The sequence below is a fragment of the Streptomyces sp. NPDC017448 genome (genome assembly GCF_044330565.1).
Lineage (GTDB): Bacteria > Actinomycetota > Actinomycetes > Streptomycetales > Streptomycetaceae > Streptomyces.
Genome location: NZ_JBIRLM010000001.1, coordinates 777,545 through 835,215 on the forward strand (window position 1 = coordinate 777,545; position 57,671 = coordinate 835,215).

Genomic DNA, 57,671 nt, shown 5'->3' on the forward strand with positions numbered 1-57,671 from the left:
ATGGCTCTCGATCCAACTGCTGTCCTTGTGCCGACGGCAGCGCAAGGGGTCTTGCCCGGGGGCGGGGTCCTGAAGGTTCAGTGCCTTGGCCAAGCGGCGCAGATTGTGCGATCGCAGGTCAGTGGGCAGGGCGGAGGTGTCCTCGCGCTGCAGAATCCAGCGCAGCACCTCGGCCTTCAACCCGCACTCGGCAGCATAGAAGAGCAGCAACCTGCTGCTCGCCCCATCCCCCGCTTGCTCGGCGGCCTCTCCTTGTTTCGTGAGCCGTTCGCGGCTTCGCCGCAGCTCGCTTACCCCCACGCCGACCATCGCATCAGACTAGTGGCTGAGGGGCTCGGAGCTCTCCTCCCACAGACTCTCGGATGCGGCCATCGGGACTGGCGTCGTCAACCGCATGAAGCGAGCCCCCCAAGCGGTGACCGCTGGCGCTGGCTCAGGGCTGGGAACCGGCCAAGTTCGCCTCTCCATTCTTGCTCGACCAGACTGCAAACCTCATACCGATGCCCTGAGCTGGACACATGCTGGTCAATCGACGAACGAATCACATGGGGCCGTCCAGCCGCTGAAGAACTTGCTGAAGGTCACCGCTGTCGAGCAGGCCAACAATGACTTCGGCCATCGACATGACCCCGGGCTCTTTGACGATCAAGCCATCCGAGCACCAGAAGTACCGGCCATTCAACGCCTCGCCGGTGCTGGACCACAGGGCCATCAGCCGCTTGACCTCAGCGATGGTAAGGATTGTCGCACTCCAGCGGGAGCCATCCGGCAGCCGCACCTCTACATCGACGTTGCACACCTCGTGGAGCGCCTCCTCTCGGGTGAGGAGGAAGAGCATCTCCAGAGTTCCTGCACGGACGCGGTAGTAGGCCCCGTCCCACCCGGCGTTGGGTGCAGCACCGGCGCCCTGATCTGTCACTTCATCGGGTTCGTCCGGGTCGGCTGACATCGCTTGCCGGTGCGAGAGGGTGATTCGGCGGTGGACCGGGTCGATATCAAGGATCTTGACCAGCAAAGCGTCACCGACGTGGACGGCGGGCTGCGGGGTGTCCGGGTGCCAACCGGGGAGTTCGGAGTTGGGCACCAGCCCCTCGAAACCGTTCTCCATCTCTTCAATGCGCACGAATACGCCGAACGGTACGAGCTTGGTGACGCGGCCGACGATGGTCTGGCCGATCTGCCCGGTCAGCAGCGGCATCGGATCTTCGTGCAGGGCCTTGAGCGAGAGTGACACGCGTTCGCGGATCGGGTCGACGTCGAGGATTTCGGCGCTGATCTCCTGACCGACGGCAACGACGTCGGAGGGGTGGTTGATGGGACGCCAAGACAGCTCAGGGATATTGATCATCGCCTCGAAGCCGCCGATGTCCACGAAGGTGACGCCGAAGCTGGCGATCTGGGTCACGGAGCCGGTGATGATCTCGCCTCGGTGAAGGGTCTTGAGGAGGGCCCAGTTCCGGTCGCTCGGCGTCGGCTCGGTCCGCCAGCGGGCCCGTACCACTCCGTCGCTGTCAGGCATGACGGCGGTGAACAGAGGCAGACGTTCATCGGCATACATGGACAGGAGCGCCGCAGCGCTGGCACCGGAGATCCCCTTGGCCAGTTCCGGGAATTCGTCTTCGTCAGCGATGGCACTACGGAGCTGGCCGTCCTTGTCCTGCCAGACACATTCGACGAGCCCTTCGGTGGGGAGAGCGCCGAGGACCGCGTCTATGTCGGAGGACAGGTCCGGCCAGACGGCCAGACGTGCGCGGGGAGCGATACCGGCGCGAACCGTATCGATGGAGTCGCGCGTGAGGCGGTGCCACCGTGGGGCGCCTTCGATATATGTCTCTTCCAGGAGCCCGGCGCGGCATGCGGCGACTGCCCAGCGCAGACCGGCCCAGAATTCGTCGTCACCGGGTCGCTGGACATCGGCGTCATCGGTCTCCATCTCGTACGGAGAGGAGGCCTGACGCTCCGGGAACAGCCCTAGCGCGCGAGTTCGGGCGAGTGCCTCCTTGCAGGGCCGGGCACTGCTGATGTAGAGATACTGGTCCCATCCCACATGGACCGCGAACGTCCCTGCTGCCTCCAGCCGGCACCAGACGCCGTTGTCGCGCAACATGGCACGCACCAGTTCCAGCCCGGTTTCGAGCGATACCTCAGCTCCGTCGTGAAATCCGGTCAGGTCGGCAGGGAAGAGCCCGTCCAGCCCAAACCCGTCCACCGGAGGCTCGGCGCCGAAGTGCGCGAGGGACGGGACGTGGGGTTCACGTACGGCCAGGTTATCGACGCCGGTGTCCCCGGCGAAGGCCGCGACCGCCTGAAGATAAGACGCCTCGACCTTGCCGTGATCGCTGACATTGTCCTCACTGCCGGCGTAATGCCCGTGTTCGTCACGGTCAGCGGGGTCGTACTTGGTGACGCGGTAGACGTAGGGGAGCTGCACCGCCTCATCATCCAGCACGCCCGTGCCGCCCTGCGAGCAAATGTCATGGGAGGTGAGGCAGAGGCGTAGAGCACCCGGATCACCCGACTTGAGCGAGATCTCGGACAACCCCTGGTCGAACGTGCTCAACGCGGCCACCCCATGAAGCTGACCCCCTTCGGGAAGCGCGTTGTCGCTGCAGCCAAGAAGCTCCGCACGGAGGAACGGGACACGGCACTGAAGCTCTTCAGCGAGGAGGTCGCAGCAGCCGCCCGGAAGTCTGATGACCGGCACCGGAAGGGCCCGTTAGAGTCCGGCACGGAGAGGGGGCGTGATGGCGCTGAACAAGAGGGGGTCCCGGCGGATCACCGTTGACGGGACCGCGTACCGCTGGCGGATCCGCAGGAAGCCCTCCTACTCGCAAGATCTCTGCTGGACGCCGCTGACTTACGCGGTCGAGGTCGCCGCCGACCGACCGGGCAAGGTACTGGTCGTCACCACCGACCAGCCACACCCCGGCAATTGGCTGGGCGTCGAATTGGAGCCCGTTCGCCCGGCTGATGTCGTCGCGAGCATCCGGGAAGCCCGTCTGCAGGGGTGGGAGCCGACTCACGCAGGCCCTCCATACCTACTTGAGCGCGACCAGGACGGCGCCTTCCTCAGGGATCATTGGCCATGAAATGGTTTCGTTCCTACTGGGAAGAAGAGGATATCTGGTTCTACTTCGAAGTCGACTCGGAGGGATGGGTGACTCGACAGATCGATCTTCAAGGCCCTGAGATGACCCCGATCGCTGCTGCCTCCCTCGCCGAGTGGCAGCGGGCCTACGACGCAGGCCGCCTCGATCAGTACGACAGCAGGTTCGGGATCACAGCCGAGTTGCCCGTCTCGGAATGGGAAGGCCACGACCCCGAGCAGCTTACCTCCGAGGAGTTCGAGGAAGTCTGGGGTCCTGCACGTCAGCAGATCGCATCCCGGCCCAGCTGACCTCTCGGCCCCGCGGAGACTTCTTGGCATCATCGCGACATGACCCCGGCCCTTCCCCGCACTGTCCGAGTCGTCGACACAGCTCATCTCCTGGACCTGGCCCAGGAGGCCGCCATGCACAGCTTCAGCCAGCGGCTCCCGGTCGACTGGCTCCGAGAGCACCTCACCCCAGAGGCGACGCACTACCTGTTCCCGACGCTCGTGCAGCGGCTCACGCACCGTCCCGAGATGCCGCTGCAGTGGAGGTGCCAGCAACTGCTGACCGTCAACACCGGCGAACAGATCCGGGGTCTGCTCGACGTTCTTCCCGACACCTTCGACAAGATCCCGGAGACCCTGGACACGGCCTCCAAGAAGGACATCGTCAGCCGCATCGAGCGAGCAGTGACCGTGCGCGAGTGAATGGAACGGAAAGGTGTAGAAGCCGGTCCGTGACGCCCCTGGGCAGCGGTGAATCCTGTTGGACAATCTGAGGAAATGACACCGATCTGAGACAGCCGCCGGCCGACACGTCGTGAGACGCAAGGAGAAAGTCCAGGTCACAGCGTCGGCGTATGACACCGAAAGTGAGAACCTACAACCGGCCCGCTCCAGCGCGGGCCGACCCGGCAGGGCGCGCAGCGTAACGGTGGTGGGGGGGGGCCCGGCCCCCGGCCCGGCCCCCCCCCCCCCCCCCCCCCCGGCCCCCCCCCCCCCCCCCCCGCGGGGGGGGGGGGCCGCGGGGGGGGGCGCGCGGGGGGGGGGGGGGGGGCCCGCCCCGCCCCCCCCCCCCCCCCCACCACTCGTTCCCCGTGCGGGCCCTCGCCTTGCGCAGCTCCCCCCCCCCGCTTCAGACGGCGGCCCAGGAACCGGCACCCCTCCTTCAGTCGGCATCCCGGCCGCCCCCCCGCGACCCTGTACCCCCTGTAACTCCCCGCCCCCGAGATGGGGGGCTTCCCCGAGCTCGTGGCCTCCGCGGCCCCCTGTGGCGTACAGGTTCCATCGAATCCCCGGCCCCCTGTCGCCGCCCCCCGCGACGGAAATCGGCCAGATACTCCGCGCCCCCGTCACTCGAACAGCGGACCGTCGTTGGCGTTGTGGATCAGCGGATCTCATGCAGCACGTCTGATGCACATCTCATACGGATCATTCAGTACACCTCACAGGGATGGAGACACGGTGGGCCCGTCGTGCGTGACCGAGCGTTTCGAGCGCAGCGGAAGGGGGACCGGCACCGGCGGGCGCGCGGCTCCCGGGGCGCCCGCGGCCCCGGCCACCGGCCCGGCCGGTCGTGCGGGGCGCCCAGTGGCGGGCGGGGCGCCGGGGCACGCGGGCGCGTCGTCGAGGAAGGTGTGATGGGTATGGAGGCCCAGGCGACGAACGAGCGGGTGACCGGGCGCACCTGGACGGTGCGGCTGGACCCTGCCGGCCGCGGGCGGGCGGACGTCCGCGTCTCGTGCAGCCGGCCGGGCTGCGCCGCGCAGACGCTGCCCTCCGCGGCCGCCGGCCGTACGGCCGCGGTCGCGCACCTCAAGGCCCACCTACGGGCGGGACCGGCCCCCCGCGCCGAGGCGTACTGCGCCTGCCGGGCGGCGGAGTGCCACACCCACATCCGCCCCGCCGGACCCCGGGAGCGCCCCGCCCCCTGGCGGTGCGGCGGCGCGGTGGTCCTGGCCGTCGTGGCGGACCGGGAAGGGCGCTGGTGGCAGGTCATGGAGTGCTGCTCCCGCTGCGCCGCGGCCCACCCCACCGCGAAGGTCGTCGCCACCGCGCCGCCCCCCGCCCGGTCCGCCCCCGACAGCCAGGCTCCCGAAGGGCCGGGGCGAGCCGGCGGGGGCCCCGGCCGGCCCACCCCGGCGGCCGATCCCTTCCAGGTCGCCACCGGCCCCGCCCCGAACGGCCCGGCCGTCGTCCCGCACTTCTCGCACCGGGCCCCCGGGCCCGCGGCGGCCTCGCCCGAGGTGCCCGCCCCCCGGCCGGAAAGGGCCGCGAGATCGTCGAGGCCGGTACGCAGGCGGCCCTCGTGCGGGAGGATCGCGCAGCGCTTCGTCCCGCACGATCTCCGGCCCGTCTCCCTACGGGACGAACTCACCGAACTCGGCGAACTCTTCCGTGCCTACCAACAGCGTGAAGAGCCCGACCTCGCGCTCCTCGCCGAACTCCACGACCGCAAGGCGGAGGCCTTCCACGCCTGGGCCGAGATCACCTTCGACCCGGGGCTGCGCCTCGACGCGGAGCGTGCCGAGCAGGCCGCCGACGCCGCCCGGCTCCAGCACCTGCACCGCAGCGGACAGGCGCCGGACGGCGAAGGGCCCGCCGTGGCCAGGCTGTTGACCGCCCAGGCGCAGTGGGACCACGCACGGGCCGTCCTCGCGCACGTGGCCGACCACGGACCGCTGCCGGGGCCGGAGGCGCGCCTGCTGGTGGTGATGCTGACGCTGCGGACCGCGCAGTCCGGCGTCGGCAACCTCGTCGGGCAGGACGTCAAGGGGCTGCCCCTGCCGGATCCCGAGCAGGTGGTGGGACAGCTGGTGGAGTGCGGCTGGCTGGAACTCTCCGGGACCGTCGACGAGCTGATGGCCTCCCGGCCGGAGAACCCCACCCGGATCAGCGTGCCGTCGCTGACGCCCACCGAGGACGACCCCGGCCCGTTCACGTTCGGCCGGAAGATGCGCCCCCGGCTCAGCGGATGGGCCCAGCGCGTCGTGGGGGAGAAGAAGCTGCGCAAGGCCAGGACCGGAGCCGACGCACGGCTGCTCGCCCTCGCCCTGGCCACCCGGGTCTCCGTCGACGCACGGCTGGGGCCCGAGGGGGAGGGCATCGACCTGGATTCCCTCGTCTCCTGGTGCGTAGTCGGCCTCGACGCCCTGCCCGACCTCGTGGACCAGCTGACGGCGGCGGGCTGGCTGGAGGAGGTGGAGATCGCCGACGGCTTCCTCACCGGCCGTCTGTCCGAGCGCGTCCTCCCCTTCAGCTGCCCGCTGCTCTGAGGAACGGAAGGCGCGACCGTAAACCCGCACCACCGACCTTCTCGACAGTCCGGCTCATCGGCCTCGGAGCTTCGGCTTCGGTTACTGCGGTGGCCTCGGGGTTCGGGTTTGCGGATGTCTCCGGTACCTGTGGTCGAGAGTCCTCTGCAACCGGTCGTACGCCGACTCGCCTCCGCGGAAGCGGAGAGCACACGATGTGCGTGATCAGCGCACCCCATTCCTTCGGGTCACCTCCGCTCGCGCGGAGAACACGTGGAGCACGGCCTCGCACACGCCGCCCCCGCCGGCTCGCGCTCGCTCGTGCGGGGCTGACTCCACTGCGGAGAGGAGTGTGGATCCGTTACTCACGGGTCGGACCGTCTCGCACGGAGAAGGTTGCTGGGCGCGAGGGAAGACGTAGCTGTAGTGGGGGCGCGCCGACCGCCAGAGGGACATCTCCGTTACGCAAGAGGTGACGGACCTCTGGGATCCGTCACCGTTGGCTCAGAAGAGCCGGCTGACGAGTTCGTTGATCAGGACACGGAGTACCGTGCTGGCCGCCACGCGTGATACCTCAAGAAGGAACTCGCGTCGCAGAACGAACTTCCGCAGGAATCGAGACATTGTTTCTCCAGGGCGAGACACAGCCGAGGGTTTACGCCCATCCCTCGAGAGGGTCGTGCGTTCATCTCGATCTGCCGTCGACTGGAGAGCCAATGGGATTCCGCGCACCTCCCAGAGAGGCGTGCAGCAGTAAGTACTCTACGGGACCACGAACTTGTTGTAGCTGGGATTGACCAAATTCTCCTGCGTCGGTCTTCATCGGGAGGCAGCATGGTGGCGGAGTGTTGTGAGCCGGCGCCTTCTGCTGCGTCCTTCGGGAGCGCACCTCCACCGAACCCGCGAAAAAGGAGAACCATGCCTCTGGACTGTCGCCTCTGGGGCAAGGCCGCGGGGCTGGGTAAGGACGTCCGCGGTGTCTCCCACACGCATCCTTTGATCTGCCACCTGCTGGACACAGCGGCCGTCGCTGAGGTCGTCTGGGACGAACTGCTGACCGTGCACCAACGGAGCATGGTGGCGGAGGCGCTGCAGGTTCCGGAGGAGCAGGCGCGGACGCTCGCGGCGTTCTGGGCGGGGCTGCATGACATCGGGAAGATCCGTGTTCCGTTCCAGCTGCACCGGGGCGGGCCGAAGTCGGCGGACGGGAAGCTGCTGACCCGGAAGCTGACAAGTGAACCGGGGTACGCCTTCGGTCCCGGTGCCGAGCAGGACCGGCAGTCGCACGAAGCGGCGGCGCACTGGTGGCTGGTGGGGATCTTCAAGGAGATCGGCTATCCGTCGTCGAAGCGGCGTCCGCAGTCCCAGCTCAGTCACGCGGTGGCCCAGATGCTCGGTGGCCACGGCGGCCGCTTCCACCCGGTGGTCTACGACAAGGACACGCGGTGCCTCGCGGCGCGTCACCCCGGCATGGGTGTAGGGAGTTGGGAGGAGCAGCGGCGGATCCACTTCGACGAGGTGCGCCGAGTGGTCGGGGCGACGTCGGTCCCGCAAGGCCGGATGACGTCAGGAGCGGCCGTCGTCCTGACGGGGCTGGTGGTCCTGTCGGACTGGCTGGCCAGTATCGAAGGAGAGATCCAGGCCCGGCTCACGAAAGAGGGATGGACTGGAACCCCCGACGACCTGGACTCCTACTGGCAGATCGCCCGGTCGGCCGCTCCCCGCCTGCTGCAGCAGGCGGACCTGCTCGGGACGGGGTTCGTCCGGCCTCCGGTGCCTGGTCCGCGCGCGGGGAAGGACGGCTTGGGGGCGAGCATGGCTCGCCAGGTGCCCGAGCTAGTGGCCGCGCACGGGCCGGGCCTGGTGGTCGTAACGGCTCCGCCATCGGAGGAGCGTACGGAAGCGGCCCTTCGTGCAGCGGCCGTCCTCGGGCATGCGGCGAACGCGCGGGGCCTCTTCTACGCACTGCCGACCGGCTCAGCGGCTGACAGCCATATGGCGCAGGTGCACGCGTTCGCCGAGCAGGCGCTGACCGGCCCCTGGCAGTCGCTGCTGCTCCACAGCTCGTCCCGGCTGAAGCCGGCGGAATCCGCGGAGCAGTGGGCGCGCGCTCATGCGACCGACGGCGTCAGCGCGGAACCCGGTGAGGAGTGGGTTCCGACAGCGAACAGTTGGCTCAACTCCCATCACCGCGCGCTACTGGCTGCGCTCGGCACGGGGACGGTGGACGAGCTTCTGCAGGCCGTCATGCCGGTGAAGTTCAACGTCATGAGGCTCTTTGCCTTCTCCGGCAAGGTCGTCGTGGTCGATGAAGCTCATGCCCGCGGCGCCTGGGGGCAGAAGTTGATGCTCCGTTTCCTGGAGTGGGCCGCAGCATTGCGCATCCCGGTCGTCCTGGCCGCGACGGCAGCGGACACATCGGTGGACGCGATGCTTGCGGCCTACCGCCGCGGTGCGGGAGGAGGCCGAGAACCGGTGACGCAGCCTCGTCGGTCGCCAGGGTGGTCGTTCGTGGATGCTCGATCCGGAGGCGGGCACCTCCCTCAGCAGCCTGCTGATGCCACCCGTGCCGGCACGCTCGACATCACCGTCGTCGACGGCACGCCGTATGGCGAGATCCGGGCGGCTCTCGCACCGATCGTCGCAGCCGGCAACGGAAGAGTCGCTGTCTACCGTTCGACGCCCGCGGAAGCCATCCGTACGTTCCATCAGCTCACAGAGGACTTCCCCGGTCTGGAGGTGACCCTGATCCATGAACAGATGCGCAACAAGGACAGATGGCAGCGCCTTGCCGCCTGCCGGAGCGCCTTCGCCCCAGCAGGTGAAGACCCCAGCCCCTCCGTGCTGGTGACGACACCGATGCTGGAGCATGTCCGGGGCCTGCATTTCGACCTCGTCCTATCTGGACCGGCACCGCTCGCGGCCCTGTTGGCCCGTGCGTTGCAGGGGGCGGGTGACCGGTCGAGGCTGGTGGTGATCCGGGCGGACGACGTGTCGGAACTGGACGACGCCGCGCTGGTGCGGCGTACTGACCTGCTCCTGGGAACCGGCAGGACGGTTGCTCTGCCCGAAGAGCTGCCTCTCCTGCTGGATGAGGTGTATGCCGAAGACTTCGCCGACAGGCTGGAGCGGCCGGCGGCGCGCGGGCTTCAGCAGCTCGACAACCAGCGCGTGGTCCGTGAACGGCGGGCCGACGGTACTGCGCGGTGGCTGGCGGCGCCCGGACCGTGGGAGCTCGATGGCGACCTCAGCCTGCTGAGCCGCGACCACACCGGCGTGGAGCCCGAGCTGCTCACCTCCGTGCTCGGGGAGGACATGGTGCATGTGGTCTGTCTGTACGAGCACGACCGGCCGGGGAACAGGGTGTATCTCCTGGAGGACGGCCTCCCGGAGCGGAAGCTTGAGCGCGGTGACAAGCGGAAACCGAATCCGGGCCAGCTCGTCCCGTATCTGGTACCGGTACCGAAGCGATTCGTCGAGGCCGTGGATGGTGATGCCGACGGCGCTTGGCGCGCCATGCCCGCCCTCAAGAATGTCCTCCGACTGAACCTGAGACCGGAAGGCGACACGTGGGTGTACACCAGTTTGAAGCACCGTTTCTGCATAAGCGAACACGGTCTTATGATTGAGGAGTTGCCATAAACGACTGCCCCCCTCCGCGCGTCCGTCTACCATTCAGTGGACGTCCGACCATGGGGGGAGGGACGTGGCCGCGCCTGCGTCCGATGTGATCGATCAGCCATGGATTCCTGTCGCATGGTTGGAGGGGAAGCCAGGCCCATCGCATGTGGGCCTCAGGGATCTGTTCCTGCATGCCCGGGAGATCCGCACGCTGCTGATTCCGGAAGCCCCGGCTCACTCGGCGCTGCTGCGCTTGCTGTACGCGCTCACTGCCCGGATCACCGCTCTGGACGAGGCGGGTCCCGGCAGCTGGGGCGATCGACGGGAGGAAATCCTCGAACAGGGATTTCCTGAAGAGGGCGTCGAGCTCCCCGGTGGCCGCAAGGCCGGCATCGCGGGCTACTTCGACCAGTGGGCCCATCGTTTCGACCTGTTCGACCGCGACCGACCCTGGCTCCAGGATCCTCGCCTTCCCGAGCAGTGCGACAGGAACCAGACCGCCGGCGTCCACAAGCTGGTCATGAGCCGGGCGGCGGGCAACAACCACTCCTGGTTCGGGCACTGGAGTCATGACGAGCTTGTACTCCCTGACCTTTCGCAGGCGGCGCTTTCGCTGCTGACCTGGCACTACTGGGGTTCGCCCGGCGCCCTCTCCAGGCGTGCGGTCGGCCACGTGAGTCACCATTACGCGAAGGCGTCACCCCTGCGGGCCGCACTGTCGTATCACCCGGAGTGCGACAACCTCTTCCTGACGCTGTTGGCGGGGCTGACCCCGCCGGACGGCGACGTCAGCCGGCAGACCGACCTGTGCCCGTGGGAGCGCGAGGACCTCCCGGACCCGCTCAAGCCCATGCCCGAGCCGCAAGGGCCCTGCTCACGGCTCACCGCCTGTTCACAGCACGCGCTGTACCTCGTCCCGGCCGAGGACGGCGAGCACACCAGAGACGCGTACATCACCTGGGCCTACGACGCCGAACGGATCCGGCCGGAAGACGACTACCTGATCTGGGACATCGGCAAGGAAGGAGAGACCTACCCCCGGCTCGCACGCTCCTCCCGTTCCCTCTGGAGGGACGTCGACGCCCTTCTGCTCAAACAGCTGGACGACGCGAGCCCCGTCCAGCCCAAGGTCATGAGCCACGCCTTCGACGTCAGCGAGTACCTGCGCGTGCGGGCGCTCGGCTTCGAACAGGACGCCGGCAAGTCGGCCAACCACCAATACGTCGATTCCACCACGCCGGTACTCCTCACCCGAGTCGAGGAAGACGTGATGAGCAGCGACCTGCCCGTACGGCAGCTCCGGGAACTCGGTGAGCTCTTCGGATACCGGCTGGAGAAGGCTACGAAGGAAGCCTGGCTGAAGTACACGGATGACAAGAAGAACGACCCCGGGGCCTGGCTGGACGCGGTCGCCGCACGGTACTGGCCGTCGGCCGAGGACGAGTTCTGGTCCAGGTTCCGTCAGTTGAACCGCGCCGAGGGCGGCGTGGACTCCGGCTTCGACTTCGAGGCCGCTTGCCGGGCCTTCGGGCGGCACGCCCTCGACGCGTACGAGACGGTGACCGATTCCGTGACACGTACCCCACGGGGCGCGAAGGCCGTCACCAAGGCGAAGGCGATCATCCTCGCCGCCCTGAAAGACCCGTACAAGGCGATGAAGCAACCGAAGACGAAATGAACGCCCGAGAAGTCGTGACCGCCGCCCACCGATCCGAGGACAGGCAGTGACCTCCCCAGCCCCTGAAGCGAGCAAGCGCCCGAGGACTCGTGCCTCGTACATCGCTTTCACCCTGGACATCGAACGTCTGTGCCGCAGGGACTCCGGAGCCCGTGCGGCCCTGCGCGCGGGGCTCCGCCGCGATCTGGACCACCCGCGCGCCCGCCCCATGCACCGGCTGCTGACGACGCGCCTGCCGGAAGAGTGCGATGACAGAACAGCGCAGGCCCATTACACGATCGCCTCGCTGATCGCAGCACAGCCCCGACACGCCTTCGCGCCCGGTCAGGAAGACGACGAAGACACCGAGGCCGAACAAGGCGGGCAGGTTCTTGAGGAGAACGGCGGACCGGACGGGGGGACCGCGGCGTCGGGCTCCACCCGGTCGGACACCACCCCGTCGGATCCCCCTCCGTACAGCCCGTACGGTTCCTCGTTCGGCGCCACTTTGGGGCAAGCCGTCATGGCCAAGGGCGCCTCCATGCGGATGAGCGCCGCGGAGAACCGCATCAACCTCCTGACACGGCAGAGCCTCCGCGGCATCCATCTGCACCTCCCCGCCGCGGTGAACCAGGTGCGCGCCACCGATTCCCCCATCGATTGGGGACAGTTGCTGACAGACCTCGTCGACTGGCCCTACCAGTCCGGGCGTATCGGTCGTCGCTGGCTGCAGGACTTCTACCGGATCACCGCCCGTGCCGACCAGGACTGACCTGCTCACCCAAGGAGCTCCTCGATGACCCGCACGCCGCGCTTCCTCGATATCCACGTCGTCCAGCCCATTCCTTACGCGAACCTGAACCGGGACGACACCAACTCGGTGAAGACCATGCTCTACGGCGACGCCTTGCGCACCCGCATCTCCAGCCAGTCCTGGAAGCGGGCCATCCGCGAGCACTTCCAGGACGCGCTCGGTGACAACGCGCTGCGCACACGCCGCATCGGCGAGCGGGTCGCCGAAGCACTCCGCGACCGCGGGTGGGACGAGAAGCTCGCCGATCGTGCCGGCGCGCATGTCGCGGCGGGCAGCAGCATCAAGTGGGAGGTGGCCAAGGGGAAGGACAAGCAGCCCATCACGAACAAGGTCCTGACCAACGCGCTCATCTACCTCCCCGAGGACGCCGTCCAGGAGCTGGCGGACATCGCCGAAGCCCACAAGGACGCGCTCACGACCGACTTCACCGGCAAGGGAAAGACGAAGCCCGAGAGCGTCCTGAAAGGGAAGATCGACAAAATCCTCATCAAGAGGAACGGCGTCATCAACCTCTTCGGCCGCATGCTGGCCGAAGTCGACCAGGCCGGTGTCGACGGCGCCGTCCAGGTCGCGCACGCCTTCACCACGCACACCACCGAGGTCGAACTCGACTACTTCGCAGCCGTTGACGATGTCACCGCGACGAAGGGCGATGAAACCGGCAGCGGCCACATGGGCACGGCCGAGTTCAGCACCGGCACCCTGTACCGGTTCGCCACAGTCGACCTGAAGGAGCTGGCCAAGAACCTGAGCGACGACAACGACATCGCCGTCGAAGCCGCGCGCGAACTCGCCGGCCAGTTCCTGCTCTCCTTCATCGAGTCGCTTCCCCAGGCCAAGAAGAACTCCACCGCCCCGCACTCGCTCCCGCACCTGGTCCATGTGGCGGTCCGCTCCGACCGGCCCCTGTCCTTCGCCGCGGCCTTCGAGGAGCCCGTACGGTCCGCTCAGCACGGCGGCTACGTCGTGCGTTCGGTGGAGGGCATCGACGCCTACTCCAAGGCTGCGAACACCCTCCTCGGCCCCGACCGCGTCCTGCACGCGGCGCACGCCTCCCTCCACTTCGACAAGCTGGAGCATCTCGGCGAGCGTCATGCGTCCTTCGACGCTCTCGTCACCGCCGCCGTCCGCGTGGCGCTCGCCGAGGCCCCCCAGTGACCGGGAAACCTGCTCACGGGGTGCTGCTGCGCCTGGCGGGCCCCCTGCAATCCTGGGGCACGCACAGCAAGTACCTGTGGCGTGACACCGCCAGGTTCCCCACGCGGTCCGGCGTCGTGGGCATGCTGGCCGCAGCGCTCGGGCGGGAGCGCGAAGCGTCCTTGGACGACCTCACGTCGCTGTCGATGACGGTACGCGTCGACCGCCCCGGTGTGGTCCTGTCCGACTTCCACACGGTGGGCGGTGGGCTGCCCGCCGATAAAACGGTGATCACCGTGGACGGGAAACGTAGGGGCGAAGGTAGGGGCACTCTGGTGTCCAAGCGTCAGTATCTGGCCGACGCCGCTTTCACCCTCGCGCTCACCGCCGACGACACAGATCTGCTCCACATGTGCGCCGCCGCCCTGCGCGACCCGCACTGGCCGCTCTTTCTGGGCCGCCGGTCCTGTCCGCCGGAAGGCCCGGTCCTGCTGGGTACCGTAGAAGATCCGCTGCGCCACCTGGTGCAGCTGCCGCTGGCGGCCAAGAAGCCGCGCCGCGGCCGGCAGCCGACCGACTTCTACAGTGACAGACCGCTCGGGGTCCTCCCCGTGGACTCCGACGCACCGGACAGGGGCGATGGCGATCACCACAGCGGCGAAGTCACGGACGAGCCGCTGTCGTTCACCCCGCTGGAGCGCCGGTATCGGCCCCGACCCCTGTACCGGCGTGCCGTGCACCTGCCGGACGCACCGTACGAAGGCTTCGGCACCGGCTACCTGGAAAAGCTCCGCACCTACATCGACACCCACTTCGCCAAGCCGGAGAGGAGCTCCCGGTGACCTTGTGGCTGAGCCGCATCGTGCCTTCGCCCAGTTCTCACGCAGCCCGCAGGGACCTCGGTGGCAGCGACCAGGGCATCCGGTTGCACCAGCGCATGCTGCAGATGTTTCCCGACGGAGTCGAAGGCCCGGCGCGGGCCGCGTTCGGAGTCTTGTTCCGTGCCGAGGATGGCCCACGTGGACCGCGCATTCTCCTGCAGAGCCACATAAAACCCGACTCTTCACGCCTGCCGAACTCCTATGGCCGTGTCGAAACGCGTTCCCTCGACGCCCTGTTGTCGACCCTGCACAAGGGAATGGTCGTCAACTACCGCTGTGTGGCCAACCCCGTGCGCAAGCCGGGTACCACCTCTCGGGAAGCCTATGGGCTCCCGCCGGTCGTGGCCCTGAGCGGCAACGCCGCTGTTGAATGGTGGGAACGCCAGTCCCGTGCGGGCGGGTTGGAGCCGTTGCACATCGACGCCCACCCGCTCGCCATGGTGCGCGGCAACAAGAGTTCCAAAAAAACCGACCCAAAGCGGCAAATCCAGCATGCCCGCACACAATTCGATGGAACGGCCCGCGTCGTCGACGCCGGCCTGCTGCGCGAGAAGCTCGCTACGGGCATCGGGCGGGGCAAGGCGTACGGATGCGGGCTGCTCAGTATTGCTCCTGCTGGGTGAGTTCATCCGCGAGCGTCGATCGGCGTCGTGCCGCGCTCCTGGAGCAACGGCGACGTTCCGGCGCGGCAGGATCTCCGCCTCTTCTCCAGGGGCCCTACGCGGGAGGGGGTGGACCGTCGTGAAGGGCGCTCTCCGCGCGAGCGGAGGTGAGCCGCAGACGAGGACGATGCCTGTGACGACACCGCCGTGCTCTCCGCGTGAGCGGAGGGGGGCGTTTCGGTTGCCGTCCTCGCCCGGCCGCCCGGGGCCCTCCGCCGTAGACGAGCCTCCCGCCCTGACGCCTTTGGGGGAGACGGAGCGCCAACCTCTCTCCGTACTGGTCTACTTGACCGTGATCGACCCCACGAACGCGTCCAGCTCCTCCGCGTCGACCGCGTCCTTCACCGCGTTCAGGCGCACCACGAACGGCACGCCCTTCGTGTCCACGCCCGCGACCAGGACCCCGGTCATCGGCGTTCCCCTGTTCGGGGTGTCCTCCTCGCCGTCCGCCGTGAAGTCGTAGTCGATCCGGCGGGCTTCGCGGGCCTCGTGCGCGTCCTCCGGGCCGGCGAGGCGTACGTCCTCCGTCGCCTTGCGCGTGGAGTTCAGGCCGATGCCCGCCCCCGCCGCCGCGGCCGCCCCCGCCGCGTCGTGCACCCCCGTCGCGAAGTCCAGCTGGACCGAGACCATGCCGGTGCGAATGCCGTCCTCCTCCCGGAGCGCCACGGCCGCGTTGCTCTCCGCCCGTTCGGTCGCGGGCTGTTCCGCGTACCCCTCGCTCTTCGGGTAGCCCACGGTCAGGCTCCTCGTCTCCAATGTGCCCCAGCCGTCCGGTACATCGGCCGGCCCGTCGCCGTCACCGCACCCGGACAGCAGCAGGGCCGCTCCGAGGACGGCCGCCGCACCGGCCGCCGAGCGCCTTCGGGTCCGCACCGACGCCCCCGTACCCCGCGCGTCCCGTGCCCTCCACGTCCTGGCCAACACCGTTCGGGTCACCGTCCCTCCGTCTCTTCGTCTCTCCGTCGCATCGTCAGTTCGCGCAGTAGCTGTACGGAAGGTAGGCGCGCGCATCGCCCCGCGGGGCGCCGAGGAACCGCGCGTCCGCCAGCGTCTCCTTCTTCTCCTCCGTGGAGAGGGAGAGCCCGAGGCTCATGCCGAGCGAGATCTCGAAGCCGAACTCCTGGGCGTCGCTCTCCCCGGTGTACCGCAGGGTGCTCGACAGGCCGTCCTCGAACATCAGCTGCTGGAACGGGTCGGCGCCGTCCGGGCGGTTCTCCATACCGTGGTCGCCGAAGAGGTAGGCGAAGGGGGCGGTGTTGTCGCCGGAGCCGTCCAGCCACTGTTCGGCGACGGCCCGCTTCGCCTCGGTTCCCGCGTCCGTGTCCTTGCCGAAGACGATCGAGTTCGTCACCACGTCGATGCCGGTCTCGCCCGAGGAGTCGGACACGCCGCCCTTGCCGCCGCGCTTGTCCTTGCCGCTCTCGCCGTTGTCCCCGCCGACCTCGACCTTCCCGGACGTCGAACCGCTCTCCACCGTCTGCGTCATGTCGATGCGGACGATCTTCCCGGTCTTCTGATCGCGGGTCACGGTGATGGCCCCGGTGCGGTTCTGCTTGGCGCCCACGGTCCCCTTGAGCGGGCCCGTGTTCCCGCTCGCCCTGCCCTCCAGTTCGAGCTTGGCGGTGTACGTGGCCGACTCGTTGCCGTTCACGTCGTCCCGGGCGATCGTCACCTCGGGCGAGAATTTCGCCTTGCCGCCCAGCTTGGCGCCGAGTTCGTCCTCGTCGCCGCCCTTGACCGAGAGTCCGCCGTCCGCGTACGCGTTGAGGCCGACCGTCGAGTAGGAGATCTTCTTGTCACCGATCTTCTTCTCGACGGCCTCCTTCTTCTCCGCCCACTTCATCGCGGAGTACCAGCCGCCGCCGTAGCCGCCGCTGTGCCTGGTGGAGGTCTCCCACAGCTTCATCTCCTCGATGTCGTCCCGCATCCGCTGGGCCTCCTCCTCGCTCGCGAAGATCCAGGTGTCACCGTTGGTGATCTTGATGCCGCCGCCGATGTCGACGTCCGCCTTGCCCAGGCTCCCGAGCTTCACGCCCGGCGTACTGGCGGTGGCCCCGGCGGAGGCGGCGTCGGTGAACGTCATGGAGACGACCTTGTCCTTCCCGTCGACCGTGCCGTCGCCGTTCACGTCGGTGTTGGCCTGGGAGACCTTCTGCTGGAAGCCGTACTCCTCGCCCCACTCGAACCAGCCGACCTTGACCTTGCCCCCGGCCGTGTCCGAGATGCTGGAGACCTGGCACATCTTCGGCTCGTACTCCGCGTCGGTCTTCGGCTTCGCCTCGGGGCCGGCCCCACCGGAGGAGCAGGAGCCGCCGCCCCCGGCCAGCGAGCCGATCGCGCACCGCAGCCGCTCCCCGATCTTCCCGCCGACCCCGGCCATCGCCATCGCGCCGATCAGCAGGGCGGTGAGGACGACGACGCCCAGGTACTCGGTCGCCGTCGCGCCGCCGTCCCGCCAGTCGTACGCGTACCGGGGCGGCTCGGGGGGCCGGGCGGCGCGCTCCTCCAGCAGCCGGTCGACAGCCATCCCCGACGCCGCACCGGCCGCCAGCGAGACCGTCGGCATGAGGACGCCCTCGATGCCGACGACGTCCCCGGCGACGGCGAAGCCGTACAGCAGCCCGGCCACGGGTACGGCCAGGACCGCGAGCGGGTACAGGGTGCGCGAGGACGCGCGGTGCTCCTCGGGGAGGACGCGGGCGGCGGCCAGGACCGTCAGGAGCGTCACGACGAGGGCGGGCAGATGGATCAGACCCAGCCGCCAGCCGAAGGTCTCCCACCGCGCCTCGGTGCCGAGCAGTTCGACCAGGACCCGGTTCACGGCGAGCCCGAGGGCGAGGTAGACGAGGCCGCCGGTCGCCCAGCTCCGGGTCAACGCGAAGAAGCGGCCGCCCCGGTGGCCGCGGTGCGGGGCGCCGGCGCCGGCGATGCCGTCGCGCCCCTGCGGTATGCGGCCCGCGCCCCGGTCTCCCCAGCCCCCGCCACCGTTCACGGCACACCTCTCCTCGACCCCGCACGTGTTGCCCGACGGCTGGGAGCGTACGGACGGAGGACCGCCCCGGCCCGGGCCTCCGGCCCCAAAGGAGGGCCCAACTACGGTGAGACCGGGCCGGGTGTTCCACCGGCGCCGTCCGTGGGTCCGTGGGCCCACGCCGCCCCGGCCGCCGCTCAGTACGCTCGGAGGTGCCGGGGGCAGCCGACCGCGCCGCCGCGATGCCGAGCGATGGGGTGGGGTGGGCGTCGATGGGTGCCGGATTCTTCTACTCGTACCACCTGGGCTGGTCCCGGCCGGACGCCCGGACGCTCCTGGGCGACCTGGAGGCCGAAGGGCTGCGCCCGGCGCATCCGGTGACCGGCCGTACGGTGCTCGTCAGCCTCGACTCCGCTTCCCTGGGGGCCCGTTCGCCCGTCACCCGTGAGCAGCTGCTGTCCCTCGCCGGGCTCCAACGGCTGCACGAGGTCGGATTCCGGCTGTGGGCCGACGCGGGCCCCGACCTCCTGGTGCGCATCCGGCGGGCCCGGGGCGGCGTCGTCGCCGTCGAGTTCTCCGTGGGGGAGCTGCCCGGCCCGGAACGGGAACACGCGGTGAGCGCCATCCGGCGGACCGTCGGCCGGGCCTCCGTCCTCTGTATCGGCTTCGTCGTGGACCGGACCGGCGCGACGGCCGCCACCGACTGGGACGGCGTCGTCATCGAGGGCGCCGCACCCCTCGACGCCTGGCCCGACACCGTCGCCGTACGGGACGACACCGCCGCCCGCCACCCGCAGCTCGCGGTCACGGACGCGGTGGACATGGCCCCGTGGAAGGTGTTCGGGAACGAGGTGCTGGGGGTCTGAGCCGGGGCCGGACGGGGCCCGAGCCGGGAAGCCGGACGGGGGCCGGGGCCCGGTCGCCGGGACGCCGTGGCGGGGCGGGCCCGCCCCGACGTCATAATCGGCCATATGTCCGATCACCAGCTCCGCCCCCGGGCCCCGGCGCCCCCCGCCCCGGCCGCCGGCCCCCGCGCCCCCGGCCCCCGGGCCGCCGCCGCGTTCCGGTCCGCCGCGCCCGCGCTCGCGGTCTACGCCGCCGTGCGGGCCCTGGGGCTCCTGGTCTTCTGGGTGGCCGCGTCGGCCGCCGGGAAGGACCCGCTGGGGCCGCTCAGCGGACGCTGGGACTCCGTCTGGTACCAGCGCATCGCCGAGAACGGCTACGGCTACACCGTCACCCTCCCGAACGGCTCCGTCCACCCCGATCTGGCGTTCTTCCCCCTCCTCCCCGCCCTGGAACGCGCCGTCTCCGCCGTGACCCCGCTCACCCTCGGCGGCGCGGGCCTCCTGGTCGCCTGGACGGCCGGGCTGCTCGCCGCGTGGGGCATCTACGCCGTGGGGGCACGGCTGCGCGGACGGCGTACGGGGGTGGTGCTGGCCGCGCTCTGGGGCGTCTACCCGACGGCGTTCGTCCAGTCGATGGCGTACACCGAGACCCTGTTCACCGCGCTCGCCGCCTGGGCGCTGTACGCCGTCCTCACCGGGCGCTGGATCGTGGCGGGCGGGCTCTGCGTCCTGGCCGGGCTGACCCGCCCCACGGCCGCCGCGCTCATCGCCGCACTGGTGATCACCGCCGCCGCCACCCTCGTACGGGAGTACCGGGAGGGGCGCGCGAGCCGCGAAGGCCGCGCGGGGCCGGAAGGCGGGGAGAGGCGTCCCGCCGGACCGGTGCCGCGCCGCCGCGCCCGGATGCCGGCGGGCGTGGCGCTCGCACCGCTGGGATGGCTGGCGTACGTGGTGTTCGTGGCGGTCCGGGAGGGCGGCCCGTTCGCGTACTTCGAGGTCCAGGCGCAGTGGGGCAACGACATCGACGGCGGCGTCGCCCTCGCCTCCTTCATCGCCGGCCTCCCCTGGCCCGCCGCCCTCGGCCTGTGCGCGGCGCTCGGGCTGCTCGGGTGGCTGGTCGTCCTGTGCGTACGGCAGCGGCAGCCGCTCCCGGTCCTCGTCTACGCGGTCGCGATCGTCGTCATCTCGCTGATCGGCGCCGGGTACTTCGGCTCCCGGCCGCGCCTGATGATGCCCGCCTTCCCCTTGCTGCTGCCGCCCGCCGCGGCCCTCGCCCGGCTCCGGACGACGGGAGGCACGGCCGCCGTGCTCACCGTGCTGGCCTGCGCGTCGGCGGCCTACGGAGCCTGGACCCTCCTGGGCGCGGGCCCGCCGTAGAGAACCTGTGCCGGGCGCCCGGTGCCTGGGCGCTCACGCGGGTCCGGCGGTCCCCGGCGCGGGGGCCTCCGCCCTCAGCTCCACCTGCACGCCCGGGCGCACCCCCCACCGCTCCATCGCCCCGGCCTCCGCCTCCACCACGTGCCGGGCCCGCAACCGGGGCAGTCCGAGGCGGCCGGGCCGCATCGTGGTGACCGCCAGGACCCGGAACGTGCGGTCCAGGTACGCCACGTCGATGGCGAACCGCATGCCGAAGGTGTGCACGCTCCCGCAGGGGGTGAGCATCAACGCCCCCTCGATCCCGTCCCGGCCGAGCAACCCCCGGGTCCGGGCCCGGTACGAGGCCGCGATGCGCAGCGGCACCTCCCGGGCCCCGGAGTCCGTGCCGACCGTGAGCGTCCCCTCGCTATCGCGCCATGTCCTCATGGGCACCGACCGTAGCCCCCGGGGAAGGCGTACGGACCCCGAACGGCGACGCTTGGGCCCTGGCCGCCCGCTCTGGGCCCCCGGGCCCAAGACCCCTGTTCCCGAAGACCGTTAGGGTCGTTCCGTGGACGCCGTGCTGCTCGTCGTCGCCGCGGTCTGGGGTGCCGTCACCGGACTGCTGATCCCGCGCGCCGCCTACCGGTTCGCGGTCGAGCCCGAGGAGCCGTGGCGTACGGCGTGCCCGGCGGGCCACCCGCTCACCGGCCCGGTACGGGGCTGGCTGGGCCCGGTCCGCTGCGCCCCCTGTGCCGCCTCGGGGCCGCCCGCCGCCCCGGGAGCGGCCACGGCCCGGGCGGCATCCGGAGCGCCGACAGCGGCCGCGACCCCGGACCGCGACACCGCCGAAGCCCCCGCTGCTGAAGCCCCGGCCTCCGAAGTCTCCGCTGCTGAAGCCCCGACCGCTGAAGCCCCGGCCTCCGTCCCTCCTGGCGGCCCCGCTCCTGGCGGCCCCGCTTCCCGACCCCGCGCCCCTGGCCCGCCCGTCTACGCGCCCCGCATCCTCGCCCCCGTGGCCACCGTGGCGGTCTGCGTCGTGCTCGCCGCCGCCACCGGCGCCAGGCCCGAGCTGGTCGGGTGGCTGGCGCTGACGCCCGTCGCGGTGCTCCTCGCCGTGGTCGACCGGCGGGTCCACCGGCTGCCCGACCCGCTGACCCTGCCCCTGGCGGGTGCGGCCGTCCTGCTGCTCGGCGGCGCCGCCCTGCTTCCCGGGCACGCCGGGTCCTGGACGTCGGGCCTGCTGGGCGGCCTGGCCCTCGGCGGCTTCTACCTCCTGCTCTTCCTGATCAACCCGGATGGCATGGGGTTCGGGGACGTCAAACTCGCCCTCGCCCTGGGCGTGGTCCTCGGCTGGTACGGCTGGGCCGTGCTGTTCGTCGGCGGGTTCACCGGGTTCCTGTTCGGGGCGGTGTACGGACTCGGCCTGGTGCTCCTGCGCCGGGCGGGGCGCAGGACGGGCATCCCCTTCGGCCCGTTCATGATGGCCGGGGCGTTGACCGGCCTGCTGCTGGGGGCTCTGGCCGGGTGAGAGCCGTACGGGAGGGGCCCGGCCCCAGGCCCGCCCCGGCCTCGTCCACCCGTGCCCGCAGAGCGCCCCCCGGCCCCGCCCACGCCCGCCGCGCATCCGCCACCGGGGCCGGGTCGCGCGCCGACCCCCTCGTCCGCACCCCGCCCCGAATCCGTTCGCGCCCGCCGGGTCCGCCTGACACGATTCCCCCATGTCCGAACGAGCCGCCCCCGGCCCCGCCCCCGCCTCCGAGGAGCCCCTCTCCTTCGCCTCCGCCGCCTCCCGTGACCGGTTCGAGGCCCTGGTCGCCGAGGCCGACTCCGTGTCCGTGGACGGATGGGACTTCTCCTGGCTCGACGGCCGGGCCACCGAGCAGCGCCCCTCGTGGGGGTACGCCCGCGCGATGGCCGACCGCCTCGGCCGGGCCCGCGCCGCGCTCGACCTCCAGACCGGGGGCGGCGAGGTGCTGGCCTCCGCGCCGAAGCTTCCCCCGGTCACCGTGGCGACCGAGGCGTGGCCGCCCAACGTGGCCCGTGCCACCGCCCTGCTGCACCCGCTCGGCGCGGTCGTCGTCGCCGACGAGGACGAGCCGCCGCTGCCCTTCGGGGACGCCGCCTTCGACCTCGTGGTCAGCCGTCATCCGGTCACCACGTGGTGGGAGGAGATCGCGCGGGTCCTCACCCCCGGTGGCACGTACTTCTCCCAGCAGGTCGGCCCGGCCAGCGTCTTCGAACTCGTCGAGTACTTCCTCGGCCCCCAGCCGCCCGAGGTCCGTCGCGCCCGGCACCCCGAGGACGCGCGGGCCGCCGCGACGGCGGCCGGACTCGACGTGGTGGACCTGCGCTCCGAGACCCTGCGCACCGAGTTCCACGACATCGGCGCGGTGGTCTACTTCCTGCGCAAGGTGATCTGGATGGTGCCCGGCTTCACCGTCGAGCAGTACCGGCGCCCCCTGGCGGCGCTGCACCGGAAGATCGAGGAGGAAGGGCCGTTCGTCGCCCGCACCGCCCGTTTCCTGATCGAGGCCCGCAAGCCCGGCTGACGGTGGCCGGGTGACACCCTCCCGGCCAACCCGCTTGCCCCGTACGCCAGTTCATCTGCGTCCGGGAGGCAACGGGATCGTGCGGGCAGCCGTCCTACCCATCGGAACGGCTCACGCACGCACAGCGACGGAAGGGGCGGCCATGACCGTGGAGCGGGAGGGGTGCGCGGTGTCCGCCGGGCGCGCCCGGCACGGCAAGGCCGACTGGCTCACGGGGGCCAGGGTCACCGCCGTCCTCGGGGTGTACTACCGGCCCGAGGGGCGGGCGGGGGAGCCGGAGGCCGTCGAGTTCGTCCTCGCGGACGGCCCGTCCGTCCTGCTGACCTGCGCCTCCGACCGTACGCTGCGCGTCACCCCGGGCTCCTGGCCGCGGCTGCCCGAGTGGTGCGTACCGGCGAGCCGTTGGCAGCACGCCCCGCCCGCCCAGCTGCCGCAGGCGCCGTACGGGGGAGCGTGGACCGTCGCGGGCACCCAGGAGCTGAGGGACGCTGGCGGGGAGGTGCTCCAGGCCGTGATCCGCTGCGAGGAGGGGGACTTCGTGGTGGCCGCCGGGGACACGATGGCGATCCGCTTCACCCCGCGGACCTGACCCCGACCCGGCCCGACTCGATCCGCCCCCCCCGCCTCGGCCCGACTCGATCCGCCCCGCCCCGATCCGGGCCGGCCCGCCCCGCCCCGCCCCGCCCCGATCCGGGCCGGCCCTGCCCTCGGGGAAGGGGCTCGCACCCGTCGGGAGGGCGGAGAGGGCTCCGGGCCGCGGCGGCAGGTCCGCGGCGGGCGGCAGGTGCGCCGTGCCGCGCGGGCCGAACGTCTTGCCCAGGGTCCGGTCGGTCCACAGGGCCGTACGGACGTCCGTGCGCGTCAGCCCGTACCCGCGCAGCCCCACGGACAGCTCGGCGGCCGAGAGCACCTGGGCGTGCGCGCCGGGCATCGCGGCCGCCTCCCCCGCCGGGGACGCGGCGGGGGAGGCGGAGGGGAGGAGGGGAGAGGGGAGGAGGTGCTGCCGGGGCGAGCCGCCGGGCGCTCGCCCCGGCCCAGGTCACGGTGGGGGCCGGGGGCGCGTCCGGGGCGGCGGTCGCACGGGATCGGTTCGTCATGCCTCGAACGCAGGGCCCCTTCAGGTCGGATTCCGTCCTCTTCGGCCCGGGCGGCGTCAAGGCGACGGCATCAGGCGACCCCTCGATACGGATGCCGATAACGGGGGCGACGGACGAGGCCGGGCGGGGGCGCGTCCTGCTCGGAGCGCGGTCCGGCGGTTTCGGAGCGTAGTGGCGGAGTGGCGTGGCACGCGGCGGGACTTACGAAGGGTTATGGTGGAAACCCCCCCTCGGGCCGGTCCGTATCCCCCCCCACGGACCGGCCCGTTTTTTCATGGGCCCGGACCGGCCGGTTTTCCGTGGGCCCGGACCGGCCCGTTTCCACGGGACCGCTTCGGCGGCGGCCCCTGGTACGTCAGCCGCGGCCCGCCCAGATGTTGGTGCCCGCCGTGTCCACCGCGAACGCGTCGATCTCCCGCCGCTCCTCGGCGGTCAGCGCCGGAGCCGCGAGGGCCGCCACGTTCTCCTCCAGCTGCTTCACGCTCGACGCGCCGATCAGCGCCGACGTCATACGGCTGTCCCGCAGCACCCACGCGATGGCGAGCTGGGCCAGCGACTGGCCGCGACCGCGCGCGATGGCGTCGAGCCCGTTGAGCCGGCGGACGACCTCGTCCGAGAGCAGCCCCGGGTCGAGGGACTTGCCCTGGGTGGCGCGCGACCCCTCCGGGATGCCGTTCAGGTACTTGTTCGTGAGCAGCCCCTGGGCGAGCGGCACGAAGGAGATGCAGCCCATCCCGGCCGTCTCCAGGGTGTCCAGCAGCCCGTCGTCCTCGATCCAGCGGTTGATCATGGAGTAGGACGGCTGGTGGATCAGCGCCGGCACGCCCATCTCCTTCAGCAGCCGCGCCGCCTCGGCGGTCTGCTCCGCGGTGTACGAGGAGACGCCCGCGTACAGCGCCTTGCCCTGCCGGACCGCGGACGCCAGGGCGCCCATCGTCTCCTCCAGCGGGGTGTGCGGGTCGAAGCGGTGCGAGTAGAAGATGTCGACGTAGTCGAGGCCCATCCGCTTCAGGGAGGCGTCGAGCGAGGACAGCAGGTACTTCCGCGAACCCCACTCGCCGTACGGGCCGGGGTGCATCAGATAACCGGCCTTGGTCGAAATGACCAGTTCGTCCCGGTAAGGGGCGAAGTCCTGGGCGAACAGCCTGCCGAAGTTCAGCTCGGCCGAACCGGGCGGCGGGCCGTAGTTGTTGGCCAGGTCGAAGTGGGTGACGCCGAGGTCGAAGGCGCGGCGCAGGATCGCCCGCTGGGACTCCAGGGTGCGGTCGTCGCCGAAGTTGTGCCACAGCCCCAGCGAGAGGGCGGGGAGCTTGAGGCCGCTGCGTCCGGTGCGCCGGTACTCCATGGAGTCGTAGCGCGTGTCGGCGGCGCGGTAGTACAGATCGGGGGAGAGGTAATCAGTCACGTTTCACTCCTTATCACGGAGTTGTGACAGACCGGGTTGGGCCCCCGTGACCCGGTCGCAGTAATGTGGCGGCTTCGGGGAATGCCGATGTGCGGCGCGGCGCAGGCCCGCGCGGCCGTGTCCAGTGGTAAGGGGCGCGGACCGCCGGGGGGAGTGTCCGCGTGGCGCAGACCGCGCAGCGATCCCCTGCGGGGGACGGCCCCCGGACCCCCGGCGACGGGGAGGGCGGGCCCCGGGCCCGTACGGAACCGAGAGGGTGAACGCAGTGAACTTCCGCGACCTGGTGTACAGGCTCTACGCGCGCCGGGTGGAAGGCCGCCTGGACCACGATCAGGTGCCCAAGCACATCGGGGTCATCCTCGACGGCAACCGGCGGTGGGCCAAGGCGTCCGGAGGGTCGGCCGTGCAGGGCCACCAGGCCGGCGCGGACAAGATCTCCGAGCTGCTCGGCTGGTGCGACGAGACCGATGTCGAGGTCGTCACCCTCTGGATGCTCTCCACCGACAACTTCGACCGCCCCGAGCACGAGCTGAAGCCGCTGCTCGGCATCATCGAGAACACCGTGCGCAACCTCGCAGCGGACGGCCGCTGGCGGGTCCACCACGTGGGCACGCTCGACCTGCTCCCGGCGGAGACGCAGACGGTCCTCAAGGAGGCGGAGGAGGCGACGGCCGGCGTCGACGGGATAATCGTCAACGTCGCGGTCGGCTACGGCGGCCGGCAGGAGATCGCGGACGCGGTGCGCTCGCTGCTCCTGGAGCACTCGTCGAAGGGCACGACCTTCGAGGAGCTGGCCGAGATCGTTTCGACCGACCTGATCTCCGAACACCTCTACACCCGGGGGCAGCCCGACCCCGACCTGGTGATCCGCACCAGCGGCGAACAGCGGCTGTCGGGCTTCATGCTCTGGCAGAGCGCCCACTCGGAGTACTACTTCTGCGAGGTCTTCTGGCCGGCCTTCCGCAAGGTCGACTTCCTGCGGGCGCTGCGCGACTACTCCGCCCGCCACCGCCGCTACGGGGCCTGAGCGCCCCTGCCGCACGCGTGACCCGACGGCTCCCCCGGTACCCGTACCGGGGGAGCCGTCGCGTCCGCCGGGGGTCATCGCGCGTCCACCAGGACTTCTCCACACCGTGTCATATGCAGCGGCATGGCTTCGGACGGAAGAGGGAATACCCCTGTCAGGTCGACGTCCGGTCAGCAACCAGGCGGATGTCGCGTCCAAGTGAGCGGCACCCAGCCCGCTCGCCCGGGAGGCCCTTTGCACACGAAGGACCGCAGACCGTCCGCGGCCGGCTCGGTGGCCGCGGCCCGGCCCGTGCACAGGCGCCCGATCCCGGCCCGTCCTCTCCTTTCGGGGAGTTCCGCGACCGTTCGTCGCACTCCCCGACCTCGTCCGAGGGGGTACGTCCTTCCGTGGTGACCAGCAGCAAGCGCCGTCTGTCCGACCGGCGCACCTATGTTCTCGACACCAGCGTCCTGCTCGCCGATCCCGGGGCCGTGTCCCGCTTCGACGAGCACGAAGTCGTGCTGCCGATCGTGGTGGTCACGGAACTGGAGGCCAAACGGCACCATCCCGAACTCGGCTACTTCGCCCGGCAGGCCCTGCGCCTCCTGGACGACTTCCGGGTCCGGTACGGGCGGCTGGACGCCCCGATCCCCCTCGGGGAGCTGGGCGGAACGCTCCGCGTCGAGCTCAACCACTCCGACCCCGGGGTCCTGCCCGCCGGCTACCGGCTGGGGGACAACGACTCCAGGATCCTCGCGGTCGCCCGCAACCTCCAGGCCGAGGGGTACGACGTCACGGTCGTCTCCAAGGACCTGCCGCTCCGCATCAAGGCGTCCTCCGTCGGCCTCCTCGCCGAGGAGTACCGCGCGGAGCTCGCCATCACGGACTCCGGCTGGACCGGCATGAGCGAACTGACCCTCGCCGGGGAGCAGATCGACCTGCTGTTCGGGGAGGAGACGCTGTACGTCCCCGAGGCCGCCGGGCTGCCCGTCCACACCGGCCTGGTCCTCCAGTCCGAACGCGGCAAGGCGCTCGGCCGGGTGACGGCCGAGGGCAACGTACGGCTCGTCCGCGGCGACCGGGAGGCGTTCGGCATCCACGGGCGCAGCGCGGAGCAGCGGATCGCGCTCGACCTCCTCCTCGACAGCGACGTGGGCATCGTGTCGCTGGGCGGACGCGCGGGCACCGGGAAGTCGGCGCTGGCCCTCTGCGCGGGCCTGGAGGCGGTGCTGGAGCGGCAGCAGCACAAGAAGGTGATGGTCTTCCGCCCGCTGTACGCGGTGGGCGGCCAGGAGCTCGGCTACCTCCCCGGCAGCGAGGCCGAGAAGATGAGCCCCTGGGCGCAGGCGGTCTTCGACACGCTCTCGGCGGTCGCCGGGCGCGAGGTCATCGAGGAGGTGCTCGGGCGCGGGATGCTGGAGGTCCTGCCGCTCACCCACATCCGCGGCCGGTCGCTGCACGACGCGTTCGTGATCGTCGACGAGGCCCAGTCGCTCGAACGGAACGTCCTGTTGACCGTGTTGTCCCGGATCGGGGCGAATTCGCGTGTCGTGCTCACCCACGACGTGGCCCAGCGGGACAACCTCCGGGTCGGCCGGTACGACGGAGTCGTCGCCGTCGTCGAGAAACTGAAGGGCCATCCGCTGTTCGCGCACGTCACGCTCGCGCGGTCGGAGCGTTCGCAGATCGCCGCGCTGGTGACCGAAATGCTGGAGGAAGGCCAGATCTGACCCGCATGTCCCGTTGATGCCGCCCGGCGAGCCAAGGAGCTTAGCCGGGCGGCATGCTGCTGTGCCGTCATTTCCGCGAAACCGGAGGGCCGAACGGGGTGTGACCTTTCCCACGCAACACAGAATTGCCTCCCGGCGTCCCCGTCCGGCAGAGTCTTGCTTCCGTCAGGCCCCGCATACGGCACTTGGGCGCCTCCAGAGGCGCCACGCACCACACAACTCAACACGAGACGTCCGTATGCCGCCCGCGAGCACCACGCGGCAGCCCCTTCACCGGGGTTGCGCACCGGGCCCGTGCCTCCCGTGACCCACGCAGTAGGGAGGCCAGTGCCAGGGGCACGAACGCGCCCGCGAGGTCACCTAAGCGGGCGATGCTGGAAGGACACCATGTGAGCCGGATCTCGGTCCGGGGGTTCGCCGTGGCATCCGCCACCGCGGTCACCACCGTAGGCGCCGTCGTAGGCGTTGCTGCGGGCGGCGCACCTGCCGCCGACGACAACAACTTCGAGGCAGCCGCAGCCGACACCACGCTGCTCGCAGACATCCCCGCGGGCCAGCAGGCCCAGGTCCAGACCGCTTCGCTGATGCAGCAGGCCGATGCCCAGGCATCCGCCGCCGACGCCGCCGCGAAGAAGTCGGCCGAGGAGTCCGCCCGCATCCAGGCCGCCAAGGACGCCAAGTCCAAGAAGAAGGCGGCCGAGGACCGGCTGGAGGCCGAGCGCAAGGCGGAGAAGGAGAAGAAGGAGGCCGCCGAGCGCGCCAGCCGTTCTTCCGTCCGTGACGCGTCCTCGTTCTCCGCACAGGGTTCCTACAGCGTCGCCGAGGTCAAGGCGATGGCTCGTCAGATGGTCCCCGCCGACCAGTTCCAGTGCTTCAGCAACATCGTGAACCACGAGTCGACCTGGAACTACCGCGCGACCAACCCGTCCTCCGGGGCGTACGGGCTGATGCAGGCGCTCCCGGGCCACAAGATGTCGTCCGCCGGCGCCGACTGGCAGACCAACCCGGCCACCCAGATCAAGTGGGGCCTCAGCTACATGGACGGCCGGTACGGCTCCCCGTGCGGCGCCTGGTCCTTCTGGCAGGCCAACAACTGGTACTAGAGCGCGTCCGGCGAACTCCCCGGACCCGCCTTCTCAACCTCCCGAGGCCCCTCACCGTCCGTACGGTGAGGGGCCTCGCGCGTGTACCGTCGCATCCCGGCGCGCCCGGGGGCCGGGCGAGGGCGACGCGAAAAGCGCCGTGTCGCGTCCCGGAGCGCTGAGCGGCGGAGATGGGGGAAGGAAAGCAGGCATGTCGAAACTACCGGGTTGGCTGGGCCGCTTCGGCTCCGAACTGACGGAGCTGGGCGCACGGCTGGACGAACGCCGCGCGCGGGCCGCCGCCGATGACGAGCCCTTCACCGTGAAGGGGGCCGTCCCGGAGGACGAGGTCGGGCAGGTGCCCGCACCCCCCTCGTACGCCCCCTCCGTCGCGGCCAAACCCGATCCGGTGGCCGCGCTCCCCTGGGGGATGCGGGTCGCCGCCGAGGCCGGGTGGCGCCTCCTCGTCCTCGCCGGGACGCTCTGGGTCCTGATGCGGGTCATCAGCGCGGTCCAGCTCGTCGTGCTGGCCTTCGCCGCCGCCCTGCTCATCACCGCGATGCTCCAGCCGACCGTGGTGCGGCTCAAGCGGATCGGGCTGCCGCACGGGTTCGCCACCGCCGTGACCGCCGTCCTCGGGTTCGTCGTCATCGGCCTGGTCGGCTGGTTCGTGGTGTGGCAGGTGATGGACAACCTGGACACGCTCTCCGACCGGGTCCGCGACGGCATCGACGAGTTGAAGCGCTGGGCGCTCGACAGCCCCTTCCACGTCACCGAGTCGCAGATCAACGACATCGCCAAGAACCTCAGCGACACCATCGGCACCAACACCGAGGAGATCACCTCCGCCGGTCTCCAGGGCGTCACCGTGATGGTGGAGTTCCTCACCGGGCTGCTGCTGGCGATGTTCTCCACGCTGTTCCTGCTCTACGACGGCCGCCGCATCTGGGAGTGGTCGCTGAAGCTGGTGCCCGCCGCCGCCCGCCCGGGGGTCGCCGGAGCCGGGCCGCGCGCCTGGCGCACCCTGACCGCCTACGTGCGCGGCACGGTGCTCGTCGCCCTGATCGACGCCATCTTCATCGGCCTCGGCCTCTACGTCCTCAACGTGCCGCTCGCGGTGCCGCTGGCCGTCTTCATCTTCCTGTTCGCCTTCATCCCGCTGGTCGGCGCGGTGGTCTCCGGGGCGCTCGCGGTGGTCGTCGCCCTGGTCACCGAGGGCGTGTGGACCGCGCTGTGGGCGCTGGTGGTGGTCCTGGCGGTGCAGCAGATCGAGGGCCACATCCTGCAGCCGTTCATCCTCGGCCGGGCGGTCCGGGTCCATCCGCTCGCGGTGGTCCTCGCGGTGGCGACCGGCGGCCTGGTCGCGGGCATCGGCGGCGCGGTGGTCGCCGTACCGCTGGTCGCCGTCACCAACACCGTGGTCGGCTATCTGCGCTCGTACGGCGAACCGGGCGGACGCGGCGGACGCCACGGGGCCACCGCCCTGTCGATGAACCCGGCGCACGCCGGTCCCGCGCCCGCGCCTCCGCCCGCGCCGCCCGGCCCGGCGACGGCGGCCGCGGACGCCCCGGGGGACGAGCGCCCGCCGGAGGACCGGCCGCCGCAGGAGTAGGGGAGCGGCGGAGTGAGGCACGGGAAGAGCCCCGAGGACGGTCGGTCGTCCTCGGGGCTCTTCCCGTGCGTCAGAGGTGGCGCGGTCTCACTGCTCGGCGAGTACGGCCTCGGCGTCGAGGGTCACACCGACCGCCTGGATCACCGAAGCGACCTTGACGGCCTCCTGGATGGTCTCGCGGTCCACGCCGGCCTTGCGGAGCACCTGCTCGTGGGAGTCCAGGCACTGACCGCAGCCGTTGATGGCGGAGACGGCGAGCGACCACAGCTCGAAGTCGACCTTCTCCACGCCCGGGTTGCCGATGACGTTCATCCGCAGGCCCGCGCGGAGCGTGCCGTACTCCGGGTCCGACAGCAGGTGCCGGGTCCGGTAGAACACGTTGTTCATCGCCATGATGGCGGCCGCCGACTTCGCCGCGCTGTACGCCTCGGCGGAGAGGTTGGCCTTCGCCTCGGGCTCCAGCTCGCGCAGCACCTTCGGCGACCGCGAGGCGATCGCACAGGCCAGCACGGTCCCCCACAGCTGCTGCTGCGGGAGGTCGCTGTTGCCGATGACCGAACCGAGGTTCAGCTTCAGGTCCTTGGCGAAGTCCGGTATGGCGGACTTCAGTTCGTCGAGTGCCATGTCCGTATCAGCTCACTCGCCCGAGAGGAGCGCGACCGGGTCCAGGGTGTTCTCGCCCTTGGTCCAGTTGCACGGGCACAGCTCGTCGGTCTGCAGGGCGTCGAGGACCCGCAGGACCTCCTTGGGGTTACGGCCCACGGAACCGGCGGTCACCATCGTGAACTGGATCTCGTTGTTCTGGTCGACGATGAAGACGGCGCGCTGGGCGAAGCCGTCCTCGCCCTCGATGCCCAGGTCGCGCATGAGCTCGTGCTTGGAGTCGGCCAGCATCGGGAAGGGCAGGTCGGTCAGGTCCGGGTGGTCCTTGCGCCAGGCGTGGTGCACGAACTCGGAGTCACCGGAGAAACCGAGGATCTGCGCGTCGCGGTCGGCGAACTCCTCGTTCAGCTTGCCGAAGGCGGCGATCTCGGTGGGGCACACGAAGGTGAAGTCCTTCGGCCACGCGAAGACGATCTTCCACTTGCCCTCGTAGGTCTTGTGGTTGATCTGCTCGAACTCCTTGCCGCTCTCCAGCGAGACACAAGCAGTCAGGTCGAACTCGGGGAACTTGTCACCGACAGTGAGCACGCGCTCTCCTTGCAACGTCTGGAATTCCCTTTTTGAGGGCCTTCCTGAGGGTTGGACGGTTCCCACCTTGGCACAGAGTGCATTGATCACGGAAATAGCTACACTCGGTCGGGATGATCGGAGGTGCCTATCAGTGAGCCACGGCAATCAGGGCATACGCCCCAAGCAGCACGGCAAGCAGCCCAGTCTGTCGCAGCTGCGCGCCTTCACCGCCGTGGCGGAACATCTGCACTTCCGGGACGCGGCGGCCGCAATCGGGATGAGTCAGCCGGCACTCTCCGGAGCGGTGTCCACCCTGGAGGAGGCACTGGGTGTCCAGCTCATCGAGCGCACGACGCGCAAGGTGCTGCTCTCGGCCGCCGGGGAGCGGCTGGCGGTACGGGCCGGGGCGGTGCTGGACGCCGTCGCCGCGCTGATGGAGGAGGCGGAGGCGGTCCGGGCCCCCTTCACCGGAGTCCTCCGGCTCGGCGTGATCCCGACCGTCGCCCCCTACCTGCTGCCCACCGTGCTCCGCCTCGTCCACCAGCGCTACCCGGAGCTCGACCTCCAGGTCCACGAGGAGCAGACCTCCTCGCTGCTGGAGGGGCTCGCCGCCGGGCGGCTCGACCTGCTGCTGCTCGCCGTCCCCCTCGGGGTGCCGGGCGTCACCGAGATCCCGCTGTTCGACGAGGACTTCGTGCTGGTCATGGAGCAGGACCACCGGCTCGGCGGCCGTTCGGACATCCCGCGCGACGCCCTGCGCGAGCTGCCGCTGCTGCTCCTGGACGAGGGGCACTGCCTGCGCGACCAGGCCCTCGACATCTGCCGTGAGGCCGGCCGCACCCAGGGCGCACCGGTCACCACGACCGCCGCCGGGCTCTCCACCCTGGTCCAACTGGTCGCCGGCGGGCTCGGGGTGACGCTGCTGCCGCGCACCGCGGTGACGGTGGAGACCGGCCGCAACGAGGCGCTGGCCACCGGGTGTTTCGCGGACCCGGCCCCCAGCCGGCGGGTCGCCCTGGCGATGCGGACCGGGTCGGCGCGGAGCGGCGAGTTCGAGGAGCTGGCGGCGGCCCTGCGCGAGGCGATGCGCCCGCTGCCGGTGCGGCCGGTGGCGGGGAACGGCTGAGCGCGTCCGCGGCTCCCGCACGGCAGAGGCGCCCTGCTCCCCCGTACGGCCGGTGTTCCCCCGTACGGCCGGTGTTCCCCGTACGGCCGATTCCCCGCGCGCACGCGTGCGGCCGGGGCCCCCTTCCCGGGGCCCCGGCCGCAGGCGGATCGGGCGGGCGTCACTCGGTGCGCAGGCCCTCCGGCCGCATCAGGCGCCACAGCGACGGCAGCGAGGCCAGGGTCACCAGCGCGATCAGCCCGCCCCCGGCGCCCACCATCGGCCAGAACAGCCACCAGTCGGCCACCGGCTTGCTGATCATCCAGGCGAGCGTCGCGCCGAGGCCCAGGCCGCCGAGGACCGCGACCGCGAGGCCGAGCACCACCGGCACGGCGGTCTGCCACAGCACCGACCAGCCGAGCGTGGAGCGCCGGGTGCCGAAGGCCACCAGCACCGACAGCAGCCGCTTGCGCTCGCGCAACTGCTCCAACTGGGAGACCAGCATCGAGGCGGCGATGAGCAGCAGCACCACGGTCGCCCCGACCTGGAGGCCGGTGCGCACGCTGTCGAACTGACGGTCGCGCTCCACCGGGTTCAGCTCGGCGAAACGCATCCCGGGGTCGATCCGGTACGCCGTGGTGCGCACGTGCTCCGCGACGTCCGGCACGCGCTCGTCGACCCGGATCTGGGCGACGATCGTGGCGCCGGGCAGGGTGCTCGCGTCCAGCGCGCCGGTGGTCGCCATGATCCCGAAGTGGGTCTCGCCCATCGGGTCCTTGCGCCCGGTCACGGTCTCGGTGTCGGCGGGGAGCGTCCACCGGAACGGCTTCCCTTCCATGCCCTCACCGATCAGGACGGTCTTGCCCTTGCGAGCGGTCTGATCGACCCAGTCCGCCTGCCCCTTGTCGTTCGGCGGGTGCACGACGAAGACGTCGCCGTCCTCGCACCGGTCGATCCGGGCCAGTTCGCGCAGGGTCGCGCAGGTGCCGATGGTCAGTGAGGTGGTGGGCGGGATGTCGTCGTCCGCGTACGTGCCGGGCTTGCTCGCGTACGCCTCCACCGAGCCGATCACCACCTCGACGCCCTCGGTGGCGCGGAACCGTTCGATGGCCGAGGTGGCGGCGTCGCCGGTGACGTCCTCGGAGTACGCGGCGAACTGGGCCCGCGAGGGGTCCTCGCCGGTCACCCGGTGGAAGTCCGCGTTCATCGCGGCGAACAGCATCTGGAGGGCGATCGCCCCCGCCACCGCGACCGTCACCCCGCTGACCGCGCGGGACGCGGCCCCGCTGCTCAACTGGAGCCGGCGGGTGGCGAGCTGCCAGGGGACCGGGCCGCCGCGCAGCCGGTTCACGCACGCCTCGACCAGCCACGGCAGCAGCAGGGCGAGACCGACCAGCACCAGGACGGCGCCGGAGGCTATGGCGAACGGATCGACCGGCTCGTAACCGTTGGTCCGGCCCGTCGCGCCGAGCACCGCGAGGCCGGCCGCGGGCATCAGCAGCCGCCACCACAGCCGGCGTCCGCGCTCCCGGCCCCGGCGTACGACGCCGAGCGGCTCGATCACCACGGAGCGCATCGCCACCAGGGTGACCAGGACGGCGGTCAGCGGCACCGCCACCACGATGAGCAGGGCGAGCCAGGGGTCGGGGACCACGTCGGCGGGGAACGCGCTGACGTCCCAGACCTCCACCGAGCCGACGAACAACCGGCCCACCAGGAAGAACGCGAGGCCGATCAGCAGCCCGAGCAGTGCGCCGAACATCGCCTCCCCGGCGGCGATCCGCCGGGTCGTCCGGGTGTCGGCGCCCACCAGGCGCAGCGCGGCGAGCCGGCGGTCGCGGCGGTCGCCGCCGAAGCGGACGGCGGTGGCGATGAAGATCGCGACCGGCACCAGCAGCACGACGCAGACCATCACGATGAGCACGATGAGCAGCGGCGGCAGCGGGTCGGCCGGGCGGACGTCGCCGTACCCGGTGACGCGGTGGGCGCCCTGGGCGGGCGTCAGGGTGTCGCTGCCCGCGTAGTAGAAGAGCTCATCGGGGGAGCGCAGCCCTGCGTCCCCGATCGTGCCGGTGATCTCGTACGGCAGCCGCTCGCGCAGCAACTCGCCGCCGGGGGAGGCCAGCAGCTCCTTCAGGGCGGGGGAGACCACCATGGTGTCCGCCGCGGGGAAGTGGTCGACACCCGGAGGCAGGGCGGGGTCGGCGCCCTCCGCGCGCATCAGATGGCCTCCGACCGTCTGGCCGCGGTAGTCGGTGCCGGCGTTGATCCGCAGCACCGAGCGGTCCGACTTCGCGTCCGCGTCGGACGACGTGGAGGCCGGGGCCTCCTTGCGCGCCTGGTCGCGGGCGCTCCGGGCGTCCAGCAGATGCGGTACGGAGGAGGCGAGCAGCAGCAGGGCGACGCCGAGGCCGACGCCGACGGCGGTCAGCAGCGTGCGGGTCCAGCCCTCCCGGCCGCCGCCGGCGGCGAACCGGATGCCGAGGCCGAGGTCGCGGAGGACCACCGCGCCGCGCGAGGGCGGCGTCGGGCGCGGGGGTGCCGCGGCCCGGTCCGTGCCGGGCTTGTCGAGCAAGGTCATGCGGAGTGCTCCAGGTCGCGGGCCCGGCCGTCGCGCACGGTGACGTCACGGTCGGAGTAGGCGGCGACGCGGGCCTCGTGGGTCACCAGGACCACGGCGGCGTTGGTGGAGCGGGCCGCCTCGGTGAGCAGCTCCATCACCCGCTCGCCGTTGAGGGAGTCCAGCGCGCCGGTCGGCTCGTCCGCGAAGACCACCTTCGGCGAACCGGCCAGGGCGCGGGCCACGGCGACCCGCTGGCCCTGCCCGCCGGAGACTTCGCCGGGGCGCTTGGCGCCGAGGTCGTCGACCTCCAGCCGCTCCATCCACTCCAGGGCGGTGCGCTCGGCGGCCTTGCGCTTCACACCGTTGAGACGGAGCGGCAGGGCGACGTTCTCCACGCAGGTCAGCTCCGGGACGAGCTGGCCGAACTGGAAGACGAAGCCGAAGTCGCTGCGGCGCAGGGCGCTGCGCTCGGCATCGGACATCGCGGACAGCTCGCGGCCCGCGTAGGTGATGGTGCCGGAGTCGGGCGTGATGATCCCGGCCAGGCAGTGCAGCAGGGTGGACTTGCCGGAGCCGGAGGGGCCCATGACGGCGACGACCTCACCGGGGTGCACGGAGAACGACGCGCCGTCCAGCGCGGGCGTCGAGCCGTAGGTCTTGCGCAGGTCGTGCGCGGCGAGCAGGGAGCCTTCGGGAATCACGGGGCCACCACCTTGGCGAGCTGGTGGAGACGGGCGGCGGTCAGTTCCAGCCAGCGCAGATCGGCTTCGAGGTGGAACAGGGCGTGGTCGCAGATGAGCTGGTCGGCGAGGTCGCCCGCGCGCTTGCGGTCGGTGAGGATCCGCATCATCCGCAGGTGCTCCGAACGCTGGGCGTCCAGCAGGTCGGCGGCGCTGCGGTCGGTGAGCAGCGCGAGGACGACCTTGGTGTACAGCGTCGACTGGAGGTAGGGCTCGGGCTTCTCGGGCTGGGCCAGCCACCGCGAGACATCGGTGATCCCGGCGTCGGTGATGGCGTACCGCTTGCGCTCCGGGCCTCCTTCGCTCTCGACGCCGTCGACCTCGACGAGTCCGTTCTTCAGGAGCCGGGACATCGTCGAGTAGACCTGGCCGTAGTGCAGCGGACGGTCCTGGCCGAACTTCTCGTCGAAGGTCCGCTTCAGGTCGTAGCCGTGGCGGGGGCCGGACTCCAGAAGCCCGAGGAGGGTGTGACCGATAGACATGAGGGGCACTGTACACGGGGTGTATACCTAACGTGTATATGCGTCCGAAAAGCGACCCCCGGCCATAAAAGGGCCCGGGGCACGGGACGCCCCGGCCGCCGGGACCGGGCGGCGGGACCGGAGGCGGGGCCGGGGGCGGGGCCGGGGGCGGTCCCGGGCGGCGGTCCCGGGCGGCGGTCCCGGGCCCTACCCCGAGGGCCCCTGCTCCGGAGGCCCCGGGTCCTCGGGCGCCTGCTGGGGCGGTCGCCCCCGCCGGGCGATCGGCCGCGCGGTCGTCGGCAGCCGGCCCGCCTCGGCGAGCGCCCGGCGCAGCAGGAACTCGATCTGCGCGTTGGTGCTGCGCAGTTCGTCGGAGGCCCAGCGGGCGAGTGCGTCGTGCACGGCCGGGTCCAGCCGCAGCAGCGTCTGCTTGCGCTGCTGCGGCCGGGGCGCCGGCGTCCGCCGGGGAGGCGTCGGGTCGGTCACTGGTAGAGGGTGCCCGTGTTGAGGACCGGCTGGGCGCTGCGGTCACCGCACAGCACCACCATCAGATTGCTGACCATGGCGGCCTTCCGTTCGGAGTCCAGCTCCACGATGTCCCGCTCGGCGATCCTGTCCAGGGCCATCTCGACCATGCCCACCGCGCCCTCGACGATCTGCTGGCGGGCCGCGACGACCGCGCCGGCCTGCTGGCGCTGGAGCATGGCGGAGGCGATCTCCGGGGCGTACGCGAGGTGGCTGAAGCGCGACTCGATGATCCGGACGCCCGCCGCCTGCACCCGGGCGGTCAGCTCGGCGGCCAGCTTCTCGGTGATCTCCTCGGCGTTGCCGCGCAGCGAGAGGCCGCCCTCGTCGTGGGCGTCGTACGGGTACTCGAGGGCGATGTGCCGGACGGCCGACTCGGTCTGGGTGGCGACGAACTCCAGGAAGTCGTCGACCTCGAAGAGCGCCTGCGCGGTGTCCTCGACCTTCCACACGACGATCGCCGCCAGCTCGATCGGGTTGCCGTAGGCGTCGTTGACCTTGAGGACGGCGGTCTCGTGGTTGCGGACGCGGGTGGAGATCTTGCGGCTGGAGGTCAGCGGGTTGACCCACCGCAGCCCGTCGGCGCGGATCGTTCCGACGTACCGGCCGAAGAGCTGGATGACCCGGGCCTCGCCCGGAGCGACCATCTTCACACCGCTCATGCAGAAGAACGAGGTGATCACGAGGAGCACGCCGAGGACGAGGAGCGGGACGCCGACCGCGTTGCTGCCGTTCGCCCCGATCACCCCGCCGACGATGGCGAGGCCGACCCCGGCGAAGACGCCGAGCACGGTCAGGAGCAGTCCGAGGCCGCCCGGTATGGAGTGCGCGGTGACCTCCCTGACCTGCGGTGCGGGCATGTCGGGGGCGTCGACCGGGAGGTCCGCGGGCGGGGCGTCCGGGCGGTGGTCGTCGTGGTGGGCGGTCATGGGCTCCCCCGTTCCGCGCGGTATCGCACCGCGCTATCAATGTGATGTCACATTATCGGATCTCGCAACCTTGTCCACCTCTGAGGAGTCGGTTCCTACGAGAGCGGGTGCTGATTCTCACGTCCGTAAAAGGCTGGATCGCTCGTCTTTTGTCCCGGCCGTGGGTGTTAGCTGGCAGGTCTGAGTCACCTGACGACACCGAGCGAGCCGGTCGAGCAGAGAAGCGGGAGCAACACACCAATGGGTCGAGCGGATGCGCGACGAGCCCCGGCGCGGGAGTCGCGCGGGGACCGGAAGAGCGGCGGCATACGCGGACTCTTCACGTGGAAGAAGCTGCTGGGCACGTTCTTCGGGATCGTCCTGCTGGGCATGGGCGCCTTCGGCGCGCTCTACCTGTACGTCGACGTCCCGGCCGCCAACGCCATGGCGGAGCGGCAGAGCAACGTCTACAAGTACAGCGACGGCACCGTCCTCGCCCGGACCGGCAAGGGCGTCAACCGCCAGATCATCGACCTGGACCAGGTGCCGAAGAAGGTGCAGCACGCCTTCGTCGCCGCCGAGAACAAGACCTTCTACAAGGACCAGGGCGTCGACCTGAAGGGCACCACCCGCGCTCTCTTCAACACCCTCAGCGGCAAGGGCAAGCAGGGCGGCTCGACCATCACCCAGCAGTACGTGAAGAACTACTACCTGACGCAGGACCCCACCGTGAGCCGCAAGCTCAAGGAGGTGGTGATCTCCCTCAAGGTGGACCAGAAGCAGTCCAAGGACCAGATCCTCGCCGGGTACATCAACACCGCCTACTACGGACGCGGCGCGAGCGGCGTCCAGGCCGCCGCCCAGGCGTACTACGGCGTTGACGCCGAGGAGCTGGACGTCGCGCAGGGCGCCTACCTCGCCTCCCTCCTCCAGGCGCCCAGCCAGTACGACTGGAACTCCGCGAGCCCCACGGGGAAGAAGCTGGTCAAGGAGCGCTGGGCCTACACCCTGCGCAACATGGTCGAGATGAAGTGGCTGACCGAGTCCGAGAGGGCCGGCCTCGAATTCCCCGTCCCGCAGAAGCCCAAGCCCGCCCCCGGCATGGAGGGCCAGGCCGGCTACCTCGTCGAGGCCGCCAACAAGGAGCTGGAGAAGCAGGGCGTCACCGAGGAGGACCGCCTGGCCGGCGGCTGGACCTTCACGCTCACCGTCGACAAGAAGCGCCAGAAGGCGCTGGAGAAGTCGGTGCACGACCAGCTGGAGTCCAAGCTCGACCGCCAGGGCGACAAGGTCGACGCCACCGTCCAGGCCGGCGCCACCTCCGTCGACCCCAAGACCGGCGAGGTCGTCGCGCTGTACGGCGGTGAGGACTACGTCAAGCACTACATCAGCAACGCGACCCGCCAGGACTACCAGCCCGCCTCCACCTTCAAGCCGCTGGTGCTCGCCTCCGCCCTGGAGAACGAGTCGACCACCCAGGACGGCAGCCTGATCGGGCTCAACACGATCTACGACGGCACCAGCAAGCGGCCCGTGGTCGGCAGCGACACCCCGTTCGCCCCGCAGAACGAGGACGACCGCAGCTACGGTCGGATCTCCGTCCAGCAGGCGATGAACAGCTCGGTCAACTCCGTCTTCGCCCAGATGATCGTCGACGTGTCGCCGGCCAAGACCAAGGCGACCGCGCTCGCCCTCGGCGTACCGGACAAGAACTTCCCCGAGCGTCCCGCCGTCAGCCTCGGCACCATGAACGCCTCGACCTGGGACATGGCCGGCGTCTACGCCACGCTCGACAACCACGGCCGGAAGGTCACCCCGCACATCCTCCGGTCGGCCGAGCACCGCGACCGCACGGTGAAACCGCAGAAGCCCAAGCGGGAGCAGGTCATCAGCCGTGCCTCGGCCGACACCGTCACCAAGGCGCTCACCGGGGTCGTCGACGCGGGGTCCGGCCGCGAGGCCAACACCTCCGCCTACGACGCGGCGGGCAAGACGGGCACCTCCGAGGACAACAAGTCCGCCTGGTTCGCCGGGTACACACCGGAGCTGACCACGGTCGTGGCGCTCTTCGGCGAGGGCGACGGCGGCCGCAAGCAGGTCTCCCTGACCGGTACGGCCAACTCCGGCCGCGCCAACGGCGGCGGCTTCCCCGCCCGGATCTGGGCCGACTACACCCTCGGCGCCCTCGGCGGCGGCTCGGACAGGACGTTCGACCTCCAGGACGTGGAGCGCGGCGAGGTGCCCGCCCCGCCGACCCCGCCCGCCACCCCCTCCGAGCGGCCCACCGAGTCCGAGGAGCCGACCCCGTCGGACACCCCGTCCGAGACGCCGAGCGAGACGCCCACCGAGGCCCCGACCACGCCCGCCCCGCCGCCCACCACCACCCCGCCGACCTTCACGCCGCCCACCGTCCCTTCGCTGCCGCCCCAGCCCGGGGAGGGCGACGGCCAGCCGGGCGAGCGGCCCGGCGGCAACGGAGCGGCCCCGCAGTGAGGCCGTGAGGACGGACGGAGGGGGCGGACCCGAAACGGGCCCGCCCCCTCCGCCGTACCGCGTCCCTTACGGCGCCGCCGGCCGCGCCGCCATCTCGAACCAGACGACCTTGCCCGTCGAGAGCCGCGTCGCGCCCCACCGCCGGGCCAGCCGGTTGACCAGGAACAGGCCGCGCCCGCCCTCGTCCGTCTCCCGCGCCTTGCGCTGCCGGGGCAGTTGCGGGGAGTCGTCGCCGACCTCGCAGCGCAGCACGTCCGTCCGCAGCAGCCGCAGCGTCACCGGCCGCTCCGCGTAGCGCACGGCGTTGGTGACCACCTCGCTGACCAGCAGCTCCACCTCGTCGGCCAGGTCGTCCAGCCCCCACCGGCCCAGGGCCCGCCGGGCCAGCCGGCGCGCCCGGCCCGGGGCGGCGTCCTCCGGCTCCAGGGACCAGTACGCCACGTCGCTCGGCGCGATCCCGTCGAAACGGGCGGCGAGCAGCGCGATGTCGTCGTCGCGGTCGCCGGGCCCGAGCATGTCCAGCACGTCGTCGCAGAGCGCTTCCAGCGGCGGCGAGTGGTCCGGGCCGGTGAGCCGGGCGGTCGCCGCGAGGCGCTCCCGCAGCTGCTCGATGCCCGTCCACACGTCCCGCAGCCGCGACTCCACCAGCCCGTCGGTGTACAGCAGCAGCGTCGCTCCGGCGGGAGCGTCCAGCTCGACCGCCTCGAAGTCGACGCCGCCCACCCCGATCGGGGCGCCCGCCGGCACCCGCAGCACCTCGGCCCGCCCGCCCAGGTGCAGCAGCACGGGCGGCGGATGTCCGGCGTTGGCGACGGTGATCCGGTGCGCCACCGGGTCGTACACCGCGTACAGGCAGGTCGCCATGCGGTCGCTGCCGAGCCGCTGCGCCTGCTCGTCCAGGTGGTGCAGCACCTCCTGCGGCGGCAGGTCGAGCTGGGCGAGGGTCTGCGCCGTCGTGCGGAGCTGCCCCATGATCGCCGCCGAGGTCATCGAGTGGCCCATCACGTCGCCGACGACCAGCGCCACCCGGCTGCCGGGCAACGGGATCGCGTCGTACCAGTCACCGCCGACCCGGGCCGTCTCGGCCGCCGGGAGGTAGCGCGAGGCGAGCCGCACGCCGGTGGGCTGGGGGAGCGAGTCGGGCAGCATCGTGCGCTGCAACTCGTCGGCGATGTAGGCCTCGCGCCCGTACAGCACGGCCTTGTCGATGCCGAGCGCGGTGTGCGTCGCCAACTGGGCGGCGACCAGCAGGTCGCTGGCCTCGAACGAGGGCCGTTCGGTGCCGCGCACGAAGACCGCCGCGCCGATGACCCGGCGGCGTCCGCGCAGCGGGGCGAGGATCGCCCGGTGGCCGGTGGGGACGGACCGGCCGGGGCCCAGCAGCTCCGGCAGGGCGGCCCGCGCCGCCGCCGAGTCGCCGAAGACCGGCCGCACGCCGCGCAGCACCTCGGCCAGCGCCCCGTCCGCCCGCACCTCGCACAGCTCGGCGGCGGGCATGAGGTCGGCCTGGGGGTCGAGGATCAGCGGGCGCAGCCGCTCGGTCTCGGAGCCGACCGCCTCGGCGCCCTCCTCGTCGCTGACGCGCAGCCGGTCGCTGCGGCGCAGCCGCAGCACGAACGGGCTCACCGGGCGCTCGTCGCCCACCGGGAGCGGATCGCGCAGGTAGACGAGGATCGCGTCGGAGAAGGTCGGCACGCTGGCGCGGCACAGCCCGAGGACGATCTCGTCGAGGTCGATGCCCCGGGCGATCCGCCGGGTCGCCGCGCCGACGAAGCGCAGCCGGTCGCCCTCGCGGCGGGTGGCCGCCTGCGCGTCGGCGACGGCGGCCGCTCCGGGGGCCGGGCCCGGTGCGGCGGCCGGAGCGGGCACCGCGGCAGCGGCGGCGGCGGCCGCGGCGTCCTGCTGCCGGGGCCGGGTGCGCTCCTGCTGCCGGGCGGCGAGCGGCTGCCGGCCTTCGTGGGAGGTGGGGTGCTCCGTCACGCGTGGGATTCCGTCCGTCCGGGCCGGTTGTATGAGGCAGTCACCTCGTGGGGCGCTACTGTGCCCCGGCAGGCGCGGGAAGAACAACGGCTGTCACCGGCCGCCCCCGGGGGAGGGGCCGAAACCGAACGCCGCGGAACAGGCCGGAAGGCGGTCCCTCCGGCGGAGGGCGCGGCGAGCGGGCAGCGGACAGCGTGCATGTCTCCACCCCCTCGTAGTGGTCCCGCGTCCGCGCGGAACGCACGGGCCCGTGGCCCGCACCTCCGCACGACCGGTGTGGTGACGTGTGATCAGTTCCGGTGCGGCGGCCGCTGGTTGCGGCTGTCGGCCCTCCGTGCGTCCGGGCCTGCCGACCGGACCGCCCGAAGGGTTCTTCCAGGGTCTCACGACGGCGTGCGGGCGGGGGTGCGGTCCCAGTCATCCGGCAGCGGCGGCACCTGCCACCCCGGATCGGGCCGCCAGTGCTCCCAGCCGTCCCGGAACGGCGACCCCCAGCCGGTGATCACCTCGACCGCCGCCAGGCCCGCCTGCCGGACCCGCCGGGCGGTCCTCCGGTCCATCAGGCCCACCTGCTGCGCCTGCGCGAACTCGTCCTCGTCCAGCCATTTCCAGCTCCGGTCGGGGCTCACGGAGATGTCGAGAAAGTGATCCTCGGAATCCACCCCTCCGGCCCACCGGGTGCGGGGCTCCTCCAGGTTCACGTACCAGTTGCGGAACATCCAGCCGCGGTCCCAGAACAGCCACACCGACCACGGCTCCCCGGGCCGGGCCAGCTTCAGCACCCCGGAGCCGAACCAGGTCGAGCGGGCCGTGGTGCGCGGGGCGGTGTAGCGGGTGGCCAGCGGTTCGGCGTGCACCTGGGTGCCGTCCGCCAGCACCGGCCGTACGCACTCGGTGCCGGGCGCCATCCAGACGGCGAGCAGGTCGTCGGTGTCCTGGACGACGGTCACCGGACGGCAGATGTGCACGGGCGCGGCCCCGGCCGCCCGGTGGGCCCGGCCGTTGTCGCGGTAGCGCCAGAGGATCTGGTCCCCCGGCGCCCAGCGTGCGCACTCTTCCGTACCTGTCATGGAGAGATCCTACGGAGCGTCCCCGCCGTCCCGCTGCGACTCAGGTCACCCGGGGTGCGGGCCGGGCCGCCCGGGGGCGCGGCCCGCACCCCCGCGCCCCGGCCCGCGCCCCCGCGCCCCGGTCCGGGGCCCCGCACGCCGGCCCGGGCCCCGGCCGGGGGTTCAGGGGCGAGTCATCCGCAGCACGTCCAACGCCTCGTCGAGCTGCTCCGCCGTCAGGTCGCCGCGCTCCACGTAGCCCAGGGCCAGGACCGTCTCGCGGATCGTCGTCCCGTCCTTGAGGGACTTCTTCGCGACCTTCGCCGCCTCCTCGTAGCCGATGTACTTGTTGAGCGGGGTCACCACGGACGGCGAGGACTCGGCGTAGGCGCGGGCCCGCTCGGCGTCGGCGGTGATCCCGTCGACCGTGCGGTCCGCCAGCAGGCGGGAGGCGTTGGCGAGCAGCCGTACGGACTCCAGCAGGTTCTTCGCCATGACCGGGAGCATCACGTTCAGCTCGAAGTTGCCGGCGGCGCCCGCCGCGGCCACCGTCGCGTCGTTGCCGACGACCTGGGCCGCGACCATCAGGACCGCCTCGGGGATCACCGGGTTGACCTTGCCCGGCATGATCGACGAACCGGGCTGGAGGTCGGGCAACGCGATCTCCGCGAGGCCGGTGCGGGGCCCGGACGCCATCCACCGCAGATCGTTGCAGATCTTCGTCAGGGAGACGGCGACGGTCCTGAGCTGGCCCGACGTCTCCACCAGCCCGTCCCGCGCGCCCTGCGCCTCGAAGTGGTCGCGGGCCTCGGTGAGCGGCAGCCCGGTGGCCTGCGCGACCTCCGCGATCACGGCGGCGGAGAAACCGGGCGGGGTGTTGATGCCGGTGCCCACCGCCGTACCGCCCAGGGGCAGTTCGGCCAGCCGGGGCAGGGAGGCGCGCAGCCGCTCCACGCCGTGGCGGACCTGCGCCGCGTAACCGCCGAACTCCTGGCCGAGGGTGACCGGGGTGGCGTCCATGAGGTGCGTACGGCCGGACTTCACGACCTCCGCGAATTCGGCCGATTTCCGCCCCAGGGAGGCGGCCAGGTGGTCGAGCGCCGGGATCAGGTCGGCGGTGACGGCGGCGGTGGCCGCGATGTGGATGGAGGACGGGAAGACGTCGTTGGAGGACTGGGAGGCGTTCACATGGTCGTTGGGGTGGACCTCGCGGCCCAGGCGCTCGGTGGCGAGGGTGGCGATCACCTCGTTGGCGTTCATGTTCGAGGAGGTGCCCGACCCCGTCTGGAACACGTCCACCGGGAAGTGGTCGTCCCACCGGCCCGCCGCGACCTCCTCCGCCGCCTCCTGGATCGCGGCGGCGATCTCCGGATCCAGCACCTTCAGTTCGGCGTTGACCTTGGCGGCCGCGCCCTTGATGCGGGCCAGCGCCTCGATGTGCGCCCGCTCCAGCCGCTGCCCGGAGACGGGGAAGTTCTCCACCGCCCGCTGGGTCTGGGCCCGCCACTTGGCGTCCGCGGGGACCCGCACCTCGCCCATCGAGTCGTGTTCGGTCCGGAACCCGCCGCCCTCGGACGCGTCGCCGGGCATATCGGTCGATGTGGGGACTGACCTGTCGGCCATGGTGTTCAAACCTCCTGAAAAAGATGAGCACGTGTCTTGTTCTATGTATTCCCAAGCGGCCTACCGCCCAGTAAATACCGGGGGTAACCACTTACCGGGAGGCGCAATGAGGCGCACCAGCACCAGAGTTCGAGGGCACCGAAGCCTTCACCGGCTCCGCTGTACGATCGCCGCCGCCGTCGCTCTCGCGGCCGCCGTCGGCGGTATGGCCGCCGCCGGACCCGCGGGCGCGACGGAGCCGGGTACCAGCTCTATCGCATCCACCCCTCTCCCGCCCGCACTGGAAGCCGTCCGGGCGGCCGAGGCCACCCAGCTGTACGGGAGCCCCGCCGAGCGGCCGCTCGGCGACCGCAAGACCGGGCTGATCTCGCTCGGCGACAGCGAGATCTCCGGCGAGGGCGTCGGCACCTACGACCCCGGCACCAACGGGCCGGACAACTGGTGCCACCGCTCACCGGAGGCCGCCATCCACCGCACGGGCATCGCGGCGGACGTCACGTACAACGTCTCCTGCTCCGGTGCCTCTTCCGGGAACATCAGAATCGGCGGAAACAAGCAGTACGCCGACGAGCTCGTGCAGAGCGACAGCCTCGCGATCAAGGCCCGCAACACCCGGATCAAGATGATCGTGCTGGTCGCCGGGGCCAACGACGACCTCCAGTTCGGCCCCGTCATGACCGACTGCGTGGTGCGCTACATCAGCCTCCAGGGCCCCTGCGAGCCCAAGTACGCCGGAGGCTGGCAGGCCCGCGTGGACGCGCTGGTGCCCAAGGTCGAACAGACCGTCCGCGACCTGCGCACCGTCATGGCGGACGCCGGGTACGCGAACGACGACTACAAGCTCGTCCTGATGGGCTACCCGAGCCCCATCGGTCCGGACTTCCACGACAACCCGAAGTTCCCCGGCAAGCTGGCCTGCGGCGGACTGGGCTACGACTCCGACACCGTCTGGGGCCGCAACACCGCCGTACCCGCCTTCCAGGTCGGCATGCGCAAGGCCGCCGCGAGCACCGGAGCCGCCTACCTCGACAACTCCCGGCTCTTCCACGGCCACGAGGTGTGCAGCGAGAGCCCCTGGGCCCGCGGCCTCTACATCGACCTGACCAAGCCCGGCCTGCCCGACGAGAACTCGGTCCGGCAGTCCTTCCACCCCAACGCGGCCGGCCACCGGGCCTTCGCCTCCTGCTTGACCCAGATGTACGGCTCCGGGCTGCGCGAGGCGAGCTGCGCCGACCCGGCGAGCACGGGCAACCCGGTCCTGACCCGGGCGGCCTGGGACGACGTGTTCACCCCGCTGAAGAACGAGGGCACCGGCGGCTGCGTGGACGTGCCCGCCTCGGTCACCCGTAACGGCACGGCCGTCGGCGGCTGGGACTGCCACGGCGGACGCAACCAGAACTGGTGGTACGACAGCGGTACGCAGACCGCCCGCACCGCGCTCAGCCACGACCGCTGCCTCGACGTGCCCGGCGCGAAGTACACCGCCGGCGCCACGCTCGTGCTCTGGGACTGCTCGGGCGCGGCCAACCAGAAGTTCGTCCGGCAGGCGGGCACGCTCCGCCCGGCCGCGGCGACCGGCCTGTGCCTGACGCTGGCGGGGGCCAAGGACCCGCTCAGGCTCCAGGCGTGCGACGGCAGCGCGAAGCAGCGCTTCGCGTAACCGGAGGGGCGCGGGGGCGGCCGTGAGGGTACGGCCGCCCCCGCGCCGCGCCCTCTCCGGCCGGGGGCGGCCGCGTCACGCTTCCCCGGCCGCGGCCTCCTCGGCCAGGGCCTCGGCCAGCGCCCCCAGCGTCGGGGTCAGGTACAGCCGGCGCAGCGGTATGCCGGGCAGCCCGCGCTCCCGGGCGAGGGCGCCGATCCGGATCGCGTACAGGGAGTTGCCGCCCAGCTCCCAGAAGTCGTCGTCCGGGCCGACCTCCCGGACGCCGAGCACCTCCCGCCAGACGGCGGCGAGGACGGCCGCCGGGGAGTCCTCGCGGAGGGGCGGCCCGGAGGGCGCCGGGGCGGCGGCCCGGCGGGCTCCGGGCGCGGGCAGCCGGGCCGGGTCCAGTTTGCCGTTGGCCGTCAGGGGGAGCGCGGGCAGGACGGTCACCGTCGCGGGCGCCATGTGGGCGGGCAGCAGGCGGGCGGCCCGCTCCCGTACGGGCCCGGGGTCCCGGTCCGCTCCCGGCGCCGGGACCACGTACGCGTCGATCCGCACGGCCGCCGCGTCCCCGCTCCCGCCGCCGGTCACGGTGACCGCCGCCGCCGAGACCGCCGGGTCCTCCAGCAGGACGTGCCGGATCTCCCCGGGCTCGATCCGGAACCCCCGCACCTTCACCTGGTCGTCGATCCGGCCCAGGTGCTCCAGCGTTCCGTCGGACAGCAGCCGCCCCAGGTCCCCGCTGCGGTAGAGCCGCTGCCCCGCCGGGACCAGGGGGTCCGGGACGAAACGCGCGGCGGTCTCGGCGGGCCGGTTCAGATAGCCGAGGGCCACCCCCGCCCCGCCCACGTGGATCTCCCCGGGCGCACCCGGCGGCGCCGGCCGCCCGTACGCGTCCAGGACCCGGACCGACCAGCCGGGCAGCGGCCGCCCCACCGACCGGGAACCGGCCAGGGCCTCGCGGCGGGTCACGGTGGCCGCCGTGACGTGGACCGTGGTCTCGGTGATCCCGTACATGTTGACGACCCGGCAGCGGTCCTCGGGGTGCCGGTCGAACCAGCCCAGCAGCGGACGGGCGTCCAGCGGTTCGCCGCCCAGGACGACCAGCCGCGGGGCGGCCCGTTCGACGGCCGCCCGGTCGGCCGCCGCGAGCTGGGCGAACGCCGAGGGGGTCTGGCTCACCACGCTCACCCGTTCCCGTACCAGCAGGGCGTGGAAGTCCTCCGGCGAGCGCGTGGTCCAGTGGTCCACGACCACGAGCCGCCCGCCCGTCAGCAGCGCGCCCCAGATCTCCCACACCGAGAAGTCGAACGCCGCCGAGTGGAAGCACGTCCAGGTGTCGTCGGGCGAGAGGCCGAAGTCCTCGCGCACGGCCTCCACCAGGGCCGTGACGTTGGAGTGCGGGACGAGGACCCCCTTGGGACGGCCGGTGGAGCCCGAGGTGTGGATGGCGTAGGCGGGGGAGCCGGGCGTCCCACGGGGCGCCGGAGGCCGGGGCGGGCGGCCGGTGAGAGCGGCGGGGTCCTCGACCGTCAGCCGGACCCCCGCCTCCCGGGCGGTGCGCTCCCGCCGGTCCGCCGGATGCTCCGGGTCCAGCGGTACGTACCCGGCGCCCGCCTTCAGGATGCCGAGCATCGCCGCCACCAGCTCCGCCGAGCGGGGCAGGCAGAGCCCGACGAGATCGCCGGGCCGGACGCCCCGGGCGTACAGCCCGTCCGCGAACTCCTCGGCACGGGCGTCGAGTTCGCTGTAGGAGAGGGTGGCGGAGCCGCAGGTGAGGGCGGGGGCGTCCGGGTGTGCGGCGACCTGCGCGGCGAACGCCTCGTCGATGCGGGGGGAGGGCGGGGCCGGACGCGTCGCCCCGAGCGCCGACCGGGCGGCGGCCTCCCGCTCGCTCGGGGGATCGAGCAGGCCGAGCGGCAGGGCGAGCGGCGCGTCGGCCAACGCCCGGCAGACGCGGTGCACGTGGTGTGCCGGTACGGGGAGGGCGTCCGGGCCCGCCGGGAGGGCGGGGGGCCCCGTCCCGTCCTCCGCCACCAGCTCCAGGGCGGGCGGGTCGTCGCCCTCGGCCGGGGCGGCCGGCTCGGCGGCGAGCAGGTCCGCGACGGTACGGCCGGGCGAGAGGTCCGCCGTGAGCACCGCGTACCCGTCGAGCGCCCCCAGGGCGTACGGCGGCCGGTCCCGGGCCGGTACGGGGACGGCGACCCGCACCGAGACCGCGCCCGTGTACCGGCCCGCGGCCACCGCCAGGGCCCCCGCCAGGCGGTGGGTCGCCGCGTCCAGGCGCAGGTCCGGGAGGAGCGGGCCCCGGGCCGGGGCCACCGCCCCGGGGCCCGCTTCACCGCACAGCACCCGGCCGACGAGCCGCAGCGAACGGGCGTCCAGCGCCGCGGCGTCGGCGGTGAGGACGAGGTCGGGCCCGGCGCCGGGGGAGCCCTCCGCCTCCGCGTAGCGCAGCAGCACCGCGCGCAGCCGGTGGCCCGGGCCGGGCGGGCGGCGGGCCTCGGCCTCGCGTCGCCGGGCGGCCGGGGCCGAGGCGGCCGGGGCGGGCACGGTCTCCGTCCACAGCCGGGGGCGGCGGCGGTCCTCGGGCCACCACAGCTCCGCCGCCTCCGTGAGCGCGGCGGCGAGGGAGGCGGCGTCGGTGGCCGGCGGCAGCCGGAGCGTCAGGGCGTGGTGGGCAGGCGGCACGTGCGCGGCTCCTCGCAGCAGAAGGCGGTATCGGGTCCTCGCGGGCGGTGCGGGCGGTGCGGGCGGTGCGGGGCGACGGCGGGCGTCAGCGGGCGGTGAACCCGCCGTCCACGGTGACCACGCTGCCCGTCACCTGCCGGGACTCGTCCGAGGCCAGCCAGAGCACCGCGTTCGCCACCTCGTCCGGCTCGACCAGCGCGTTCATCGGCTGGTCCCGGACGAAGGCGGCCCGGTGCTCCCCGTCCGGCACCTCCAGCGAGCGGGCGATCTCCGCCAGCATCCGGCCCTCCATCGCCCCGTCGTCCCGCACCGACCCCGGACACACCGCGTTCACCCGGACCCGGCGGGGCGCGTAGTCCAGGGCCACCGCCTTCGTCAGCCCGACCAGCCCGTGCTTGGCGGCGACGTACCCCGCGAAGTGCCGGTAGCCCACCAGCCCGGCCGTCGAGGCGACGTTGACGATCGAACCGGACCCCCGGGCCGCCATCCGGCCCCCCACGGCACGGATCGCCCGCCACGCGCCGCTCAGGTCCACATCGATCATCAGCTGCCATTCGGCCTCGGTGATCTCGTGCGCCGGACGGCCCGAAGGAGCCGCGATCCCCGCGTTGTTGACCAGGACGTCGATCCGCCCGAACCGCTCCTCGGCCGCCTCCGCCGCCGACTCCAGCGCCGCCAGGTCCCGTACGTCCGCCTGCCAGGTCAGCACGGCGGACCCGGACTCCCGACAGGCGTCGGCGGTGTGGGCGAGCTGGGAGGCCGAACCGAGCGGATACGGCACCCCGGGCAGGTCGCCCGCCACGTCCAGCAGCAGCAGGTCCGCCCCCTCGCGGGCGAACGCCAGCGCACAGGCCCGGCCCAGACCGCGCGCCGCCCCGGTGACCAGCGCCGCCCGCCCCGCGAGCCGCCCCGTACCGCTCCCGGGCGCCGGGCCCGGGCCGCGACCGCCCCCGCTCACCGGCCCCCCGCCGCGCGCACCTCGGCGGCCACCAGCTCCAGCAGCTCGCCCGGCCGCTCGGCGAGGTACATGTGCCCGCCGGCCGGTTCGGCCACCGTCAGCTTCCCGGTCGTCGCCCGGCCCCACTCGGCCGCCTCTGCGGCGCCGACCAAGGCGTCCTCACGCCCCCGCACCGAGAGCACGGGGACGCTCAACGGGCCCTCGAAGGAGGGGGCGTACGTCTCGTGGAGCCGGACGTCCGCCCGGAGCACCGGCAGCAGCAGCTCCCGCATCTCCGGATCGGCCAGCGCCGGATGGTCGTACCCGGCGAACGCCCGGACCCGGGCGGCGAACTCCTCGTCCGGTAGCCCGTCCGCCCGGTCCGTACGCGGTGTCCACGGTCCTGGCGCACCGCTGACGACCAGCGCCTCCAGACGGATCGCCCCGCCCGACCGCCCGATCCGGTGCGCCAGCTCGTACGCGAGCACCGCCCCCATGCTGTGCCCGAACAGCGCGACCCGGCCGCCGCCCGCGAGCGCCGCCGTCACCTGCGCGTACGCGTCGTCGACGGCCGGGGCCGCCGAGGTGTGGGCGGGCTCCGGAAACCGCTTCTCCCGGCCCGGCAGGGAGACCGGGAGGATCCGCAGCCCCTCGGGCGCCAGGCTCCGCCAGGGGGTGAAGAAGGAGGGGCCGGCCCCGGCGAAGGGCAGGCAGATGAGGACGGTGTCGTCGTCGGCCACGGTCGGTCCCGTTCTCTTTCTCTCCGTGCTCACGCGGCTTTCCTCCGTGCCCACGCGACCCGGCCGCCCTCCGGTCCCCTGGTCATTCCCCCACCATGATCGTGGTGAGGATCGCGGCGAGGTGGCCCGGGTCGCGCACCCCGCACATCTCGCGCGCCGAGTGCATCGACAGCCCCGGCACCCCGACGTCCACCGTGGTCACGCCGAGGCGGGCCGCCGTGAGCGGGCCGATCGAGGTGCCGCAGGGCATCGCGTTGTTGGAGACGAACGGCTGCCAGGGGGCGCCGGCCCGCTCCGCCGCCGCCGTGAACACCGCGATGCCGGTGGAGTCGGTGGCGTACCGCTGGTTGACGTTCACCTTGATCGTCGGGCCGCCGTTGGGGAGGGGGCGGTGGTCGGGGTCGTGCCGCTCCGCGTAGTTGGGGTGCACCGCGTGCGCCATGTCGGCGGAGACGCAGAACGCGCCCGCCAGGGCTCGCGACCAGTCCTCCTCGCCGCCGCCGCGCGCCGCCACGGACCGCGACAGGACCCGCTCCAGCAGCGGGCTCTGCGCACCCGTCTCGGAACCGCTGCCGACCTCCTCGTGGTCGAAGGCCGCCAGCACCGGTACGAAGGAGGGCCGCGCGGCCCCCGTGGCCGCCTCCACCAGCGCCGTCACCCCGGCGTGCACCGAGACCTGGTTGTCCAGCCGGGACGCCACCACGAACTCCCGGTCCACGCCCAGGTATCCGGGCGGCTGCACGTCGTGCAGCATCAGGTCCCAGGCCAGCACGTCCGCCGGGTCCTCCCCGGCGGCCGACGCGACCCGGCGCAGCAGCTCGCCCTCGCGCGGCTCGCCCAGCGCCCAGATCGGCGCGATGTGCCGCTGCCGGTCCAGGGCCACGCCCTCGTTCACCGAACGGTCCAGGTGGATCGCCAACTGGGGTACGCGCAACAGGGGTTCGTCGAGCTGGACCAGACGGCCGCGCGGGACGCCGCCGGGGCCGCGCAGGGCGAGCCGGCCGGAGATGCCGAGGTCCCGGTCGAGCCAGGTGTTCAGCGGAACCCCGCCGTAGATCTCCACGCCGATCTGCCGCCAGCCCGCGCTCCCGGTGTCCGGTGCGGGTTTGACCCGCAGGTTCGGGGAGTCGGTGTGGGTGCCGACGATCCGGAACGGGGTGTGGGCGGGCGCCCCCTCGGGGACGTACCAGGCGATCAGCGCACCGGCGCGGCTGACGAAGCAGCCGCCCGTCGCCCCCGTCCAGTCGTCCGTGCCGCGCAGTTCGCGGAACCCGGCCTTCTCCAGGCGCTGGGCCGCACTGGCCACCACGTGGTACGGGGACGGGCTGGCGGCGATGAAGGCGAGCAGGTCGTCGGTGTGGCTGCGGTGGGGGGCCGGAGTCATACGGCGTCCGCCTTTCCGGTGTTCGACAGGGGCTGGGAGGGTGGGTGCGGCAGGGTCGGGGCGGGTGGGTCCGCCCGGGCCCGGGAGGGCGGCGGCACACCGGGACGGCCGGACCCGGCGGCGTCCGCCGGGAAGCCGCCGGAGCCGTGGTCCGAGGGCCCCGCGGCAGGGGGTTCCCCGAGGAGCTCCCGCACCGGCCGGTCGGGCCGGGCGCAGAACTCCGCGAGCAGATCGGTGTACGAGGCGAGCAGGTCGTGGGCGGTCGCGTGGTCCCACAGGTCGGTGGAGAATTCCAGGAACGTCCGATAACCCTTCGCGGGGTCTCGGCGCGGCGCAAGCCCGAAACACAGCTCGCTGCGGGAAAGCGGCGGTGCCAGATCGGCCACCTCGACCCGGAGACCGGGGATCTCGATGTCGGTGTCGACGGAGTTCTGGAACGCCAGGACGTGCGGCACCCGGTCGGGGACGCCGACAGCACCCGCGTCCCGCATCGCCCGCATGATGCGCGCGGTGGGCAGCACATGGGCCATGGCGCCGAGCGCGCCCGCGCCCGTGCGGGCCGCGAACTCCGCGCAGCTCTCCTCAAGATTGGCTGAATCCAGTCGTACGCGGACCATCACCGCGGTGGACGTCATCCCCACGAGCGACTCCGACGCGGTGCCTTCGCGGTGGGCGTACGGCACGCTCAGCAAGGTGTCCGGTTCCCCGGAGAGCCGGGTCAGGAACACTCCGAGGGCCGCCGCCGCGACGGCGAACGGCGTGGTGCCCCGGGCGGCGGCCAGCTCCTCCACCGCCGCCCGGACCGCGCCCGGCGCGACCCCGCGCACGGTGTCCCCGCGTCCGCTCAGCCTCTGCGGGCGCGGCCGGTCGGTGGGGACGGGGACGGCGGACGGCACGCCGTCCAGGTAGCGGGCGCAGAACGCGGCCCGCTCCGCCTCGGCGCCCGGGTCGTACTGCTCCCGCTGCCACCGGGCGTACCCCGGAGCCTGCATCGCCGGGGCGGGCAGACCGTGCGGGACGCCCGCCGCGGCGGCCGTGTACAACGCCGCGATCTCCGCGAGCAGCAGGGACAGCGACCAGCCGTCCGCGCAGACGTGGTGCAGGACGAACATCAGCTCCCAGCGGTCCTCCTCGACCCGCAGCAGCCGCAGCCGGGGCAGCAGGGGCCGCCCCAGGTCGAAGGGGGCCGCCGCGTCCGCCCGGCACAGGGCGTCCGCCCGGGGGCGCCGCTCGGAAGCCGGCAGCCCCGTCAGCTCCTCCACCGGCAGCGCCACCGGCCCGGCCGCCACCACCTCCTGCCGCCACGGCCCGTCCGGCCCGTCCGGCCCGTCCTCCGGCCCGCCCTCCGGGACGAACCGGGTGCGCAGCGCGTCGTGCCGGGCGATCACCTCGGACAGGGCGGACCGCAGGGCCTCCGGGTCCAGCGGCCCGGTGAACGTGATCCGCGTCGGTATGTTCCACACGGCCGGGTCGGGGACGGCGTGGTGCCCCGCGATCATCCGGGCCTGCTGGTCGCTGACGGGGGCGCGGTCGACGACGGCGGGGCCGGGCTCCTCCGCCGGGGGCGCTTCGCCCGCCAGTTGCGCGGTCATGGCCCGGAGCGTGGCCTCCGCGAAGAAGTCCGCCATCGGATAGGCGGTGCCGAGGGTGTCGCGCACCCGGTTCACCAGCCGGATCGCGGCGATCGAATTGCCGCCCAGGTCGAAGAAGTCGGCGTCGTCGGGGAAGCCGCGCAGACCGAGGACGGACTCCCAGATCTCGCGGAGGAGAGCGGCCGCCCCGGGCCCGGCCCCCCGGCGCGGTGCGGGCTCGGACCGCGGTGCGGGCTCGGACCGCGGGACGGGCCCACCGTCCGGCGCGTCGGCGGTGAAGGCGTCCAACTGTCCTGCCAGCTCGGCGAGGTACGCGTCCGCCGTCCCCGCGTCGAACAGGTCGGCGTCGTAGCGCAGCCGCAGCCGCAGACTCCCCTCCGGGGCCCGGGTGACCATCAGCGCCAACTCCAGGGGAGCCGACTCCGTCCCGGCCGGCACCGCCTCCGCACGCAGCTCCGGCCAGACGGTTCCGGCCAGCGCCGCACGGTCCAGATCGATCGATACGGGCATCAGCGGGCGCGGATTCCCCGGATCGGGGTGGACGGCGGCCAGCAGCGCGTCCAGGTCCACCCCGCTGTGCTCGTCCGCCGCGAACAGCGCCCGCCCCGTCGCCCGTACGGCATCCGGCAGGGGCGTGGCGTCGGTCGTGGACAGCGACAGCGGCAGCAGCGCCACGTGGAAGCCCACCGCGTCCGCCGTCTCCGGCCGGCGCCGCCCGAACGTCGTGCCCAGCAGGAACGCGTCCTGCCCCGACCGCCGCCGCAGCACCCGGTGCCAGGCCGTGCACAGCGTGGCGAACAGCGTCACCCCCTGCCGCCCGCTCCACTCCCGCAGCCGGTCCGCCGTCGTCCGGTCCACGGTCCGGGCCACCGCCCCGCCGCGCCCCGCCACCCGGCGGCCGCGCGGCCGGTCCGTGGGCAGGGCCAGCACCGGCGGCTTCTCGCCCAGCAGCTCCCGCCACCAGACCAGGTCCGCCGGGTCGTGGGAGGGCTCCGGGGCGCCGACGGTCGTCCCGGCGGGCCGCGCGAAGAGCGGCGGGCGTCCGGCGCGGGCCGCCGCGTACAGCTCCCCGAGGTCTTCGGCGATCAGCGCGGCCGAGTGCGCGTCCGTGATGATGTGGTGCATGCCGAGGACCAGGACGTGGTCGTCGTCGGCGAGCCGCAGCAGCCGGGGCGTGAACAGCGGCCCCCCGGCCAGGTCGTAGGCCCGTCCGCTCTCCTGCGAGAGCAGCGCGGCGATCGCCCCGTCCGGGTCCTGCCCCCGGGCGTCGGACACCGCCAACGGGGCGCGCGCCCCCGCGCGGACGACCTGGACGACGCCGGCCCGCCCGTCGCCCCGGAACACCGTCCGGAGCCCCGCGTGCCGCTCGACCAGCCCGTCCACCGCCGCCCGCAGCGCGTCCACGTCCAACGGCCCGCGCAGCCGTACGGCCTGTGTCTCGTTGTACGCCGCCGGGTTCTCCAGCAGCTGCGCGGCCAGCCAGAGCCGGCGCTGGGCGGGGGTGGCGGGCGCGACGGTCTCCCGGCCCCGGGGCCCGTGCTCCCGCTCGTCCCGGGCCGGGGCGTGCCGCTCCCGGCTCCGGCGGCGCAGGGCGTCCAGGTGTTCCAGCCCCGACCGCAGCCGCACCCGGTCCATTCCGAAGTCGACCAGGGCGGCGATCTCGTCCACCCCCGCCCCGTGCAGCGCGTCGACGAGGGGGGCGACAGTCGCGGGCGTGCCGATCAGCGCCCGCCGGTCGCAGTAGCGGTCGTAGGCCCGGCGGAACAGGTAGTCCAGGTCCTCCTCGTCCGCCGCCGCCACGTCCTCGCGCCGCTGCCCCGCGGCCGTCGCCGCCGAGCGCATCAGCAGCGAGGACCGCAGATACCGCACCATCGGCTCCAGGGCGTCCGCCCGGGCGGTGGCGTGGTCGTCGGCCAGGTACGTGTGCACCAGCACCGTCACCCGCCCGGCCGCCGGGTCGAACCCGCACTCCGCCCGCGTACGCCGGTAGTGCGCGATGTTCGCGGCCAGCTCCTCCACGCTCTGGCCCATCAGGTGGGTGACGACCCCGAGCCCGTGCCGGGCCGCCTCCTCGTACGAGCCCCGCCGGCCGGAGGTGGCCAGGAAGAGCGGAGGCTCCTCCTGCACCGGGCGCGGCCGGACCCGGATCTCCGCCTCCGCGCCCTCGCCCGTGCGCCGTCGCACCGCCTCGCCGCGCCACAGCCGGCGCACCTCGTCGAGGTGGTCGAAGGCGATCCGCCGCCGGTCCGCGAACCGGTCCGGGTGCAGGGCGAAGTCCCGGGCGTGCCAGCCGGTGGCGCAACCGATGCCGACCCGGCCGCCGGAGAGGTTGTCGACCACCGACCACTCCTCCGCGACGCGCACCGGATCGTGCAGCGGCAGGACGACCGAGCCCGCGTTGATCCGGATGCGTCCGGTCTCCCGGGCCACGGCGGCGGCGAGCACGGCGGGGTTGGGGAAGAGCCCGCCGAAGGAGTCGAAGTGCCGCTCGGGGAGCCAGACGGAGGAGAAACCGCGCTCGTCGGCGAAGCACGCGGTCTCCAGGACGGTCTCGTACGCCTCCGGCGTACCGGTCCCGTCGTGCGTCCCGGCCTCCTGGCTCTGCGGGTAGTCGCCGAAGAAGTAGACGCCGAAGCCGGGCGCGGGGCGCGGGACCCCGGACCGGCGCACGGCGGGCGAACGGGCGGGCCGGGGGAAGAAGCCGCCCTCGCGCAGCTCGCGCAGCGACCCCTCCACCGCCTCCGCGACCCGGTGCACGTCCTCCTCGGTGTGGGCGGTGGAGAGGTAGAAGCTGCGCCACTCCCATACGTGCACACCGCGCAGTTGGAGGTGGTGGTAGAGCAGCTCCAGGTCGGCGCGGTGCTTGAAGCGGAACATCGAACCGAAGTGCGCCAGCTCCAGCGGGAACTCCTCCTCGCGGAAGAAGGCGTTGAGCCGGTCCGCGAGCGCCTGGGTGCGGGCGTTCAGGCCGCTCTGGAGCCCCGGGCCCCGCTCGGTGAGGTGGGTGAGGACCGCGCGGGCCGCCGCCATCGACAGCGGGTGCTGCATGTACGTCCCGCCGATGAAGGTGGTCTCCCGCGAGGGCCCGCCCGGCTCGCCGTACCGCCAGAACCCGCCGTCCACCCCGTCGAGGAGGTCCGCCCGGCCCGCCACCGCGCCGATCGGGAACCCCGCCCCGAGCGCCTTGCCGTACGTGGCGAGGTCCGGCACCACCCCGAAGTGGTCCTGCGCGCCCCGCGGGTGGGGCCGCAGACCGGTCAGCATCTCGTCGAAGAGCAGCACGATGCCG

The 57,671-nt window shown here is 72.4% G+C and carries 44 protein-coding genes and 1 pseudogene (2 of these 45 running past the window's edge); 23 read left to right on the forward strand and 22 right to left on the reverse strand.

The annotated features are described in order from the left end of the window. Positions 1–309, reverse strand: the 5' portion of a protein-coding gene (locus ACH4K1_RS03525; RefSeq protein ID WP_398086116.1) for a hypothetical protein. The gene continues 108 nt to the left of window position 1, outside the view; only the first 309 of its 417 coding nucleotides appear in the window; its start codon is at positions 307–309; its stop codon lies beyond the left edge, outside the window. A gap of 232 nt (positions 310–541) precedes the next feature. After that, a complete protein-coding gene (locus tag ACH4K1_RS03530; protein ID WP_398086119.1) occupies positions 542–2,560 on the reverse strand; it encodes a S1 RNA-binding domain-containing protein in 2,019 nt (672 codons plus the stop codon). On the opposite strand from ACH4K1_RS03530, the gene ACH4K1_RS03535 reads away from it, so the two are divergent. The 11 genes from ACH4K1_RS03535 to cas6e all read left to right on the forward strand — a co-directional run bounded on the left by ACH4K1_RS03535 (position 2,543) and on the right by cas6e (position 15,078). Continuing rightward, positions 2,543–2,785: a hypothetical protein gene (locus tag ACH4K1_RS03535; protein WP_398086592.1), complete on the forward strand. Its 243-nt coding sequence runs from the start codon at positions 2,543–2,545 to the stop codon at positions 2,783–2,785. The two genes, ACH4K1_RS03530 and ACH4K1_RS03535, sit on opposite strands and share 18 nt — an antisense overlap. Further along, positions 2,745–3,089 (forward strand): hypothetical protein, encoded by a 345-nt coding sequence (locus ACH4K1_RS03540; RefSeq protein ID WP_398086121.1) that lies wholly within the window; start codon positions 2,745–2,747, stop codon positions 3,087–3,089. The genes ACH4K1_RS03535 and ACH4K1_RS03540 overlap by 41 nt, the downstream gene beginning before the upstream one ends. Continuing rightward, entirely contained in the window at positions 3,086–3,397 is a 312-nt protein-coding gene (locus ACH4K1_RS03545; protein ID WP_398086124.1) for a hypothetical protein, read from the forward strand. The genes ACH4K1_RS03540 and ACH4K1_RS03545 overlap by 4 nt, the downstream gene beginning before the upstream one ends. 39 nt (positions 3,398–3,436) lie before the next feature. Further along, complete coding sequence (locus ACH4K1_RS03550) at positions 3,437–3,799, forward strand: hypothetical protein (RefSeq protein ID WP_398086125.1); 363 nt, start codon at positions 3,437–3,439, stop codon at positions 3,797–3,799. 932 nt (positions 3,800–4,731) lie between these two features. After that, complete coding sequence (locus ACH4K1_RS03555; protein ID WP_398086127.1) at positions 4,732–6,366, forward strand: hypothetical protein; 1,635 nt, start codon at positions 4,732–4,734, stop codon at positions 6,364–6,366. 897 nt (positions 6,367–7,263) lie between these two features. After that, the gene (locus ACH4K1_RS03560) at positions 7,264–9,987 is read left to right on the forward strand and encodes a CRISPR-associated endonuclease Cas3'' (RefSeq protein WP_398086129.1); all 2,724 of its coding nucleotides are present in this window, start codon (positions 7,264–7,266) and stop codon (positions 9,985–9,987) included. A 64-nt stretch (positions 9,988–10,051) separates the two neighbouring features. Beyond that, positions 10,052–11,644, forward strand: a complete 1,593-nt coding sequence (casA, locus tag ACH4K1_RS03565) for a type I-E CRISPR-associated protein Cse1/CasA (RefSeq protein WP_398086132.1) — start codon at positions 10,052–10,054, stop codon at positions 11,642–11,644. 46 nt (positions 11,645–11,690) lie between these two features. Next, positions 11,691–12,395: a type I-E CRISPR-associated protein Cse2/CasB gene (casB, locus tag ACH4K1_RS03570; protein ID WP_398086135.1), complete on the forward strand. Its 705-nt coding sequence runs from the start codon at positions 11,691–11,693 to the stop codon at positions 12,393–12,395. 24 nt (positions 12,396–12,419) lie between these two features. Next, positions 12,420–13,595, forward strand: coding sequence for a type I-E CRISPR-associated protein Cas7/Cse4/CasC (gene cas7e, locus ACH4K1_RS03575; RefSeq protein ID WP_398086138.1), 1,176 nt, complete (start codon positions 12,420–12,422; stop codon positions 13,593–13,595). Continuing rightward, the gene (gene cas5e / locus ACH4K1_RS03580) at positions 13,592–14,416 is read left to right on the forward strand and encodes a type I-E CRISPR-associated protein Cas5/CasD (RefSeq protein ID WP_398086140.1); all 825 of its coding nucleotides are present in this window, start codon (positions 13,592–13,594) and stop codon (positions 14,414–14,416) included. The genes cas7e and cas5e overlap by 4 nt, the downstream gene beginning before the upstream one ends. Then, positions 14,413–15,078 (forward strand): type I-E CRISPR-associated protein Cas6/Cse3/CasE, encoded by a 666-nt coding sequence (gene cas6e, locus ACH4K1_RS03585; protein ID WP_398086142.1) that lies wholly within the window; start codon positions 14,413–14,415, stop codon positions 15,076–15,078. The genes cas5e and cas6e overlap by 4 nt, the downstream gene beginning before the upstream one ends. Before the next feature lie 321 nt (positions 15,079–15,399). Here cas6e and ACH4K1_RS03590 read toward each other — a convergent pair whose 3' ends face one another. Both ACH4K1_RS03590 and ACH4K1_RS03595 read right to left on the reverse strand, forming a co-directional pair. After that, positions 15,400–15,990: a hypothetical protein gene (locus ACH4K1_RS03590; RefSeq protein WP_398086144.1), complete on the reverse strand. Its 591-nt coding sequence runs from the start codon at positions 15,988–15,990 to the stop codon at positions 15,400–15,402. A gap of 97 nt (positions 15,991–16,087) precedes the next feature. Beyond that, positions 16,088–18,109 carry a hypothetical protein gene (locus ACH4K1_RS03595; RefSeq protein ID WP_398086146.1) on the reverse strand — a complete coding sequence of 674 codons (2,022 nt, stop codon included), beginning with the start codon at positions 18,107–18,109 and terminating at the stop codon, positions 16,088–16,090. A 251-nt stretch (positions 18,110–18,360) separates the two neighbouring features. Here ACH4K1_RS03595 and ACH4K1_RS03600 point away from each other — a divergent pair, with 251 nt between their 5' ends. Both ACH4K1_RS03600 and ACH4K1_RS03605 read left to right on the forward strand, forming a co-directional pair. Continuing rightward, complete coding sequence (locus ACH4K1_RS03600; protein WP_398086148.1) at positions 18,361–18,954, forward strand: hypothetical protein; 594 nt, start codon at positions 18,361–18,363, stop codon at positions 18,952–18,954. Between the two features lie 105 nt (positions 18,955–19,059). Beyond that, positions 19,060–20,310 (forward strand): hypothetical protein, encoded by a 1,251-nt coding sequence (locus ACH4K1_RS03605; RefSeq protein ID WP_398086151.1) that lies wholly within the window; start codon positions 19,060–19,062, stop codon positions 20,308–20,310. 33 nt (positions 20,311–20,343) lie between these two features. On the opposite strand, the gene ACH4K1_RS03610 is transcribed toward ACH4K1_RS03605, so the two are convergent. Beyond that, complete coding sequence (locus ACH4K1_RS03610; RefSeq protein ID WP_398086153.1) at positions 20,344–20,736, reverse strand: DUF192 domain-containing protein; 393 nt, start codon at positions 20,734–20,736, stop codon at positions 20,344–20,346. Positions 20,737–20,860: 124 nt separating this feature from the next. Between ACH4K1_RS03610 and ACH4K1_RS03615 the strand changes: the two genes are divergently transcribed. The 3 genes from ACH4K1_RS03615 to ACH4K1_RS03625 all read left to right on the forward strand — a co-directional run bounded on the left by ACH4K1_RS03615 (position 20,861) and on the right by ACH4K1_RS03625 (position 23,430). Beyond that, positions 20,861–21,820 (forward strand): prepilin peptidase, encoded by a 960-nt coding sequence (locus tag ACH4K1_RS03615; RefSeq protein WP_398086155.1) that lies wholly within the window; start codon positions 20,861–20,863, stop codon positions 21,818–21,820. A gap of 190 nt (positions 21,821–22,010) precedes the next feature. Continuing rightward, a complete protein-coding gene (locus ACH4K1_RS03620) occupies positions 22,011–22,841 on the forward strand; it encodes a class I SAM-dependent methyltransferase (protein ID WP_398086157.1) in 831 nt (276 codons plus the stop codon). A 142-nt stretch (positions 22,842–22,983) separates the two neighbouring features. Next, positions 22,984–23,430, forward strand: a complete 447-nt coding sequence (locus tag ACH4K1_RS03625; RefSeq protein ID WP_398086160.1) for a hypothetical protein — start codon at positions 22,984–22,986, stop codon at positions 23,428–23,430. A 96-nt stretch (positions 23,431–23,526) separates the two neighbouring features. Here the strand turns inward: ACH4K1_RS03625 and ACH4K1_RS03630 are convergent. Then, positions 23,527–23,938, reverse strand: a pseudogene (locus tag ACH4K1_RS03630) (DNA glycosylase AlkZ-like family protein); the annotation flags it as partial. 355 nt (positions 23,939–24,293) lie between these two features. Continuing rightward, positions 24,294–25,343: an L-glyceraldehyde 3-phosphate reductase gene (gene mgrA / locus ACH4K1_RS03635; protein WP_398086163.1), complete on the reverse strand. Its 1,050-nt coding sequence runs from the start codon at positions 25,341–25,343 to the stop codon at positions 24,294–24,296. Positions 25,344–25,608: 265 nt separating this feature from the next. On the opposite strand from mgrA, the gene ACH4K1_RS03640 reads away from it, so the two are divergent. The 4 genes from ACH4K1_RS03640 to ACH4K1_RS03655 all read left to right on the forward strand — a co-directional run bounded on the left by ACH4K1_RS03640 (position 25,609) and on the right by ACH4K1_RS03655 (position 30,776). Beyond that, positions 25,609–26,370 carry an isoprenyl transferase gene (locus ACH4K1_RS03640; RefSeq protein ID WP_073764419.1) on the forward strand — a complete coding sequence of 254 codons (762 nt, stop codon included), beginning with the start codon at positions 25,609–25,611 and terminating at the stop codon, positions 26,368–26,370. A gap of 389 nt (positions 26,371–26,759) precedes the next feature. Beyond that, positions 26,760–28,082: a PhoH family protein gene (locus ACH4K1_RS03645; protein ID WP_398086166.1), complete on the forward strand. Its 1,323-nt coding sequence runs from the start codon at positions 26,760–26,762 to the stop codon at positions 28,080–28,082. Between the two features lie 389 nt (positions 28,083–28,471). After that, positions 28,472–29,185, forward strand: a complete 714-nt coding sequence (locus tag ACH4K1_RS03650) for a transglycosylase SLT domain-containing protein (protein ID WP_398086167.1) — start codon at positions 28,472–28,474, stop codon at positions 29,183–29,185. A 190-nt stretch (positions 29,186–29,375) separates the two neighbouring features. After that, entirely contained in the window at positions 29,376–30,776 is a 1,401-nt protein-coding gene (locus ACH4K1_RS03655) for an AI-2E family transporter (RefSeq protein WP_398086169.1), read from the forward strand. An 87-nt stretch (positions 30,777–30,863) separates the two neighbouring features. On the opposite strand, the gene ACH4K1_RS03660 is transcribed toward ACH4K1_RS03655, so the two are convergent. Together ACH4K1_RS03660 and ACH4K1_RS03665 are read right to left on the reverse strand one after the other, a co-directional pair. Beyond that, a complete protein-coding gene (locus ACH4K1_RS03660) occupies positions 30,864–31,400 on the reverse strand; it encodes an alkyl hydroperoxide reductase (RefSeq protein WP_228990416.1) in 537 nt (178 codons plus the stop codon). Between the two features lie 12 nt (positions 31,401–31,412). Then, the gene (locus tag ACH4K1_RS03665; protein ID WP_003966619.1) at positions 31,413–31,967 is read right to left on the reverse strand and encodes a peroxiredoxin; all 555 of its coding nucleotides are present in this window, start codon (positions 31,965–31,967) and stop codon (positions 31,413–31,415) included. A gap of 133 nt (positions 31,968–32,100) precedes the next feature. On the opposite strand from ACH4K1_RS03665, the gene ACH4K1_RS03670 reads away from it, so the two are divergent. After that, positions 32,101–33,075: a hydrogen peroxide-inducible genes activator gene (locus ACH4K1_RS03670; RefSeq protein ID WP_398086173.1), complete on the forward strand. Its 975-nt coding sequence runs from the start codon at positions 32,101–32,103 to the stop codon at positions 33,073–33,075. A gap of 160 nt (positions 33,076–33,235) precedes the next feature. Here ACH4K1_RS03670 and ACH4K1_RS03675 read toward each other — a convergent pair whose 3' ends face one another. From ACH4K1_RS03675 to ACH4K1_RS03695, 5 genes are all read right to left on the reverse strand, one after another. Then, positions 33,236–35,635, reverse strand: a complete 2,400-nt coding sequence (locus ACH4K1_RS03675; RefSeq protein WP_398086176.1) for an FtsX-like permease family protein — start codon at positions 35,633–35,635, stop codon at positions 33,236–33,238. After that, positions 35,632–36,318 carry an ABC transporter ATP-binding protein gene (locus ACH4K1_RS03680; RefSeq protein ID WP_398086179.1) on the reverse strand — a complete coding sequence of 229 codons (687 nt, stop codon included), beginning with the start codon at positions 36,316–36,318 and terminating at the stop codon, positions 35,632–35,634. Before ACH4K1_RS03680 ends, ACH4K1_RS03675 begins: the two co-directional genes overlap by 4 nt. Then, on the reverse strand, positions 36,315–36,839 hold the full coding sequence (locus tag ACH4K1_RS03685; RefSeq protein WP_398086182.1) for a PadR family transcriptional regulator: 525 nt from the start codon (positions 36,837–36,839) through the stop codon (positions 36,315–36,317). The genes ACH4K1_RS03680 and ACH4K1_RS03685 overlap by 4 nt, the downstream gene beginning before the upstream one ends. Before the next feature lie 186 nt (positions 36,840–37,025). Then, on the reverse strand, positions 37,026–37,304 hold the full coding sequence (locus ACH4K1_RS03690; protein WP_398086185.1) for a hypothetical protein: 279 nt from the start codon (positions 37,302–37,304) through the stop codon (positions 37,026–37,028). Next, positions 37,301–38,272 carry an SPFH domain-containing protein gene (locus ACH4K1_RS03695; RefSeq protein WP_398086188.1) on the reverse strand — a complete coding sequence of 324 codons (972 nt, stop codon included), beginning with the start codon at positions 38,270–38,272 and terminating at the stop codon, positions 37,301–37,303. The genes ACH4K1_RS03690 and ACH4K1_RS03695 overlap by 4 nt, the downstream gene beginning before the upstream one ends. 240 nt (positions 38,273–38,512) lie before the next feature. Between ACH4K1_RS03695 and ACH4K1_RS03700 the strand changes: the two genes are divergently transcribed. Next, entirely contained in the window at positions 38,513–40,744 is a 2,232-nt protein-coding gene (locus tag ACH4K1_RS03700) for a transglycosylase domain-containing protein (protein ID WP_398086190.1), read from the forward strand. A 66-nt stretch (positions 40,745–40,810) separates the two neighbouring features. On the opposite strand, the gene ACH4K1_RS03705 is transcribed toward ACH4K1_RS03700, so the two are convergent. The 3 genes from ACH4K1_RS03705 to ACH4K1_RS03715 form a co-directional block, all read right to left on the reverse strand. After that, the gene (locus ACH4K1_RS03705) at positions 40,811–42,724 is read right to left on the reverse strand and encodes a SpoIIE family protein phosphatase (RefSeq protein WP_228990424.1); all 1,914 of its coding nucleotides are present in this window, start codon (positions 42,722–42,724) and stop codon (positions 40,811–40,813) included. A gap of 383 nt (positions 42,725–43,107) precedes the next feature. Next, a complete protein-coding gene (locus ACH4K1_RS03710) occupies positions 43,108–43,794 on the reverse strand; it encodes a DUF402 domain-containing protein (protein ID WP_398086193.1) in 687 nt (228 codons plus the stop codon). Positions 43,795–43,956: 162 nt separating this feature from the next. Beyond that, positions 43,957–45,363: a class II fumarate hydratase gene (locus ACH4K1_RS03715; protein ID WP_398086594.1), complete on the reverse strand. Its 1,407-nt coding sequence runs from the start codon at positions 45,361–45,363 to the stop codon at positions 43,957–43,959. A 139-nt stretch (positions 45,364–45,502) separates the two neighbouring features. Between ACH4K1_RS03715 and ACH4K1_RS03720 the strand changes: the two genes are divergently transcribed. Then, entirely contained in the window at positions 45,503–47,056 is a 1,554-nt protein-coding gene (locus tag ACH4K1_RS03720; RefSeq protein WP_398086196.1) for a ricin-type beta-trefoil lectin domain protein, read from the forward strand. A gap of 75 nt (positions 47,057–47,131) precedes the next feature. On the opposite strand, the gene ACH4K1_RS03725 is transcribed toward ACH4K1_RS03720, so the two are convergent. The 5 genes from ACH4K1_RS03725 to ACH4K1_RS03745 form a co-directional block, all read right to left on the reverse strand. Then, positions 47,132–49,729 (reverse strand): amino acid adenylation domain-containing protein, encoded by a 2,598-nt coding sequence (locus tag ACH4K1_RS03725; protein ID WP_398086198.1) that lies wholly within the window; start codon positions 49,727–49,729, stop codon positions 47,132–47,134. 85 nt (positions 49,730–49,814) lie between these two features. Further along, positions 49,815–50,687 (reverse strand): SDR family oxidoreductase, encoded by an 873-nt coding sequence (locus ACH4K1_RS03730; RefSeq protein WP_398086200.1) that lies wholly within the window; start codon positions 50,685–50,687, stop codon positions 49,815–49,817. After that, the gene (locus ACH4K1_RS03735) at positions 50,684–51,406 is read right to left on the reverse strand and encodes a thioesterase II family protein (protein ID WP_398086595.1); all 723 of its coding nucleotides are present in this window, start codon (positions 51,404–51,406) and stop codon (positions 50,684–50,686) included. The genes ACH4K1_RS03730 and ACH4K1_RS03735 overlap by 4 nt, the downstream gene beginning before the upstream one ends. An 82-nt stretch (positions 51,407–51,488) precedes the next feature. Further along, complete coding sequence (locus tag ACH4K1_RS03740) at positions 51,489–52,790, reverse strand: M18 family aminopeptidase (protein ID WP_228990430.1); 1,302 nt, start codon at positions 52,788–52,790, stop codon at positions 51,489–51,491. Further along, positions 52,787–57,671: the 3' portion of a MupA/Atu3671 family FMN-dependent luciferase-like monooxygenase gene (locus tag ACH4K1_RS03745; protein WP_398086203.1), read on the reverse strand. 1,052 nt of this gene lie beyond the right edge of the window; the window shows 4,885 of its 5,937 coding nt (coding positions 1,053–5,937); its start codon lies off the right edge, out of view; its stop codon occupies positions 52,787–52,789. Before ACH4K1_RS03745 ends, ACH4K1_RS03740 begins: the two co-directional genes overlap by 4 nt.

What these genes read in the sequence shown, in the direction of transcription:
- ACH4K1_RS03540 (WP_398086121.1), top strand. Translation starts at nt 2,745, where the DNA reads ATGGCGCTGAACAAGAGGGGGTCCCGGCGGATCACCGTTGACGGGACC.
- ACH4K1_RS03545 (WP_398086124.1), top strand. Translation starts at nt 3,086, where the DNA reads ATGAAATGGTTTCGTTCCTACTGGGAAGAAGAGGATATCTGGTTCTAC.
- ACH4K1_RS03550 (WP_398086125.1), top strand. Translation starts at nt 3,437, where the DNA reads ATGACCCCGGCCCTTCCCCGCACTGTCCGAGTCGTCGACACAGCTCAT.
- ACH4K1_RS03555 (WP_398086127.1), top strand. Translation starts at nt 4,732, where the DNA reads ATGGGTATGGAGGCCCAGGCGACGAACGAGCGGGTGACCGGGCGCACC.
- ACH4K1_RS03560 (WP_398086129.1), top strand. Translation starts at nt 7,264, where the DNA reads ATGCCTCTGGACTGTCGCCTCTGGGGCAAGGCCGCGGGGCTGGGTAAG.
- cas7e (WP_398086138.1), top strand. Translation starts at nt 12,420, where the DNA reads ATGACCCGCACGCCGCGCTTCCTCGATATCCACGTCGTCCAGCCCATT.
- ACH4K1_RS03600 (WP_398086148.1), top strand. Translation starts at nt 18,361, where the DNA reads ATGGGTGCCGGATTCTTCTACTCGTACCACCTGGGCTGGTCCCGGCCG.
- ACH4K1_RS03605 (WP_398086151.1), top strand. Translation starts at nt 19,060, where the DNA reads ATGTCCGATCACCAGCTCCGCCCCCGGGCCCCGGCGCCCCCCGCCCCG.
- ACH4K1_RS03610 (WP_398086153.1), bottom strand. Translation starts at nt 20,736, where the DNA reads ATGAGGACATGGCGCGATAGCGAGGGGACGCTCACGGTCGGCACGGAC.
- ACH4K1_RS03620 (WP_398086157.1), top strand. Translation starts at nt 22,011, where the DNA reads ATGTCCGAACGAGCCGCCCCCGGCCCCGCCCCCGCCTCCGAGGAGCCC.
- ACH4K1_RS03625 (WP_398086160.1), top strand. Translation starts at nt 22,984, where the DNA reads ATGACCGTGGAGCGGGAGGGGTGCGCGGTGTCCGCCGGGCGCGCCCGG.
- ACH4K1_RS03655 (WP_398086169.1), top strand. Translation starts at nt 29,376, where the DNA reads ATGTCGAAACTACCGGGTTGGCTGGGCCGCTTCGGCTCCGAACTGACG.
- ACH4K1_RS03660 (WP_228990416.1), bottom strand. Translation starts at nt 31,400, where the DNA reads ATGGCACTCGACGAACTGAAGTCCGCCATACCGGACTTCGCCAAGGAC.
- ACH4K1_RS03675 (WP_398086176.1), bottom strand. Translation starts at nt 35,635, where the DNA reads ATGACCTTGCTCGACAAGCCCGGCACGGACCGGGCCGCGGCACCCCCG.
- ACH4K1_RS03685 (WP_398086182.1), bottom strand. Translation starts at nt 36,839, where the DNA reads ATGTCTATCGGTCACACCCTCCTCGGGCTTCTGGAGTCCGGCCCCCGC.
- ACH4K1_RS03695 (WP_398086188.1), bottom strand. Translation starts at nt 38,272, where the DNA reads ATGACCGCCCACCACGACGACCACCGCCCGGACGCCCCGCCCGCGGAC.
- ACH4K1_RS03700 (WP_398086190.1), top strand. Translation starts at nt 38,513, where the DNA reads ATGGGTCGAGCGGATGCGCGACGAGCCCCGGCGCGGGAGTCGCGCGGG.
- ACH4K1_RS03710 (WP_398086193.1), bottom strand. Translation starts at nt 43,794, where the DNA reads ATGACAGGTACGGAAGAGTGCGCACGCTGGGCGCCGGGGGACCAGATC.
- ACH4K1_RS03715 (WP_398086594.1), bottom strand. Translation starts at nt 45,363, where the DNA reads ATGCCCGGCGACGCGTCCGAGGGCGGCGGGTTCCGGACCGAACACGAC.
- ACH4K1_RS03720 (WP_398086196.1), top strand. Translation starts at nt 45,503, where the DNA reads ATGAGGCGCACCAGCACCAGAGTTCGAGGGCACCGAAGCCTTCACCGG.
- ACH4K1_RS03740 (WP_228990430.1), bottom strand. Translation starts at nt 52,790, where the DNA reads ATGACTCCGGCCCCCCACCGCAGCCACACCGACGACCTGCTCGCCTTC.